This window comes from Sulfurimonas crateris (assembly GCF_005217605.1).
Taxonomy (GTDB): domain Bacteria; phylum Campylobacterota; class Campylobacteria; order Campylobacterales; family Sulfurimonadaceae; genus Sulfurimonas; species Sulfurimonas crateris.
Window position 1 is genome coordinate 1 of sequence record NZ_SZPX01000009.1, and the last position, 57671, is coordinate 57671.

The window sequence follows — 57671 nt, forward strand, 5'->3', positions numbered from 1 at the left end:
CCCCATTCCGAACCCAGAAGCTAAGCCTCTCATCGCTGATAATACTGCATCTTTCAGGTGTGGAAACGTAGGTCGCTGCCTAGTTGGTCATTTCTTCTACTAACTTATTTAATCAATCTAAATTATTCAATCAAATCTTTTAATCAGTTATTAACGACTTTTCAATACTCCATCTATGCTCAATAGTGTCCATATTTACTCTTTTCAACCTATTTAAAAAATACTCTCTTGCGACCTCTTTTGCACCTAAGCTTTTGAGATGCTCTGTCGGTACCTGACAATCTATAAAGTCATAGCCCCAAAATTTTAGATGTTTTACTAAAACTACGTAAGCAGATTTTGATGCATCGCTTACGATAGAGAACATGGACTCTCCGCAAAAAACTTTCCCTACAACAACCCCATAAAGCCCGCCTACAAGTTTTCCATCTTTATAGCTCTCAACGCTATGTGCTATACCCATACCGTGAAGAAGGCTATAGGCTTCTATAATATCATCTTGTATCCAAGTGCCGTTTTGATTATCTCTTTTTACGCTGCTACAGTGTCTGATAACCTCTGTAAAGTTTGCATCAAACCTGTACTCAAATTTTTTCATACTTTTTTTTAGAGAGCGGCTTAGTCTGAAATCATCCAGTTCCATAATAAGTCTAGGGTCGGTTGACCACCATATAACAGGATCATCTTTGCCGTACCATGGAAATATGCCGTTTTGATAGGCACGAATAACTCTAGACGGGTTTAAGTCGCCTCCCCATGCGACTATTCCGTCTTCATTTGCACTGTTTGGATCAGGAAAGAGCAGGTCGTATTTTGAGAGTTTTGGTATATTCAAACGCCGGACTCTTTAAATTTTAAAATCAATTTTTTGTTAAAAGAGACATTTACACTTCCGCCGTTTTTCAGTTTGCCAAAGAGTATCTCATCACTCAGTTTGTTTGTTATATTGTCATGTATATATCTTTTGATCGGTCTTGCACCCATTTCAGGAGAGTAGGCATTTTGGGCGATAAACTCTACGGCTTTTGGAGATAGCGTAACGGTTATTTTTTTCTTTTTTAGGTCACTGTTTAACTCTTCTATAAATTTCTCCACAATCCCTTTGACGACTTCACTCTCTAGTTGAGAAAACTCTACAACTGCATCGAGTCTGTTTCTGAATTCCGGGGTAAAAAAGAGTTTAAGCTCCTCATTTTTTGAGAGAGAACTGTCTTTATTGAATCCCATAACATTTCTGGCAGTCGCACCAACATTAGATGTCATTATCAGTATAACGTTTTGAAAATTAGCCTTGTACCCGTTATTGTCGGTCAGGGTTGCATTGTCCATGATCTGAAGTAAAATATTTACAAGATCAGGATGCGCTTTTTCGATCTCATCTAGGAGTAGAACAGTATAAGGGTGTCTTTTTATAGCTTCTGTTAAAAGCCCGCCCTGCTCATATCCGACGTAGCCTGGAGGTGCTCCTACCAGACGGCTTACGGCATGCTTTTCCATATATTCGCTCATATCAAATCTCTCAAAGTTTATGCCGAGTGTCTGGCTAAGAGAGAGTGCAAGCTCTGTTTTACCTACACCTGTAGGGCCTGAGAATAGAAATGATGCGATAGGTTTGTTCTGCGGGGTAAGACCTGCTTTTGATATTTTTATCGCTTTTGCCACTTCTGCTACAGCTCTATCTTGACCTATCACTTTTTTGCGTAAATTCTCCTCCAGATTTGCAAGAGAGAGAGTCTCATCATGAGTCACTTTTGAGTTTGAGATCCCAACGATCCTTGAGATGGTGGTTTGGATATCATTTGAACCTACCACTCTTTTTTTCTTGTTTTTAAGATGAAAAGATGCGGCAGTCTCATCTATAAGGTCGATCGCCTTATCAGGCAAGAATTTATCGGTAATATATCTTTTGGAGAGATCAATGGCAGTTTTGAGGGCTTTGTCGGTAAAAGTGACATTGTGATGCTCTTCGTATTTGCTCTTTAGCCCTTTTAATATTTTATATGTCGTTTTAGCGGATGGTTCATTAATGTCGACCTTGGAGAATCTTCTGCTAAGAGCTTTGTCTTTTTCAAAGCCGTTTCTGTACTCTGCAAATGTAGTCGCGCCCATGCACTTTAGTTCGCCTGATGCAAGGGCAGGTTTTAGCTGGTTTGCCGCATCCATAGTCCCGCTTGTAGCACCTGCACCTATGAGTGTATGAATCTCATCAATAAAAAGAATGGCATTTGGGATCGATTTAAGCTCATCCATAACGCCTTTTAAACGCTTTTCAAAATCTCCCCTGTATTTTGTGCCGGCAAGCATCGCGCCAAGATCAAGAGCATAAAGCTCTGTGTTTTGTATGATGGAAGGAACTTTGTGTGCAACTATATTTAGCGCCAGCCCTTCTGCTATGGCAGTTTTTCCGACACCCGCTTCTCCTACTAAAATAGGGTTGTTTTTCTTTCTTCGGCAGAGTATCTGCGTGACTCTCTGTATCTCATCGTCTCTGCCGATCACGGGATCGATTTTTCCCTCTTTGGCTTTTTGAAGAAGATCTATAGAGTACTTTTCAAGATAGGAGTCACCCTCTTTTAAGTTCTCTTTCTCGTTGGTATGTGAAATAACTTCCAAAATATCGAGTCTTGAAATATGAGACTCTTTTAAGAGTGCGTAAGCAAATGAGTTCACTTCATCATAGATGGCAACGAGTAGGTCTCCTATATCGGCGCTCTGCTGACCTGAGCCTTGAATATGTTTTATCATCCTCTCTATCAGTCTTGATAGTGCAAGGCTCTCAAAAGGCTCCTCTTCTATGTTTTGTGGAAGAGTACCTATATTTGTGCCTATATAGCTTTTCATAAGCTCTTTCATCTTAGCTACGTCTCCGCCGCATGCGAATATGATCTTCGCACCCTCAGCAGAGTTTAATATCTGATAAAAGACGTGTTCAATGGTAATATATTCATGTCTAAGCTCTTTTGCATAAAGAATAGATTTTTGAAAAACTTCGTTTAATGTATAACTTATCACTACTCTTCCTCCATCTCAGCCCTGAGAGGAAATCCGCTCTCTCTGGCTCTTTTGTGTACTTGCATCACCTTGGTTTGTGCTATCTCGTGGGTATAGACACCGCAAACACCTCTCTCTTTTTTATGAACCTCAAGCATTATGGCCTCAGCCTCTTGAAAACTTTTATGAAATATGCTCATAATAACATCTATGACAAAATCCATAGAGGTATAGTCGTCATTTAAAATAAATACTTTATATTTTTTAGGGTATTTCAGCGATATGTCGTTGATGGTCTCTAAATCTGTATTTGTTGCCATAATTTTCCTATAATAATTGCCTTTAATAGTTAAAAATTATAACAAAATAGAGATAACTATGACAAAACGAATTTTTGTAACCGCTACAAACACAAATATAGGTAAAACATACATAACAAAACTTCTTCTTAGAGAGTATGCCTCCCGCGGTCTTAAAGTGGGTGTTATCAAGCCGATAGAGACCGGTGTCATCAATGGATATGCAGAGGACGCTGAGGAGCTTTTGGAGGTAGTAAAAGAGTTAAATACCAAGTTGTGGCATCTAGAGGCTGAAGATATAGCGCCGATAACCTACGATATAGCTGCAGCTCCGTTTGTTGCATCAAACAACACCCCGCTTGATCTGAAAAAAATATTGACAAAAATAGAGGAGCTTGAAGCCTTCTGCGATATCATTATCATTGAAGGTGCTGGCGGGCTTTACGTTCCTATTGATGAGAAGTATATGATGATCGATCTTATTTCGCTGCTTGGTGCAAAAGCTCTTCTTGTAACTCACTGCTCTCTTGGCTGTATAAATGACACGCTGCTTAGCAAAAAGGCTCTTCAAGAGAGAAAAATAGAGCATACAGTAGCGTTTAACTGCAAAGAGGGTGATGAGAACTTCTCTGAAATATCCGAGCCCTACTTTTTAAAAACAGATTTTAGGGTTTTAAAACTCTCTCGTGATATTGATATTATATGTGATGTCTTGTATAATTTATGAATTATTTTAAAAAAAGAGCGTTATGAAACATTTAACTACGACTGCAGATTTTACCGTTAAAGAGATAGAGGCAATTTTGCAAGATGCCGAGCTGTTTGGAAAGAGTATCAAAGATGGCACAAAGCTTGATAAGATTTTAGAGGATAAGATCATAGTTACGCTCTTTTTTGAAAACTCTACAAGGACAAGAAGCTCTTTTGAGATAGCAGCAAAGAGGCTTGGAGCGGAAGTTGTGCATCTTGATGTTGTAAACAGCTCTACTAAAAAAGGTGAAACACTCGTAGATACGGCAATGAATCTTGATGCAATGAGTCCAAATGCAATAATTGTCAGACATCAAAACTCCGGTGTTCCTAAGATCCTATCAAATCATACGAACGCTTCGATAATTAATGCAGGAGACGGCGCTCACGCTCATCCTACTCAGGCACTTTTGGACCTCTTTACGCTTAAGAAACATTTTGGAGATGTGAGAGGAAAAAAGATAGCGATCGTGGGTGATATAAAAAACTCAAGAGTTGCAAACTCCAATATTGAACTGTTAGGAAGATTCGGTATGGAGGTGATTTTAGTCGCTCCTCCGCAGTTCTTGCCAAAAACTGAGCTAAGAAGCACACATTTTTTAAAAGAGATCATTGATGAAGTGGACGCTATTATGAGTCTAAGAACACAGACCGAGAGACACTCTTCGCAGACCTACGCATCTCTAAAAGATTATGCAAGCGATTTTTGCATAACAAGCGAGCTTTTGGGTGAAAGGGATGTACTTTTGCTTCACCCCGGACCTGTGCATAGAAACATAGATATATGCGATGCACTTTTAGCAGATAAGAGATGTAAAGTTTTAGAGCAGGTCTCAAACGGCGTAGCGATAAGAATGGCAGTGCTAAAAAAACTTATTTATGACGTTTGATGATATAAACTCTCTGGGTAAAAAGAGAGAACCATTTCTGTTTATATCAGACTTTTTGGCAAAAAACCTCATAGTCATCCCTCTTAGCGAACTTGACTCGCATGACATTGAGTACTCCACTACAAAAAATTACTCCATAAAATCTCACGCAGATTTTTTTGATAAGCAGACAGTATTATTTAGCGACTACAAAAAAAAATTTGACTTTGTGATAGACAGAATAAAAGCGGGCGATACCTATCTTTTAAATCTTACACAGCCTACAAGAGTGAAGAGCGAGATGAGTCTAAAAGAGATGTTTGGATGTGCAAATGCGCGCTACAAACTTAGATACAAAGATGATTTTGTCTGTTTCTCTCCCGAGCAGTTTGTTGAGATAAAAGATTCTAAGATAGCAACTTTCCCCATGAAAGGCACGATAGATGCCTCAATCCCAAACGCAAAAGAACTTATATTAAACAACCCAAAAGAGATGGCTGAACACGTTATGGTCGTAGACCTGCTAAGAAACGACCTCTCCATCATGGCAAAAGATGTTAAAGTCGAGGAGTTTAGATATATAACAAAAATAGAGGCGGGAGATAAAGAGCTCCTGCATGTAAGCTCACATATAAGCGGAGATGTGGGGAGCGATTGGCATTCAAAAATCGGAGATATTTTAAAAACACTTTTGCCTGCGGGGAGTATAAGCGGAGCGCCAAAAAAGAGCACTTTAGATATAATTGACGAGGTTGAAGATTATGAGAGAGGTTACTTTAGCGGGGTATTCGGTGTGTATGACGGCAAAACATTTGACAGTGCGGTTATGATAAGATTTGTCGAGAAAACCAAAGATGGATATATATACAAAAGCGGTGGAGGCATAACTCTGGAGAGTGATGCCAAAAGCGAGTATGAAGAGCTTTTAAACAAAGTTTATCTGCCATAAAAGAGGAGATAGTCAATGCTTAAACTAGATGGATTTTTTACAAGCGGATGGGATTTTAACGAGACGCAGCAGGATCTAAAAAACAGATATCAGATGGTAAATATCGGCATACTGCTCTCCGGGGGCGGATTGATATATGGAATAGTAGGAAACTATGTAAGAGATATCCACGGTTTTATTCCAATAGAGACCTCTCTTTTGTTTATGAACATTATAATGTTTTTTGCTCTTAGAGAGTATCGCCACTTTTTTGAGTTTTTTGCAACTACAATGACTCTGCAATATACGTTTTTGTTTCTGTTTCTTATTTATGTCGGCGAACCGACTGACCTAAAACATCTCTGGATCTTTACATACCCTATCATACTTCTATACTTTCAAAAGACAATACATGCAGTATATTGGCTGATTTTTGTTCTTCTAATGCTTATCATAGCACCGCTGCAGAGTTTTATAGAGATAAAGTACACCATGTATCAGGTCACATATATCTCCTTTGTTTTGGTCATCATCAGTATTATTATCTACTTCTACCAAAAGAAGATAGATGAAGCAAGATCTACCATTATAGAACAGCAGAATATGCTGCGAAACTTTAACTCTGAACTTGAGAAACAGGTAAAAGATAAAACGACAGAGCTTACTAAGCTTAATGAATCGCTAGAGTTAAAGGTTGAACAGAAGCTAGAAGAGCTAAGAAGCAAAGATCAGATTTTAGAGGCCCAGTCAAAGCAGGCAGTGATGGGCGAGATGATAAGTATGATAGCGCATCAATGGAGGCAGCCGCTCTCTACGATCACGCTTCAGATCGCAAATTTGCAGTTTAAGCAGCTGCTTGGACATAACAGAAGCGGTGAAGATATTGATGAGGCACTTAGCAATATTAGCGATACAATTGTCTATCTATCCGATACGATCGATGATTTTCAAACATATTTTCATCCCGATAAAGAGATGCAGAGTATCGAGATACATGACCTGCTTCAAAGGGCTCTAAACTTTGCAATGTCTAGAGTAAGCGACAGAGGAATAAAAATATCTATTAGCAGAAGTGAAGATATAGAGGTTAAGACCTATATAAATGAGCTTGTACAAGTCGTACTCAATATTTTAAACAATGCCATAGACGCACATAACGAGGTAAAAAAGAGAGACTCTTTTATTAGTATAAGCGCAAAAAAAGTAGGAGAGAGAGTTTTTATATATATTGAGGATAATGCAGGCGGAATTGAGAGCGAAAATCTGCCGCATCTTTTTGAGCCATACTTTAGTACCAAAGGTAAAAACGGAACGGGGCTTGGTCTTTATATGAGTCAGATGATAATAGAGAAGCAGTTCGGCGGCGAAATAGGCGTAGAAACATCTAGAGACGGATCACTTTTTATTATAAAGATCCCTAAAAATATTGCTTAAGAGTTTTTGAGCTATAATTTACCAAAATGACTTAAGGTTTGTAGATGTATTTGAAAGATTTGAAGTTCTCTTTGTGGGCAGATTTTATAGAGAGAGACTACTTAGACAGAGAGTTTAAAGAGCTCATAGAGAGCGGGATCGTGAACGGTACGACTTCCAATCCGGCAATATTTAAAAATGCAATTTTGACTTCAAGCGCGTATAAAGAGCAGCTCTCTCAATTGGGTTCAATTTCACCTAAAGAGAAGTATGAAGCTCTTGCGATCTACGATATACAAAAAGCGGCAGATATACTCGAGCCTTTGCATCAAAATGGTGATGACGGCTATGTGAGCATAGAGGTGGACCCATATCTTTGCGACGATGCAGATGCGACCATAGAAGAGGGGAAGAGACTATACTCTCAGATAAACCGCAAAAACGTGATGATAAAAGTTCCTGCTACTGAGGCCGGCTACGTTGCAATGAGAGAGCTTGTAGGAAGCGGGATACCTGTAAATGCTACACTTATATTTAAAAAAGAGCAAGCCATCTCATGTGCCGATGCATTTAGAGAGGGTCTGGCACAATATGGAGCAAAAGTAGATACAGTCATAAGCGTATTTGTAAGCAGGATAGACAGAGCGCTTGATGAGGAGTTGTCAAAAGGCGGGGTAGATATTGCACTCAGTGGAATCTATAACAGCGCGGATATCTACTCTGAAGTCGAGTCAATGGGGGTTGAGGGGTGCAGGACTCTCTTCGCAAGTACGGGAGTAAAAGACGATTCACTGCCTCCGCACTACTATGTGGAGAAACTTTTAGCGTACAACAGTGTAAATACGGCTCCCGTAGATACTATAAAAGCGTTTCATCAAAATGGAGTTAAACAGAGCGCTTTACCGATCCCAACCCATACTATAAAGGAACATTTTGAAAAGGTCAGAAGTTTAGGCATAGATTTTGATTCTCTGTTGGACAAACAGATAGCTGATGGATTGAAATCTTTCAAAGATGCATTTAAAGATATATTGGAGTCATTATGAGCGAAAATAGAAATGAAGTGGATGTAAGTCAATTAACGTTTGAGCAGATTAAAAAGATCAGAGCTTATCTTAAAAAGCTCATTGAAAACGGCGGAAGTGACTTACATGTCAAGTCAAACGGTGTTATTAGAGCAAGAATAAACGGGACAATCGTTCCTTTTTCAGGCAGTATCTTCTCTTATGATGATGCAATGACTCTCTCAAAAGAGATACTTAGAGGCAGATATGCAGAACTTGTCGAGAATAAAGAGATCGACCTTGTCTATCAGTTCGATGAACGCAACCGCTTCCGTGTAAATATCTTTTTTCAAACGGATGGCCCCTCTTTTGTTTTTCGTGTTATTCCTATGACTATTCCGACTATTGATGAGATGAACTATCCTGAGATGATAAGAACGTTCACTAAAGAGACGCGTGGGCTTGTTTTGGTTACAGGAACAACCGGTAGCGGTAAGTCAACGACGTTAGCGGCTATGATACATGAGATAAATACTACGCAAAAGAAACATATTATAACTATCGAAGATCCTATTGAGTTTGTCCATAAAGATAGAGGGTGTATTATAAACCAGCGCTCAGTAGGTCAAGACACGCTCTCTTTTGACAGAGCTCTAAGAGCCGCTTTGCGTGAGGACCCGGATATTATACTTGTCGGGGAGATGAGGGATCGTGAGACCATTGAGCTTGCACTTCATGCTGCAGATACCGGACACTTGGTATTTTCAACGCTTCATACTCTTGATGCAAAAGAGACTATTAACCGTATTATCGCAATTTTTCCAAATGATGAACAGAACCGTGTTCGTCTCTCTCTTGCAGGAGTGCTAAAGGGCGTAATCTCCCAAAGACTTATTCCCACGAAAGATGATAAGCGAATCGCGGCTATGGAGATACTTGTCAAGACTCCTACGATAGAGAAATTGATCTTGGAAAACAGAGATTATGAGATTAAAGAGGCTATAGAAAAAGGTCGTGAACACTATAAATCTCAAAGTTTTGATCAGCATATCTTGGATATATACAATGCTGGAATTATCACTAAAGAGAGAGCAAAAGATTACGCTACGAGTGCGTCTGATCTTGAGCTCAAAATGAGCGGACTTAACAGCGGCAATGCAGCAGATGTGCTTAAAAAAGCGGATAAGAACGGCAATGGAAAGATTATGGATGAGGATATCTTTGATTTAAAATAAGTTTTAACTACAATTAAAGCTTAAAGAAGTATAATTCCAAACATTTTTTATTAAGGATTTAATATGTTAGAAGGCATTATTAGAGAGAGTATTGGCAAACAAAGCACGAAAGCGCTTCGCCGTGATGGTTATCTAATTGCAAATATTTACGGAAAAGGGCTTGAAAATATTCACGCAGCATTCAAAGAGAATGAATATATCCGTACTGTTCGCAACAAAGAGACTTTATCATTTCCAGTAAAAGTTGGATCAAAAGAGATGAATGTTGTTGTTCAGTCGTATGAAGCACATCCCGTAACATCTAAACTTTTGCATGTTGACCTAATGGTAGCACAACCAGGCGTTGTGACACACTACCATGTACCGGTTGTTCCACAAGGTGAAGCAATAGGACTTAAGAACAAAGGTCTTGTACACATTTCAAAACCTCGTCTAAGAGTAAAAGCTGCTATCGAGAACGTTCCAAATGCAATCAATGTTGATGTTGCAAAGATGGACGTAGGCGATGCAAAAATGGTACGTGATCTTGCAAAAGTAGAGAACGTTACATTCACAGATTCTGATCGTGTTTCTGTATTGAGTGTAATTAAAGCTAAATAATCATGCTAATAGTCGGCCTAGGTAATCCTGGACCGAAGTATGAAAAGACTCGTCATAACATAGGATTTATGGTTGTTGACGAGCTTGTTAAAAGGCTAGATGCCCAAAAGCTATCCTCATCGTCATTCAACGGCGAACTCTTCAAATTTTCAAATCATTATCTATTAAAACCGCTTACTTTTATGAATCTCTCAGGTATATCTATCGCAGCCGTAAAGAAGTTCTATAAAATCGAAGAAGTAGTTGTAATACATGATGATTTGGACTTGCCATTTGGCACGCTTCGTTTTAAAAAAGGAGGCGGACATGGCGGTCATAACGGACTTAAATCCACGGATGAGAATATCTCAAAAGAGTATATAAGAGTGAGAATGGGTATAGGAAAGCCAGAACATAAGGGCGAGGTATCATCTTATGTTTTGAGTGATTTTAACAAAGATGAGCAGGAGCATTTGACTAAATGGGTATCTCTTGCGTGTGAAGCCGTTGAGTCTTTGCTTGAGCATTCACTAGAAGATGTAAGTGCTAAATATACAATTAAAAAATTTCAGCTAAAATAGCACCAAACTTTTAATTGGACTTGCACACTATGTTGGCGTTTAAATATATCTCTTTTCATTACATAAAATATTTTATTATCATCTTAAGCGCACTTGTGATGTTTCTAGTCGGATTCGACTATATGGGAAGTACCGAAAAACTCGATATTTCTGCGAACCTTCTTCTTATCTACCTCGTCTATAAGACCTTTTTTGCCATTGATATGCTTCTTCCGCTCTCGCTTATTTTTGCAATGATAAGCACCAAGATATTTCTTATCCGCTCAAATGCTTTGGTATCTTTTTACTCTTTGGGCTACTCAAGGGTTGATATTCTCAAGCCTTTTGTTGTAGTCTCTACACTCATAATTTTTATTTTCATATCCCTGCATTCGGTCTCAAACTTTGCAAGAGCAGATGAGATGGCTAAAAATATTCGCAAAAATGCTCAATATTTAAGCCCTACAAGGGATCTCTTCTTTACATACAAAGATAAGTTCGTCTACTTTTCAAAGATGCTCCCGCTGCAAGAGAGTGCCGAAGATGTTAGAGTATTTAGTTTTAGCAGCAACTCTTTAAAAGAGGTTTTAGTAGCTAAAAGAGCAAGATACAGAGACGATGCTTGGCATATAAATGCAGCGGACATAATTACAAAACCTGATGAGATCCACTTCGACTCTTTGGGTATAAAAGTCACAAAAGAGAAAGATCTGAAAATTCTTCAAGGTTTTCGTCCGAAGATGTTAGACCAAGTTTATGAGGGTAAAGTAAACTTTACAATCAAAGATGCAATTGATGCATATATGCTTCTGAATGAGCAGAAGATAAATACGGATGTCGTTAAAAGTTCACTGTATAAAATATTTGTATATCCGTTCTTTGTGCCGAGCCTTGTTGTTATTATCTTCTTTTTTGTGCCAATTAGTGTGAGATTTTTAAATGTTTCTCTATTTAGTTTCGCAGCGATAATATCTTCACTGATGATATGGGCAATTCTATTCGCGCTAATTGAACTCTCAAGCCATAAGACTCTCCCAAGTGAAGCAGGTATAGTACTTCCAGTCTTTATTCTATTTTTGATAGCTTTACGTCAGTGGAGAAGATATCGACTCGCTACTTAAGGCTTTATAACAAAAATATAAGTACTTTTTGGATAAAATGCCCTAAAAAATATTCGGGACTTTTATGATCAACTTTAGAGAACTTGCATCCAAATACAAAACACCGCTTTATATATATGATCTAGACTATATGACAAAGCAGTATGAAGAGCTAAAAGAGGCTTTTAAAGGGAGAAAGTCTCTTTTGGCATACGCAATAAAATCAAACTCAAACCTTAGCGTTATCAACCATTTTGCCCAGATGGGAAGCGGAGCCGACTGTGTCTCCATCGGAGAGGTGCGCCGCGCATTTTTGGCAGGTGTCCCAAGCTACAAGATCATCTTCTCAGGCGTGGGAAAGAGTGATGAAGAGATACGCGAAGCAATTGAGAAAGAGATACTCTACATAAACGTAGAGAGCGAGGCTGAACTTGGTCGTGTTGAGCTTATTGCAAAAGAGCTTGGTGCAAACTGCCGGATCAGCATAAGAGTAAACCCGAATATTGACCCATTAACGCATCCATATATCTCTACAGGGCTTCATGACAATAAGTTCGGGGTAGATATAGACAGCGCTAAGAGAATGTATATCCGTGCGAACAATTCAGAGCATCTAGACCCGGTGGGAATACATTTTCATATAGGCTCTCAGCTGACCGAACTAAAGCCGATCTATGAGTCTGCAGAGATCGTAGCAGATATGGTGCGCTCACTTCAAAGTATAAAGATAGAGTTAAAGTTTTTTGACATCGGCGGAGGACTTGGTGTGACATATAAAGATGAGGTCACCATTAAGCCTTATGACTATGCACAGGCGGTACTTGGAACTTTAAAAGGGCTTGACTTAACAATAATATGCGAGCCGGGAAGATTTTTAACTGCAAATGCAGGATATTTTTTAACAAAAGTACTTTACGAGAAGAAGAACGGAGCAAAGAGGTTTGTAGTAGTTGACGGTGCTATGAACGACCTTCTTCGCCCGAGCCTTTATAAGGCGTACCATAAGATCGAGGCTATTACAGAGAGTAAAAGTGAGCTTAGTGAGGCGGACGTAGTAGGTCCTGTTTGTGAGAGCGGAGACTTTTTTGCAAAAGATTATATGCTGCCGACTCTGGAACATAACGATCTGCTTGTAGTCCACAGTGCAGGTGCTTACGGTTTTGGGATGGGAAGCAACTACAACACAAGAGGCAGAAGTGCAGAAGTTGCTGTAAAAGGCGGCGAATCGAGAGTTATTCGCAAACGTGAAGAGTTTGAAGATCTTATAGCATTAGAGAAAGATTATTTGGTTAAATAAGATGTATTTTATTGATGTTCAAGGTACCCTGATCAGCGACGAAGATAAAACTCCCATTCGCGGAAGCATTGAGTTTATAGATATGCTCAATGAAAAAAATATTCCCTATATGATCATTACCAACAACACCAAAAAAGCATCTTTGGATTTTTACAACTTTCTTCATTCAAGCGGTTTTAATTTTGATTTCTCCCGCTACCTCGACCCTTTGATGCTCCTGGAGTCACGTGTTGCAAAAGAGAGCATTGCGGCATACGGAGCTGCAGAGTTTTTGGAAGTTTTAAAAAAGATGGGCTACGTTTTGAACTATGAAAATCCAAAGAGTGTTTTAATCGCTATAAAAGAGGATTTTTCTGCCCAAGAGTATGCGCAGATAATTGACTTTTTGCTCGGCGGTGCATCTTTGATCGGAATGCATGAGACCTCTATATATGCTAAAAACTCCAAAAGATATCCCGGTGTTGGAGCGATCTTAAAGATGCTTGAGTTTGCTACATCTTGCAGCTACGATGTAGTAGGAAAACCGAGCACCTCTTTTTACTCCGAGGCGTTGGCGGCGATTAGAGGACAGCAAAAAGATGCAGAATTTAACGATATAACGATCATAAGCGATGATGTAAAGGGAGATTTAGTCGGAGCAAAAGAGCTCGGGATGAAAACAGTGTTCGTCACAAGCGGAAAGTATAAGAGTGCCGGTGAGATACTCCCTTTTTTAAAAGAGGAGCTAAGACCTGACATGGTTTATGCAGATATGCAAGAAATTTTGGAGGCGTTATGAAAACATTAGATGATTGCAGAGTAGCCATTGATGCTATAGATGATGAGATATTAAAATTGCTCAATCAAAGAATGGAAGTTGTCAAACATGTCGGTGAGATCAAAAAAAGCTCTAACGGTGCAATTTACAGACCAGAGAGAGAAAAAGCGATTGTTCAGAGATTGACCGAGCAGAGCATAGAACAAAACGGAGCTCTTAACGCTGCTGCTATCGAGGCTATTTTTTTGGAGATTTTTGCCGTCTCAAGAAATCTAGAACTTCCTGAGCGTATAGCCTATCTCGGTCCTGAGGGGAGCTTTACACATCAAGCTGCAGAGAGCCGTTTTGGCGCTATGAGCGATTATCTCTCCCTTGGCTCAATTCACTCTGTTTTTAAGACACTTGAAGCAAAGAGAGCAAAATTCGGCGTAGTTCCGATTGAGAACTCAAGAGACGGAGTTGTAGGCGAGACGTTAGACCTGCTTGCAAAAAGTCCGGTTAAAGTTGTTGCAGAGCTCTATATGCCGATCCATATGTCATTTGCGACAAAAGCAAAGAAGCTGAGCGAAATTACAAAGATATACTCAAAAGACAAGGGCTTCGGACAGTGCAGAGAATTCCTGCAGGAGCACAATCTGGTCAATGTTGAACAGATTCCGGTCGAGTCAACCGCAAAGGCCGCTATAATGGCAGCCGAGAATCCAAATGCGGCTGCGATCTGCAGTCATATTGCCGCAAAGTTATACGGTGTTCCGACAATGTTTGATCATGTAGAAGATGACATAGGCTCTCAAACACGCTTTGTAATACTGAGTGATTTTAAGAATGAAAAAAGTCAAGATGACAAGACATCTATTTTAGTGAGACTTAAAGATTCGGTAAAAGCAGGTTCTCTGGTCCATTTTCTGCAGGATTTTGATGAGAAAAAGATAAATTTCTCAAAAATTGAGTCACGCCCCTTGAAAGATAAGGGCGGATTTGAGTATCTGTTTTTTATGGATTTTTATGGACATATAGATGATGCAAATGTTCAAGAGGTATTAGAAAAACATAAGGATGAGGTAACTTGGCTAGGAAGTTACGTAAAAGGTGAAGAGATTGAAGTTCAATAAAAATTTGCAAAATATTAAAACATATGAGGCTGGAAAGCCAATAGAGTTGGTTGTAAGAGAGTTTGGCATAGAGCCAAAGGATATTGTGAAGCTCGCTTCAAATGAGAATCCTTGCGGGTGCTCGCCAAAAGTTATAGATGCCGTCGGTGCAATATTGCCAAAGATGGCACTCTATCCGGATGATTCGATGATAAAGCTCAAAAACGGTCTGAGTGCCAGATACGGAGTTCAAAACAAGAACGTGATCATCGGTTCGGGAAGCGATCAGGTAATAGAGTTTTTGATCCATGCAAAAGCGCATAACGGCTCAAAAATTCTAATGAACTCCATAACATTTGCCATGTATGAGATATACGCTAAACACGTTGGTGCTGAGGTTATAAGAACTGCTTCACAAGAGCATGATCTGGATGAGTTTTATGAACTTTATAAAAAAGAGAAGCCGGAGATAATCTTTATTTGTACACCGAATAATCCTACGGGAGATGCGCTTGATGCAGCTAAGATATATGACTTTTTAAGCAAGATAGATGGCGATACCCTTGTAGTGATAGACGGCGCTTATATGGAGTACGCAATTGCTAAAGAGAGCAAAAAAGAGATAGTTCCAAAAGAGCTGATTGAGAAGTTTGACAACGTTATCTATCTGGGTACTTTTTCAAAGGCTTACGGGCTTGGCGGTATGAGAGTCGGATACGGTTTGGCGGAGAGCAAAATAGTAGAGGAGCTCTATAAGTTAAGACCTCCGTTTAATATCACGACTCTCTCTTTGGAAGCAGCAAGCGAAGCGCTAAATGACGAGGAGTTTGTGAAGAAAAGTATAACTCTAAATTTTGAGCAGATGAAACGCTATGAAGAGTTTGCAAAAGAGCAAAAAATAGATATAATAAACAGTTATACTAATTTTGTAACGCTATGTCTTAACTCTGAACAGGACTCTACAAAGATATCAAATCAGCTCTTGCAGAAGGGTATGATTGTTAGAAACTTAAGCAGTTATAACATGAATGCAATCAGAGTTACAGTGGGCACGCATGAGCAAAACAGCCGTTTTTTTGAGCTGATAGCACAATATTTGTAGCTTCAGGGGGTTGTAGGGACTTTAGCCCCTGCCAGTAAAACGGCGCGTTCGTTTTAGTGTGTAACATTAGATAATAAATTGGAAATTGATGGATTTTAAGGTACTTTTCTCACAACTAGTCGTTTTGTATGACAAGCTGACCAAACAGCAGAAACTCATTATTGGTTTTGCGGTTGTAGGTATTGTTGCATTTTTGGTCTTCATGGTCGTATATACGGCTAAAAAAGATGCAGTCAGTCAATATGAAGTTCTTTTTGATTCATTAACCTCTGAAGATGCAGGCAAGGTCGTAGAACAACTGGAAAAAGATAATATCCCCTATGAGATATTTGATAACAATGTTATCAAGGTTCCTAAAAATGTGGTCTATAAAGAGCGTATAGCTATTGCATCACTTGGGATTCCTAAGAACAGTGGAGTAGGGTTTGAACTTTTTGACAAACAGGAGTTTGGTTCAACAAGCTTTGATCAAAATGTAAAGTATCTTCGCGCACTTGAAGGTGAACTCTCCCGCACCATTAATGCTTTAGCTCCGATAGAGCGTGCAAGTGTCAGCCTTGCTCTTCCAAAAGAGACTCTATTTGTTGAGAAAAAAGCGGATCCTACAGCCTCAGTTATGCTTCAGCTGGTCGAAGGCAGAAGGCTCTCCACAAAGCAGATCAGGGGCATAAAAAATCTTGTCTCCGCTGCAGTTCCAAATCTAACAGCTGCGAATGTTATGTTGATAGACAGCGACGGCGAGACTCTCGGAGATGAAGATGAGATGGCTCAAATGGGTGAACTATCAGCAGTTCAGCAGAGCTACAAGGCTAAAGAAGAGAGAAAGAAGCAAAGTAAGATCATAGAGGTCATCTCTCCTTTTGTTGGCGGCGACGATAAGGTCGTAGCCCAAGTCACGATTGAGTTTGATTTCTCCATAAAAAGCTCTACTTCTGAGATATATGATCCTGAAAATGTTGTAAGAAGTGAGCAGATAAGCGAAGAAAAAAGAGAGGGATCAACTCCTGCCGAAGTTGGTGGGGTTCCGGGAACTATTAGCAATATCGGACCTGTTGAGGGACTCTCAAACAATCAGACGACAGAGAAGTACGAGAAGAATACGGGTACTACAAACTATGAGGTCGGCAAGACCGTCTCTACGATAAAGAGCGAATTTGCACGCATAAAGAGAGTGACAGCTGCTGTTGTTGTTGACGGAAAATATAAAACCAAGTTAGATGCCGATGGAAATCCGACAGATGAGATGGAGTATGAGCCGCTCTCAGAGACGGATCTCGAAGCACTCTCAGCTTTGGTCAGTCGCTCTATCGGGATAAACGAAGATAGAGGCGATCAGATAAGTGTCCAAAATCTGCAGTTCAAGCTTCCTGAGATCGATAAGACTAGGGAGAGAGTAAATCAGGCTGTAACATTTTCTCAAACATATCTGGCTCCTTTTTCCGAGTTGTTTAAGTATCTTTTTGTTCTTCTGCTTCTCTTTATTCTTTACAAGAAGGTTATTTCGCCTTTCGCAGAGAGAATGCTTGAGATCTCAAAGGAAGATGAGGAGATTGGAAAACCGCTTCTTGATATTGAAAATGATGCGGATGAAGATCTTGTTGAGAAGGTTCAATCTATGCGCCGCAAAGTTGAAGAGCAGCTTGGTGTTGGAGAAGGATTTAGCGAAGATGAGCTCAAATATGATGTTCTTCTTGAGAAGGTACGCGGCATGATAGATGAGTCACCTGATGCGGTAGCCCTTGTTCTTCAGGCACTGATGACAGAAGAATCGGATATAACAATTAAATAGAGGTAAGAAGTAGATGAATCTAAGTCCGACACAGCAAGCAAAATTTGATGAGATGAGTATGGCAGAGAAGATTGCCATACTTCTTATGCAGATGGGCGAAGATGCTACTGCTGCCATATTTTCAAATATGAATGTTGATGCTATAACGGAAGTCTCAAAGTATATCGCTACGAACAGAAGTGTGGACAAAGCAGTTGCAATCGCGATACTAGAAGAGTTCTATGCGATTTTTCAATCTGGTCAATTTATAACATCCGGCGGTCTTGAGTACGCAAGAGAGCTTCTCTATAGAACACTTGGTCCTGAAGAGGCAAAAAAAGTTTTAGAAAAACTCTCAAAAAGTATGCAGGAGACTCAAAATTTTGCGTACCTCTCCAAGATTAAGCCTCAGCAGCTTTCAGACTTTATCATTAACGAGCATCCTCAGACAATTGCTCTTATTTTGGCTCACATGGATGCAACAGAGGCGGCAGATACGCTTCAGTACTTCCCTGATGATCTTAGAAGCGAAGTCTCTATGAGAATGGCGAAGCTTGGCGATATCTCTCCATCGGTCATTAAAAGAGTCTCGGCAGTGTTAGAGTCCAAACTTGAATCTCTTGCTTCGTATAAAGTCGAAGTCGGCGGTCCTCGCGCTGTTGCAGATATCTTCAACCGTCTTGGGGCAAAGGCTTCTAAAGAGACTTTGGCTAAGATCGAAGAGAGAGATGAAGAGATGTCTAACCTAATTAAAGAGATGATGTTTACATTTGAAGATATAGAGACACTCGATAAAAATGCGATCGTTGAGATTCTAAAATCAGTTGACAAACCTGACTTGATGCTTGGTCTCAAAAGTGCTCCTGAAGAGCTTAAAGAGAAGTTCTTTAGCGCTATGAGTGAGAGAGCAAGAGAGGCATTTGAAGAAGAGATGCAGTTTATGGGTGCTGTTAAGATGAAAGATGTCGAGAGTGCTCAAAGAAGAATTGTCGAGGTAGTAAACGGTCTGGCTGAGGGCGGCGTTATTCAGCTGGGAAGTTCAACTGAAGAGATGGTGGAATAATTTGTCAAGTATAATCACTAATCAAAGAATAGCAAAACATAATGTTGATAAGTACAACTTTAAGGTTTTAGCCTTTGGTGCTGACGATACCCAAAACGAGATCCCTCAATCATCGCTTGTGGCTAGGAAACCTCCCATTCAAGAGGAAGTGCCTCACTCTTCGCAAGAAAAAGAGATCGATGCTACCGCAATGAGCTCAAGCTCTAAAGACTCTTTGATAGAGTCGCTGCTTAAAAAAACAGACGAGATGTCATCGAACTTTATTAAGCTTCAGATGAAACTTGAAAATATGAGTGAAGAGCATAAGGCAGAGCTGGCAAAAGTAAAAGAGGAGTCCTATGCCGAAGGTGTTGAAGCAGGCAAAGAGCTCCATGCAAAAGAGGGTGAAAAAAACGCAACAGATGCCCTCTCTATGTACTCTGCCTCTGTCGCAAAACTTGAGAACAGCGCAAAAGAGTTTGAGAGCGCTCTTGAGGGTATCAAAGAGGAGCTTGTCACTGCGGCTCTTGATATAGCAAAAGAGGTTATAAAGATCGAGCTTCAAGAGAACTCTAAAAAAGTGGCGTTTACTTTGGCAAAAGAGCTTATAAAAGAGCTTCAGAGCGCATCAAAAGTGGTGCTTAGAGTCAACCCGAAAGATCACGGAGCAATTTCACAGGCAGTAGGTTCATTGGCACACGTTGAAGTAGTTTCAGACGGGGCTGTGAGCCTTGGCGGAGTTATCGCAATAAGCGATACGGGCAATATAGATGCACAGATATCAAAAAGATTTGAACGCGTAAAAAGAGCGGCATTAAGTGAGTAAAAAAGATATATGAATATACAATTAAGCAGAATAAAAGAGCTCGAAGAGATTTGTAAAGATATAAGAGAAGAGATTTTAAGGGTTGTCAGCAAAAATGGCGGACACCTGAGCTCAACTCTTGGCGCGACTGAACTCATCGTGGCGATGCACGAGGTTTTTGACTCGAAAAAAGACCCTTTTATCTTTGATGTTTCGCACCAATCCTATGCGCACAAACTTTTAACCGGAAGATGGAAAGAGTTTGACACGCTAAGAGAGTTCGGCGGATTATGCGGATACACAAAACCAAGCGAGAGCGAACATGACTACTTTGTAGCAGGACACAGCTCGACATCTATATCTTTGGGTGTGGGTGCGGCTAAAGCTATTGCCTTAAAAGGTGAGCAGGATTCAAGAGTTCCAGTTGTTATGATCGGTGATGGTGCTATGACCGCAGGTATGGTCTATGAAGCGCTAAATGAGCTGGGTGATAGAAAGTACCCGATGGTCATCATCCTTAACGATAATGAGATGAGCATATCAAAACCAATCGGTGCGGTCAGTCGTATACTTAGCTCCGCGATGGCTTCACCTTTTTATCAGAACTTTAAAAGACATACCGAGAATTTTGTAGACAATTTCGGCGAGAGTGCGAGATATATCGCAAAAAGAATGGAGGAGTCCTTAAAGCTTATAACTCCGGGCATACTCTTTGAAGAGATGGGGATAGACTATATAGGACCTGTTGATGGGCACAACCTGACATCACTCATAGAGATACTCCAAAAAGCAAAAGAGCTTAAAAAACCCGTTATTGTTCATGCTCAGACCATTAAGGGCAAAGGGTATGAGATAGCTGAGGGTCAGGAGGAGAAGTGGCACGGTGTCGGACCTTTTGATTTAGACAGCGGAAATGCAGCCAAAAAAAGCAGTGCAAAAAGTGCTACGCAGATATATAGCGAAGCACTTCTTCATCTTGCAAAACAGAATGAAAAAATTGTCGGTGCAACTGCTGCTATGCCGACCGGAACGGGCTTAGATGAGCTGATGAAAGTATTTCCTGATAGATTTTGGGATGTGGCGATCGCGGAACAGCATGCGGTTACATCAATGGCAGCTTTGGCGAAAGAGGGATTTAAACCCTTTTGCACCATCTACTCTACATTTTTGCAGCGCGGCTATGATCAGGTGATACATGACACTTGTCTGATGAATCTTCCCGTTGTATTTGCACTTGACCGCGCAGGAATAGTGGGCGAGGATGGAGAGACGCATCAGGGTGTTTTTGACATCAGCTTTTTAAGAGCCATTCCGAATATGACGCTTTTTGCCCCAAGAGATGAGAAGAGCTTTCATCAGGCGATGGCATTTGCATCAGAGTATCCATACCCATGTTCGCTTAGATATCCAAGAGGCGCGTTTACCCAGACGGATCTGCCTGACTCTTTGCCTTTTGAGCTATCAAAGTCTCAACTTCTGCGCTCAGAGAGCGGTGATGTTCTCTTTATAGGATACGGAAACGGAGTAGGGCGTGCTTATGAGACCTCAAAATATCTTGATTTTGGAGTTAGTATCTTGGATCTGCGATTTGTAAAGCCTCTTGATGAGGAGATGCTTCGTGAGATGGCAACAAAACATAAGAAGTGGTTCGTATTTAGCGACAGCGCAAAGATGGGCGGAGTCGGCAGTGCCATCTTGGAGTTTTTAGCAAAAGAGAAGATTTTAAATGTAGAAGTAGTTAGTTTCGAGTATGAAGACAGGTTTATTACCCACGGAAACACGAAACAGGTAGAGGAGTCTTTGGGACTTCTGCCCGAACAGCTTGCAAAAAAGATTACTGAGTCAGTGAAATAACTCCTGCAAACCTTCCGGTTTGCCCCTCGCCTCTGTATGAGTAGAAGGTCTCTGTTTTACAACATGAGCACTCACTGCAAAACTCGATATTTTCACTTTTTATACCGCAAGAGAGCAGCTGTTTTTGCAAGATCGCACCTACATCAAGATAGAAGCTCTCGCCTCTTTTTTGCATAGCATAATCAAAGCCTTTCTCTTTAGCCTCATCATAGATCTCGTCCCCTACCTCATAGCAGCACACTCCGATACTCGCACCAACGCTTACATATATATGTTTTGGGTCTGAGCCGAATTCTCTCACCATCTTATCAACAACATTTGCCACTATGTTTTTAAATGCTCCCTGCCTGCCCGCATGAGCCGCAGCAATAACCTTTTTTTCACGGTCATAGAACAGAACAGGGGAGCAGTCGGCAACCATAACCATAATAGGTATGTTTGGTCTGTTTGTTATAAGCGCGTCGCATGTTGGAGGGGTATCAAAATCCTCATCTTTGATAATATGCACGATGTCGGAGTGAATCTGTTTCATATGAACAAGCGAGTTTTTTTCATACCCAAGCTCTTTTGCCAAGAGAGAGTGATTTTCTTGCACGCTTATCTCATCATCTTCGACATGAAATGCAAGGTTGCCGCTCTCTTTTGTAGTAAAAGCATGCAATAGTTCTGGAAATAAGCTTAGTTTTTCACTATAATAAAATTTCATCTAAAAATTATATCCAAAAGGGAATGTTTTGAGTAAGTTTAGTTTATACCCCGTTACTTTAGACGGGTCGGATACAGAGGCAAAAAGAGAAGAGATAAGAGCATATTTTCATAACACTTTTGATATTTTTGAAAAGATCTTTGAAGTTTTAAAGAGTGATGAGGTATTTTACAAAAAGTCGGAGCCAACCCGCCACCCTATGGTATTTTATTTCGGGCATACGGCGACCTTTTTTATAAATAAACTTATCCTTATGAAGATAATAAAAGAGCGCATAAATCCTGAGTTTGAGTCCATCTTTGCCGTCGGTGTGGATGAGATGGAGTGGGATGATATAAATGGCACACATTACAGCTGGCCTAAAGTGGACGAGGTTAGAGAGTACCGCAAAAAGGTAAGAGAGAGAGTTGATGAACTTATAACCTCACTTCCACTCACTCTTCCAATCACGCAGGATTCGCCTATGTGGACAGTTTTAATGGGCATAGAACATGAGCGCATCCATATAGAGACATCTTTGGTTCTGCACCGCCAGATGCCTCTAGAGGATCTCAAAGAGGTGAGAGAGTTTAACATCTGCACGCACACTTCAGCGGCTCCAAAAAATGAGATGATAGATATAAATGGCGGCAGTGTAGTTTTGGGCAAAGATAAGTCGCATAATCTTTATGGCTGGGATAACGAGTACGGAGAGTTCAGCGAGAGCATAGATAAGTTCAAAGTCTCAAAATATCTTGTAAGCAATGCAGAATTTATGGAATTTGTCAAAGATGGCGGATATGAAGATGAAGAGTTTTGGGATGAAGAGGGGAAGAAGTTTTTAGCCATAAGCGGTGCAAAACATCCTATTTTTTGGGTTTTAGAAGGTGGCAATTACAGATATAGAGCACTCCACAAACTAATAGATATGCCGCTTGACTGGCCGGTGGATGTTAATGCGCTTGAAGCAGAGGCGTTTTGTCGTTATAAAAGTAAAAAGGATGGAGTAGTCTATTCTTTGCCGAGTGAGGCGGAGTACAGGTTGATATATGAGTATGCAGGCTTGCGTGATATTCCAGATTTTCACGAGAGCAGGGCAAACCTAAACTTCTACCACTACTTTAGCTCCTGCCCCGTAGATGAGTTTGGTTTCAATGGTATATACGATGTTGTCGGAAATGTCTGGCAGTGGAGCCGAACGCCGATATTCGGTTTTGATGGTTTTGAAGTTCATCCTGCATATGATGATTTTTCAACTCCTACGTTTGATAATAAACACGCTTTAATACTTGGCTCATCATGGGCAAGCAGCGGAAACATGATTATGAAACACTCCCGTTACGCATTTCGCAAACACTTCCCTCAAAATGCCGGTTTTAGGTATGTTATATCTAGCGGTGATGAGAAAATTGAAAACGATATTTATGAGAGCGACGAGCTTGTGTCACAATACTGTGAGTTTCAGTACGGCGATGAGAAGTTCGGCGTGAAGAATTTTGCAATAGAGTGTGCAAAAGTAGCCTCTAAATTTGCAAAAAACCACACAAAAGCGCTAGACCTTGGTTGTGCTACAGGACGTGCGACATTTGAACTGGCTCGCAGTTTTGATGAGGTGGAGGGGATCGACTTTTCGGCTAGATTTATAGGCGTCGGAGTGAAGCTGAAAAATGATGGCTATGTAGCATTTGCTTCAAAAACAGAAGGCGATCTGGCAGAGAAAAAAAAGGTAAGCATAGAGGAGCTCGGTTGCGTGGCAGTGAAAGAGAGAGTCTCTTTTTGGCAGGGCGACGCATGTAACCTCAAGCCAAACTTTAACTCTTACGATCTGATAATGGCGACAAACCTCATAGACAGACTCTATAACCCAAGGCTCTTTTTGGATAGTGTAGATGAGAGGCTAAATAGCGAGGGCTTCTTGATCTTAACCTCGCCATACACGTGGCAGGAGAGCTCAACCAAAAAAGAGCTCTGGCTCGGCGGATACAAAGATGAGAGCGGCAAAGAGGTAAAAACTATCGATACGCTAAAAGAGATTTTAGGCAAAAAGTTTGAGCTTGTCCATCTTCAGGATCTGGAGTTTGTCATAAAAGAGACGGCAAGAAAATATCAGCACAGCATAGCAGAGGTTAGTGTTTGGAGAAAAAAGTGAAGTATGATTTTTCAACATCTGTAAGCAGAGAAGAGACAAACGCAGAGAAGTACACTCTAAGAGAGAAGCTTTTTGGCACAGACGATGTTCTTCCTGCATGGGTTGCTGATATGGATATCGAGACTCCTTCTTTTGTGCTTGAAGCCGTAAAAAAACGCTTAGAGCATCCAATCATAGGGTATGAAGAGGTGCCGCCCAGTATGTTTGAAGCTCAGATCGAGTGGATGAGAAGAGAACACGGTGTTGAGTTCGCGTTAGAGGATATGCTCTACTCTCACTCGGTTGTAGCAAGTATGAACGCTGCCATAGAGGCATTTACTCAGAGGGGCGATAAGGTCATCGTCCAAACTCCCGTATATCCTCCTTTTTTTCACAGCGTGATAGAGCATGAGAGAGAGCTTATAAAGAATCCTCTGCGTCTTGGAGATGACGGAAGCTATACTTTTGATATAGAAGATCTAAGATCAAAGATAGATGAGAGAACAAAGCTTCTGCTTTTAAGCTCTCCGCACAATCCTGTGGGTCGCGTCTGGAGAAGAGATGAGCTTGAGGAGATTTTAGAAGTTTGTCTTGAACACAACATAGTGGTCTTTAGCGATGAGATACACTGCGACCTGATCTACAAGCCAAACAGACATATACCGTTTGCTTCGCTTAGTAAAAAGGCGAGAGAGATAAGCATAACGGCAATAGGGGTCGGCAAGACATTTAACATGGCGGGATTTGCCATAAGCAGTGTTGCCATACCCAACAAAGAGCTAAGAGAGAAGTTTTTAAAAGTATATAACCGCATCCACTTTGCGCAGGGAAGTTCGCTCTCGCATGTGGCTTTTGAAGCGGCGTACAGAGAGGGCAGGGAGTGGCTTGAAGAGCTAAAGGCACATCTTGCAAAAAACTTTTTAATATTAAAAGAGACATGCGAAAAATACCACATCAAAGTTACACCCATAGAGGCTACATATCTGGCTTGGCTTGATTGCAGGGGCTTGGGATTGCGTGATCGGGAGCTTAGAGAGTTCTTTGTAAAAGAGGCAAAGCTCGGTCTTAGTGCGGGAATAAGTTTTGGCAGAGAGGGGAGCGGTTTTATGAGATTGAACTTTGCTGTGAGTTCTGATAAAATGTCGCAAATAATAAAAAATCTAGAAAATGCACTAAAAAAACATAGGAAGCAAAATTGATCGAGATAAATTGGGACGAGTTTAAATTTTTTAAGCAGTACAGCGAGAAAAAAGATGATAACTTCGAGGTGCTCTTAGACTTTTTAAAAAGCTACTACAGCATGACAAATATAAAAGAGATGTATGAGACAATGGCAAACGATGATACCGCACAGCTGATGCTAAATAAGCGGGAGATACGCTCGGTAGAAGATTTAGAGAAACATCTCTTTAGAAATTTCAATGTCGCAAAATGATCTAACAAAGATAGAGTCGTTTTTAGCAAAGCACCATGTTCTGACTCTGGCTACATCAGATGGTCTAGAGCTTAGCGCGTGCAACCTTTTTTATGCCTATGATGCAAAAAGAGTCTCATTTGTGGTTGCAAGCAGCGATGATACTACACATATAAAAAACATCTTTAAAAATTCATCGGTTGCAGGAACTGTCGTTTTGGAGACGAAAACCGTAGGCAAGATAGAGGGAGTTCAGTTTAGGGGCGAGTTTTCAGAGGTTGAAGATGATAAGTTAAAAAAGCTCTATTTTAAAACTTTTCCATACGCTCTTGCGATGAGCCCAAAACTTTGGCAGATAAAAGTAGACCACTTCAAGCTAACCGACAATACTTTGGGGTTTGGCAAAAAGATTATTTGGCAGGCTTCTTTTCTTTAAACATGGTACAATCGCTTCCGCTGCTTTGAAAGACTAAAAGCGAGGGAATCTGCGGAGATTTAAATCCATAAGCTCTGCATCCGTGAGGTCTTGAAGCCTCCCACGTAACAAAATAGTATTCACATCTTCTACAGTTAATTCTTTTCATATCTGCTCTTAATTTAAGTGCGCTATTTTAGCATATTTGGTACAATGGGATAATTAAATTTTAAAGAGAAGCGGATGGATAAAATACTTTTAATGCTGCAGCTGCAAGCATCTCTAAATGAGGCGACAAACGGCGATAAATGGAGTGATGGAATCACAAAGAACGGCAAAGTTATTAACTGGAGACGCTGCATCTATATGGAGTGCGCGGAGATGATAGACAGCTTTACGTGGAAGCATTGGAAAAACATCGATCAAGAGGCAGATTGGGACAACCTTCAAGTTGAGGTCGTTGATGTCTGGCACTTCGTTATGAGTCTGGCGATAGAGAACTACTCTCAGACCCTAAGAGGGCAGGTTGAAGATCTGGCAATAAACATCTCAGAGTCAAAGAGCTTTAAAAAGATAGACACGAAAGAGGAGCTTTTTGCAAAGCAGGATGATACCATTGAGAAGATAGAGTCGATCATGATAGATACCCTCTCAAGAGGTCCGCTTGACCTTGAAAAACTTATATCCGACTTCTTTGATCTTGTGGTTATGAGCGGTCTTAATCTGGAGAGCCTCTATAATCTCTATGTAGGAAAAAACATCCTAAACCAGTTTAGACAAGATAACGGCTATAAAGATGGCTCTTACATTAAAGTCTGGGCAGGAGAAGAGGATAACGTCATAATGAAGAGAATTTTAGAGCAAAACAGCGACATAAAACCCGATGAGCTTTATAAAGAGCTTACAAAACTCTACTTGGCGTTAAATAAGAGCTAATTATTGAGTGCTATATTAGAAGTTGAAAATCTATCGTTTGGTTACAAAAAAGAGCATCTGCTTTTTGAGAATCTCTCATTTTCTCTTAAAAAAGGGGAGATAAAAGCGATAGTAGGAGCAAGCGGGGCAGGGAAGAGCACCGTTTTTGAACTTATCTTAGGCAACTTGAAGCCTCTTGGCGGAAGTGTCAAAAGCTCTTTTTGCTCTGAAGTGTTTCAAGATCCCTACAGCTCTTTTCACCCAAGCTATACGCTTTTAAATCAGATAAAAGATGTTGCAAAAGTTGATGAGATAAAGCCCTACTTAAAAAATATAAATCTCGATTATGAACTTCTTTTAAAACTTCCTCATGAACTCTCCGGCGGACAGCTTCAACGTGCTTCCATTCTTCGCGCCATGCTAATGAAACCAGAACTGCTCCTACTGGATGAACCTACTTCCGCACTTGACAATGTTATTCAGTTAGAGGTTATGAGCATGCTTGTAAAACACCTCGATAGAATGGGGATGCTTCTTATCACACACGATCTTGACCTTGCCAAGTGGTGTGCGGATGAGATAATTATGCTTTAAGAAGATACTTTACTATATAAAAACCTCCGCCTGCTGCAAAGACCGAGCCAAAAGCGTTAAGACCCATATTTGCCGCTGCAAGAGCCAAATGCCCTCCGTTTATCAGCAGAAGAGTCTCTATGGCAAAAGTCGAGTAGGTTGTAAGCGCACCCAATATCCCCGTGGAGAGAAACGATTTTGCATGTAGGGAAAAAACGGTAGTGTACATAAAGTATGCGATAAGCACTCCCATAATAAAGCTTCCTATGAGGTTTACGCCAAGTGTTCCGTAAGGGAGTTCATGAGGGACTCTGTGAGATATAAGACCATTTAGGTAGGCTCTAAGAACGGCTCCGATAAAGCCGCCGCTACCTATGGCTAGGATTGTTTGCCAACTCATCGTCATACACCTTTTGCATTTTTACTCTCAGATCCTTTAGCCAGTTCTCATCACTTTTGTCTGCCACAAACGACTCCATATATATCGCTTTTATACGCCCCGGTCTATAGTAGAAATTTTTTACATTATAGTATTTTGATGTCTGCATTAAAACCACGGGCTGAACACGAAGTTTGTAAGTGTCTGCTACAATTTTTGCTCCCGCTTTAAATGGCAGCATTGTATCTTTTGTAGAGCGTGTTCCCTCAGGAAACATTGTTATAAGCCTGTTCGTCTTAAGAACGCGCTTTGCATCTTTTAGAAGTTTTATAAGGGATGTTTTGCTCTCTCGCTCAACCGCTATATCTTGTGCCATTCTCATAATCAAACCAAAGAAAGGAAGATCAAAAAGCTCTTTTTTTGCGACCCATGCAATATCTCTTGATGTAATTGTCTCTATTACTACAATATCTAAATCACTTTGGTGATTTACTAAAAACATCTGAGCATCAGGATCCTCTTTGCCTTGAACTTCAACTGTGAAAAATATGCCTATTCTAATAAGCCAGGCAGATAGTTTTCTGCTGTATGGCTTTGGCAGAATATGAAATGTAAGTATCAAAATAGTAAGAGAGGTGGCAATTACAATAGTGGCAAAAAGCCAGTTAACGTGAGCAAATATCTTCATTTCTTATCCAACCTACCTTTTCTTTATCAAGACGTACTTTTATCCAGCCATCCACTTCATTCTCTTTTTGAAGATGGTACTCCTCTTTGGCGGTCTCAAATATCGTTCCGTTATAAAGAGGAAGCAGATAGATGTTTGACCCCTCTTTTAAACACACCTCTTTTGAGGGAAGACCAACGTATGCTATATATGCCAGAGGCAAAATAATAAAAACAAGATATATATACTTTTTTCTCCACAGTATCACAAAAAAAGCAACTACTGCCACAGCTCCGGCTATCGCCATCTTGAGCATCTCACGAGATTGATCTTTTGGCTTTAGATCGCTTTGCGTTGCAACGCTGTCATCATCAACCACGATAGGTATATAGATGGGAATAAATCTGTTCTTCTGTAGATTGAAGTATGAAAATGAGAGGTTTTCCATATTTTTGTCAATTACAGCGTAGTATGTAATTTTTGAGTCAAAATAGGACTCTGTAATAGACTCTACTCCCTGTTTGTAGGCACTGTTCAAATGAAGAGCGGCTATATCGCAGTTTGTAGCGGTTGCAACAAACACGACGATATTATGCATATTGTCATAGCTTGTTGTCTTATACTCTAGAATCTCAAAAGAGGTTGCTACTATATTGGAGAAATCTTTTTTAGGATTTAGAGAAACAACATTCAAGTCTTGACCAAGAAGAGTGGTGCTTCTGTATATCTCGTCATTGTTACCTATAAGGGTTGCGGTAAAATCAGGAAGTCTGATGCTCTGTGAAGTAGCTAAAAAGTGAAAAGTCTCATAGAAGTATCTGGAATCTTTTTCTCTGCTTGGATAATCGCTTAAAAGCTTTACTCCCTCGGCATTAGAGAGTGTGTAGGAGATATCCATAAAATCTTTAACCGTCGAGAGGCTCTTTATGGTAACGGTAAATATCTCTCCTTTTAGAACTCTTGAGGGAACTTTTTCATAGCTTAGGTATAAGACCTTTGGCAGGCTTTGAATCTCATCCTCGGTAATGAAAGTAGTTTGATTAATATTTTGTGTATCAGCATAGCTCTTGATATCTGAACTCTGCGTTGCGTTTGCAAGCGAGATGCCAAAGATAAAAAAACATGCTAATAAAAAGAGTCTCACGCTTTTAAAAACCCTTGAAGCATCTTGACGCCGTCGCTGCTTCCAAGGAGGCTCTCCATAGCTCTCTCAGGGTGAGGCATAAGACCAAAAACGTTTTTCTCTTTATTGCAGATACCTGCGATAGAGTCTACGCTTCCGTTTGGATTCTTGTCATCTCCGGTTGCATCGCAATATTTTAGAAGAACCTGATTATTGTCGTATAGCTCTTTTAACCCATCTTCATCTATATAGTAGTTACCGTCATGGTGAGCGATCGGGATATTTACGACATCACCGTTTTGAAGCTCTTCTAAAAATATATTATCGTTGCTGATAACTTTTAGATGATGGTGTTTTGATAGGAAGTGCAAACTTTCGTTTCTCTTAAGAGCACCCGGAAGAAGCCCAGCCTCCGTTAGAACCTGAAAACCGTTGCAGATGCCTAAAACTTTTCCGCCGTTTTTTGCATAAGTGCTAACAGCTTTCATAACAGGAGAGAATTTTGCAATAGCACCGCTTCTTAGATAATCTCCATAACTAAAACCGCCTGCAACTACTAAGAGGTCCGTGTCTGATGGAACACTCTGCGACTTATGCCATAAGATCTCTGTTTTAGCGCCAAGTTTCTCAAAGGCATATTGTGTATCATATTCGCAGTTCGTGCCGGGAAACTGTAAAATAGTTACTTTCATTTTACCAGCTCTATATTGTAATCTTCAATTACCGTATTTGCAAGAAGCTCTTCGCACATTTTTGTAACATCTGCCATCGCCTTTACTTCATCGCTCTCATCAAGCTTTAACACTATCTGCTTTCCTACGCGTACATCACTTACATTGTCAAAGTGCAGAGACTCCAGTGCGTGATGCACTGCTTTTCCTTGGGAATCTAAAACACCAGCTTTTAAAAATACGTTTACTATAACTTTCATCATCTTATTTCCCCAAAATTCTGTTTAAAACTTGCTCATACGCAACTGTCAGTCCGCCTAGACCTTGACGGAATCTGTCTTTATCCATCTTCTCACCGCTTGTTATATCCCAAAAACGGCAGTTATCAGGGCTTATCTCATCTATAAGGATGATATTTCCGCTGCTGTCTTTTCCAAACTCTAGTTTAAAGTCCACTAGATTAAGACCTTTTTCTGCAAAGTAAGGCTTAAGAATATCATTTATCTGTCTTGCCATACGGCGAAGTTTGTCAAGCTCGTCTTGAAAGTCAACTAAACCAAGGATTAGCGCATGCTGGTCATTTAGCTTAGGGTCACCCAAAGCGTCGTTTTTATAGTCGAACTCAACTAATGTAAACGGCAGAACAGTTCCGTCTTTGATGCCGAGATTACGGCTTAGACTACCTGTTGCGATATTGCGAACGATAACTTCTATAAGAATAACCTCTGTTCTTTTGTGAAGCATGTGATTCTCATCAAGCATCTTTACAAAGTGTGTCTGTATTCCCTCTGCCTCTAAAAGCTTGAAGAGTTCCGTAGAGATCTTGTTGTTAAGAGCACCTTTTCCAGCTTCGCTGGATTTTTTCTCTCCGTTAAACGCAGTCAAGTCATCTTTAAACTCTGAGATAAGAAGATTTTCATCATCAGTAGTAAACAATTTTTTTGCTTTTCCCTCGTAAAGCAGTTCTCTCTTTTGCATCTTTATTATAGTCCTTTTGTAATGATTAATGCTTTTAAAATATCAACACCAACTTTTAGCTGCATGTCTTTGTTTATCATCTCATCAGTGATGATATATTTTGAGTCTTTTTGAGCCTCTTCCTCTTCCTTCTTACCCTCTACCTTTTCCAGTTCTTCTTCTAAATGTTTCTTTAAGTCAGCCTCTTTTATCGCAAATTCATTTTTGTTTACGGTAACTTCACCTGGAAATACCTCAATGTCCGGTTTTACACCAAGAGCTTGGATGGTTCTACCGCTTGGAAGATAGTATCTGGCAATTGTAAGCTTGATAGCCTCCTCTTCGGTTATAGGAAGAACAACCTGAACACTCCCTTTTCCAAAGGTGTTTTGACCAACAACTATAGCACGTTTGTGGTCCTGAAGAGAACCGCTTACGATCTCGCTTGCACTTGCACTGCCGCCGTTAACAAGAACTATTAGCGGAACATCAGTTATAGTGTTTTTAGAACTGGCAGAGTATATCTCATCGTCCGCTCTGTTTCTTCCCTTTTGTGAGACTATATCTCCCTCATCAACAAAAAGGTCAACAAGTCCGACCGCTTGATCAAGAAGTCCTCCGGGATTGTTTCTTAGATCCAGAACAATTCCTTTTGTTGTCGGCTTTCTCTTTTTTATAGCTTTTGTCACTTCGTCAACCACTTTTTTATCAAAGCTTGTTACGCGTACATATTGGATATCGTTGCCGATAGATTTTGCATATACCGACTCTATGGTGATGATGCCTCTAACTATTTTAATGGTGAGCGGTTTATTCTCTCCCTCTCTTACGATCATCAACTCGATCGGCGTGCCGACCTTGCCTCTCATAATGGTTACCGCTTCATCTATAGTCATGTTAAGAGTTGATTCATTGTTTATTTTTAATATGATATCGCCGGCTTTTATTCCCGCTTTATCCGCTGGAGTGCCCTCTATAGGTGCTATTACCGTCAATGCACCGTCTCTGACACCTACGGTGATGCCAAGCCCGCCGAATTCACCGTTTGTTTGGACTTTTAAATTTTTATAATCTTTTTGGGTAAGGTAGTTTGAGTGTGCATCTAAGTTACTCATCATCCCCTCTAGCGCTTTGTCCATAAGCTCTTCGATTGTTACGTCATCTACATTATACTGCTCTACAATACTTATGACTTTTGTGAATTTTGCCAAGGACTCAAGTCTGGAAGCCTCTTTGCTCTCCTTGTTTTCATCCGTAGCGGCAAGAAGATTTGTGGAAAAGAGCATAGCTAACGCAACCGTTACAGAGACAAAACCAAGAGTAAGTAACTTTTTGTTTTTCATTATTTTTCCTGTATTAATTAAAAAGGACATTATAGTAAAAAGCTGTTTAAATAACAACTTGGGCTAAATTGATTTGCGGTAATTTTTATTTAAATTATTTTTAATATAATACGAAAATTTTAATTATCAAGGCATATATTTATGAGCAGTATAAAAGAGTATTTATCGAGGGATCACGGTCGTTGCGACGAGCTGTTTGCAGCAATGGAAGATGCGGCGGCAAAGTCAATAGAGGGTGCAAAAGCAGCTTATGATGAGTTTGCAGGAGAGACTGAGAGACACTTTCAGATGGAAGAGCGCGTGATGTTCTTGGAGTTTGAACAAAAGACGGGGATGACACAAGGGCCGACTGCGATGATGAGACACGAGCATACGCAGATGAGAAATCTCATCTCTGACATGGGCAAAGCTATTGAAGCCAAAGATAAAGATAAGTTTTTTGGAAGCAGTGAGACATTGATGATATTGATGCAGCAGCACAATATGAAAGAGGAGCAGATGCTCTATACCATGGCGCAGCAGCACTTAAGCGCAGAGTCTGAGCGCATTGTAGATATGATGCGCTCAATGATCGTAGAGCAGTAGAAGATACAGATTTGGATTTTAACGGACTCTCTGTAGATCAGGCACCTCCTATATGGGCACCTCTTAGATTTTTTCTGACGGCTCCTCTCTTTGGAGTTCTTGCCGGGGTACTAATGCTATTAAGCGATGCTAGTGCGCTTGAAAGTAGATCCTCATTAGAGGCGATCGCAATTACACACTCACTGACCATAGGCTTTTTGAGTTTTGTGATCTTTGGGGCGCTTACCCAGATGCTTCCGGTTTTGGCGGGAGTTAAAATTGCAAAAGTAAATCTTGTATCACTTGTATCATATCTATTTTTGCTTTTTGGAACTCTTTGTATGATCTTTGGATTGCTGCTGGATCTCTCTATGCTCATATTTGCAGCTTCTGCGCTGCTCGGCGGTGGATTTTTAATACTTACAATCTCTATGCTCTTGGCTTTTAGAAGTGTTATAAATTTTACTCCAAGCATAAGAGCCATGATAACAGGCTTGGTTTTTGCACTCTTTATATCAGTGATGGGTATGCATCTTTTAGCTTCTTACGGAAGCGGCAAATTTTTGCCCTCACATCTTCTGTTTGCAAATATTCACAGCGTCTGGGCAGTTTTCGGTTTTGCAGGAATTCTGATAATCGGGGTTGCTTTTCATATTTTGCCGATGTTTTACGTAGCGCCGAAATTCAAAAGGTTTTGTAAGCAGAGAGTTGTATGGATCATAAGCGCAGGACTTCTTTTGTGGCTATTTTTAAATCTTTTTCTTGAGTCCTATGCATTAGTCGCAAAGATATGGGTCGCTCTCTTTTTCTGGGCTTTTGCTACAACGGTCTATATAAAACTAAATCAGCGTCGCCGCAAAGTCAGCGATATCACTATATGGTACTGGAGAAGTGCCTCCATTTTTATGACTTTTGGCATCTTTGCATGGGTTTTTAATGATTTTTTTGCCTCAGAGTATATTGTAGTGGTTTCGGTGATGATAGGAGGAGGGTTTATCATCTCCATAATGTCTGGCATGCTCTATAAAATAGTCCCTTTTTTGGTCTGGTTCCATCTGAACGCAAAAGGGTATATGAGCATTCCTACTATGAATGAGATGATAAGCAAAAAGCTCTCAATTGCTCAGTTTATACTATTTATTGTCTCTCTTATAGGCTTTATTGTCTCGTTTTTTGCGCCGGAACTCTTGGCTCTGTTTGCGTTTACATTTATTTTAAGCATGTTAATATTAGAGTACAATATCGCAGTTGCAGTTTTGGTCTACTTAAAAACAATTAAGACAAAGCCCGACTTCGATATGAGCACATTTGCTATGAAAGTGGAAAGTTAAAAGTGAAAAATATTATTTTAGTCGGGTTTATGGGTGTCGGCAAAGGCAGTGTCGCCCGCGAGGTTATTAAAATATCTGACTACATATCTATAGATACGGATGATCTTATAGAGAGTATGGAGAACAGAAGCGTTAAGAAGATATTTGAACAGAGCGGTGAGACCTATTTTAGAGATCTTGAGAAGAGAGTCTCTTTATGGCTGCAAAACTCAGTAAGCAATACTCTTATATCAACCGGCGGCGGATTTTATAAGCAGGAGAATTTAAAAGATATAGGAATAGTTGTGTTTTTAAACTCTCCTTTTGATAAAATTCTAAAACGGATAAAAAGTCATCCAAACGCGCCTAAAAAACTTAAAAAAAGACCGCTTTTAAATGACTTGAAAAAGGCAAAAGAGCTCTATAAAGAGAGATTGCCTCAGTATATGGCCGTTGCGGATATTGTGATTGACGTAACAGACAAGAGCGCGTTAGAGTGCGCTAAAGAACTTCTAGAAAAGGTGAAAGAACATGCGTAGATTGTTTATATTTTTGGTGCTTACAGCAGCGATGAATCTCTTTGCAGTGGAGATAAATTGGGCGAAAGATTATCATGAGGGCATTGAGAATGCACAAAAAAGCGAAAAACCGATACTTTTTGTCTCATCAAGCCACGCATGTAAATATTGTGTAATACTTGATGAGACCACATTTAGGGACGCAAGAGTAGTTGAGAGATTAAACAGAGGTTTTATTTCAGTGGTATCATACAGTGATGAGAGAGACTATCTGCCACAAGAGCTTTGGAGACCGGGAACTCCTGCTATCTGGTTTTTGATGCCAAGCGGTCAGCCGATGTATGAACCGCTAATGGGCGCTATGAACGCCGAGAATTTTCTAAAGGCACTCTCTATTGTCGAAGAAGAGTTTAACAAGGAAAAGAACAAAAAATGATCTTTACAAATTCAAAAAGCAGCAGTTTTAAAGCGGAGTTCAGCGAGCTACTTGGGCGCGGTAAGATGGACATAGAGTCGGTTACTGTAATAGTCGGAAATATTATAAGCGAGATAAAAACAGATAAAGATGAGGCGCTTAAGAGACACATCGCAAAGTTTGACAAATGGACTCCGCTAAAAGATGAAGATCTTAAAATATCTACCGAGTCAATGAAAAAAGCGTATGACAATATTGACGAGAAGTTAAAAAGCTCTCTTCATCTGGCATACGATAGAATAAAAAGCTATCATGAAAAGCAGAAGCCTAAATCTTGGTTTGACACTGAAGCAAACGGTACTATTTTGGGTCAAAAAGTCACTCCCGTCGATAGTGCAGGTCTATATATTCCAGGTGGAAAAGCAGCATACCCATCTTCTCTTTTGATGAATGTGATCCCTGCTCAGGTCGCGGGAGTCGAAAATATAGTGGTCTGTACACCGACCCCTGATAATGAGCCAAATGAGCTTTTGCTTGCGGCATGTCATCTTTGCGGAGTAAGCGATGTTTATAAGGTAGGCGGAGCAAGCGCGATAGCGGCAATGGCATACGGAACGCAGAGCATACCTAGAGTAGATGTCATTACCGGACCGGGAAATATATTTGTTGCTACTGCAAAAAAGATGGTCTTTGGAGATGTAAATATAGATATGATCGCAGGACCTAGTGAGATAGGTATCTTGGCAGATGATAGCGCGAACGCCTCTCATATGGCAATCGATATGCTCTCTCAGGCAGAGCATGACGAGATGGCAAGCTCTATCTTGATAACTCCTTCGCAAAAGCTGGCAGATGAGGTAAAAGCAGAGCTTGAGAATTGGCTGTTGAAACTTCCTCGTCAAGAGATCGCTAGAAGGTCGATCGAAGAGAGAGGAGCGATAATAGTAACATCGGATATGGATGAGGCCGTAGAGCTTATGAACCAGATCGCACCTGAGCATCTAGAAGTTGCTACAATGTCGCCTTTTGAGCTGCTTGGAGCTATAAAACATGCGGGAGCTATCTTCTTAGGGCACAATACTCCTGAAGCTATAGGTGATTATGTCGCAGGTCCAAATCATACTCTTCCGACAGGCGGAACTGCAAAGTTCTATTCTCCTCTTGGAGTTGAAAACTTTATGAAAAAATCCTCTATTATCTCTTTTAGCAAATCTGCTATAAACGAGATAGGAGAAGAGTGCGCACTAATTGCAAATACGGAAGGGCTAACTGCACATGAACTCTCCGTCAGGGTAAGGCTTAGTAACTAAAGCCGCACCTGCTTTTTTTTAATTTTCAAATCTTCCCAATTACAAATAATATTATAAAATTATCACATTTTTATAACTAGTTTAAGCTTTATAAAGGTAGTATACCCGTAGTAAGAAACCCATTCTTTCGTAAGATAAGGGATTCTTTTCGTAAAGATTAAGCATAGTTATAAAACTAAATATTTGTCTGTCAAAAGGCTATTAAGGAGAATATATGCAATTAGGCTTCCTAGTTGATTTACATCTGTGTATGGGATGTAAAGGGTGTGAGATCGCATGTAAAGTGGAGAATGAAGTTCCGCTTAGTACATGGAGACTTCGTGTTAAATATGTGGATGTGGGAACTTTCCCTGAGACGAAAAGAACATTTACACCACTTAGATGTAATCATTGTGAAAATGCACCGTGTGAGAGAATATGCCCGGTGAGTGCGCTTCACTATCTGGAAAACGGTATTGTAAACATTGATAAAGAGCGCTGTATTGGCTGTGCAGGCTGTGTTATGGCTTGTCCTTACGGAGCTATCTATATTGACCCTCAGACCCATACGGCAGATAAGTGTACATATTGTGCGCATAGAGTTGCTTCAAGTATGATGCCTGCCTGTGTCGTTGCATGTCCTGTTCAGGCAAATATTTTTGGAGACCTAGATGATCCGACCTCGAACATCTCTAAGTATATTCAAGTAAATCAAGGCGGAGTTCAAGTTCGTAAACCTGAAAAAGGAACAAATCCTCATCACTACTACGTAGGCGGTGGAAATGTTACTCTTAATCCTCTTGCTTCAGAGAGAGTTGACGGACACTCACTCTTTAACAATATTACAACACTTCCGGTAGGGGGACACCACTAATGGCAATGACACATGAAATTTTAGCAGCAACAAATGCTGTAGTTACATTAGATGCAGCAATCCCTGGGATAGTTTGGCCTTGGCTTGTAACAGTAAATATGTGGGCAAAGAGTATTGGTACCGGTGTTATTTTTATGCTTTTTTTGCTTCTTAGAATGCACCCTGAATCAGTCAAAAATTTAAGACTGCCGACAGCAATAGTTGCATTTTTATTTATTAATATCTTCTTATTGTTTACATTGGCAGACTTACATCAGCCGTTTAGAATGTGGCATATATTTGTTTACTCTAGTTGGTCATCGGCAATTGCATGGGGTTCATTTATGGCTTCAGCATTTTTGGGTCTATTGACGCTTCTTGCATTTCTTGCTTATAAGAAAAATAATGAAACATTTGACAAAGTGTTGTTATGGACTACTATTCTTGCGATACCAGTAACGCTATATACTGCTGCTCTTATGGCTCAGTGTACTGCACGTGAACTGTGGCAGATGCCTACAGAGTCGGCTCAAATGATTTTAGCAGCTCTTCTTGCAGGTTCTGCAGCTATGATCTTAATAGGTGGAAACAAACTTTCTGATGAAGCTAAAAATACTTTAGGTGTTGTTTTGGGACTTAGTGCTTTAATGGCATTTATAATCTATATGGCTGAGTATATATTTGGACCGATGAAAGCAGAAGAGATTGCTGCTGTTGTGGGTTATATTCAGGGAGACGGACCATACGCTGTAATGTTCTGGTTAGGTCAATGGATGACTTATATCTTACCAATGCTTTTTGTTCTTTTAAGCAGAGCAGGTAAAAGTGACAGTATTTTAAAGCTAGCGGCAATTTTAGCACTAGTAGGTCTTGCTATAGTTAAGCATGTATGGCTGATTATTCCACAATTATTACCAATGAGTTAGGGAGAAATATTAATGTATTTAGAAAGTAGAAGAACATTTTTAAAAGGTGCCGCATTTACTGTTGCAGGTGCCTCGATTGCAAAAGGTGTGTTTACGGCTGATGCTATTGCCGACTCGGTTAGTGATAGTAAATTTACAAACACTCCAGACTCTTTATCATTTTACCCTCCTATGAGCGAGTGGGATGACTTTAAAGAGCTAGATGGAGATGATTGGAAAAGAGGCGGTATAGATCGCCATGGTGTAAGAAGCACTTCAAATCCTGAAGGTATAGAAGTTAATGATTATGCAATCGTTCCTACTGCATGTTCAAACTGTGAGGCATCTTGTGGTTTAACTGCATGGATTGATAAGAAGACTTTTACAGTTAAAAAGTATATGGGTAATCCTCTGCACCCAGCATCTCGTGGACGTAACTGTGCAAAAGGTTATGCAACTCAGTCTCAGATGTATGATCCTGATCGTATTGCATTTCCACTAAAGCGTGCTCCTGGTTCTGCTCGTGGTGAAGGTAAGTGGATCCGTACTACTTGGGATGAGGCGATGACAACGATCGGTAAGAAGATGCATGATGCTATAGCAGTGGGTGATGAGCTCTCTAAAAAATCATGTATGTTCCACGTCGGTCGTCCGAATGAGAACGGATTTACGGGTCAGGTATGGTCTACAATAGGTCAAGACTGTTTTAACTCACATACAAATATCTGTTCATCAAATGGTAGAACGCCAACAATTCAGTGGGCAAATGATGACAGAATATCTCCGGATTGGGCTAATGCAAAGCTAATCTTTCTTAACTCTTCGCATGCGGCTGATGCAGGTCACTACTTCCAGCAGTCAGCATCATTTATAGCAGATGCTAGAGCTAAGGGTGCAAAGATGGTCGTAATGGACCCGCGTCTATCTAACTCGGCAGGTATGGCTGATCTTTGGATTGCTGCATGGCCAGGAACTGAACCTGTAATATATCTCTACCTTGTTCAAAGAATTTTGAGTGAAGGTAAAGTCGACAAAGAATTTGTTAGAAGATGGTTAAACTGGGAAGTTTTCTTAGATAACAAAAAATATATGGAGTTTATGGTCAGCAAAGGATATATTTCCAAGGTTCCATCAGATGATGATTTTGATTCATTCTTAGATGTTTTAAAAGAGCTTTACGCTCCATTTACTTTAGATTATGCTGTAAAAGAGACACACGTTCCTGCCTATAAGCTAGAGAAACTTTACGATATGTTTATCTGGGCTGGAACAGCAGTTTCTACCTACTTTTGGAGAGCTGCAGCGGCAGGAAACCGCGGTGGATGGATGAGTGGACGTGCTGGTTATCTTCCTCTAGCCCTTCGTGGAGCTATTGGACCTGAGGGTGGTACGTTCTTTCACCACTGGCACGTTATCTCTGTCGGTGGAAAAGGCGGAAGCGCAACAATAGGTCAAGGTAAACGTGGAGCAGATGTTCCAAAAATCGATGTTTATAACGAACTTTCATGGCCGCCTGAATGGCCTCTTTCTACTTATGAACTATCTTACCTTCTACCGCACCTTCTTGCAGATAAGAAGTGGCAGAAGAAGTGGATAGACAAAGGTCTTAATGTTCCACAGAAACTTGCAGTTTGGATTCCTCGTATGTACAATCCTGTATGGATCAATCCGGATGGATTTAGATGGATAGATACAATAAAAGATGAGTCTAAAATGGAGCTTACTATGAATCTCTCTCCTGTATGGTCAGAGACTAACTGGTATGTGGATTATATTCTGCCTGTTGGTCTTGCAGGTGAGAGACACGATCAGCACTCAGAAGCTACAATGCCTGCACGTTGGACATCTTTCCGTCAGCCTGTTATGAGAGTTGCTTTAGAGAAAGCTGGATGGAAGCCTAAAAACCCTAACCGTGCTACTTTAGAAGCTCACATAAAAGCTGGTCTTGGAGAAGTTTGGGAAGAGAATGAGTTCTGGTTTGATATGTGTGTTAACTATATAGATCCAAAAGGCGAGCTCTATTTAGATGAGTCAAAAACTAAAACTATCAAGTCTATGTGGGAGTCTAAAAAGAACCCAGGTAAGCCTGTTACTATCGCTGAGTGGTATGATGCTGCGTTTGGTGACAACTTGCCAAACCTTAAAGCGACTGCTACATCTGATGATAGATATAAAAACTCTGAATTCCCTGTATATGAGTATATGAGAGATTATGGTGCATGGATGGAAGAGAACAATATCTATTCAGCACAAGAGCGTGAAATAGTTGACGATGGTCAAAACTACATCTCTCACGGACATAAATACAGTAAAAAAGATGTAACTATCGATAAGAGAACAGGTGTTATGAGTGCTAACTCTCACGGTAAGAAAAAATCTATCGGTATTGTTGTTGACGGTAAGAAGATGGAAGGTTTTGCGACGCTTGATAAAAAGCTTGACTTCTTCTGTGAGTGGCTTGCAGATGACTGGAAGTGGCCGGAGTACGCTATTCCATTCTATCCAAGAAATGAGCAAGAGAAGAAAGAGATGGAGCACATCGTATCGCATGTAAATCACTCTTATATGACTGAGAAGAACTCTTATGCATTAAATACCGTATTTAGATTACCGTATAACATTCATACACGTTCTGCAAACTCTAAGCACTTGATGGAGATCTCACAGAACCACGATCCGATCTGGATATCAACTCCAGATGCTGCACGTCAAGGTTTCAAGCGCGGTGATGCAATACGTGTTAGAATCGTAGACAGTTTAACTGGCCTTGAGTCTGGTTATTTTGTAGCTATGGCAATTCCAACAGAGGGTGTTCTTCCAGGTACACTTGCTTGTTCACACCACGGCGGAAGATGGAAGCTTGTAAACTCTGTAAGCATCCCTAACGGTGTTACAGATGGAAAAGTTGACTCTCAGCCGGTTGCTAGAAATATGAACGATCCTAAGTTTATGGCTCACTCACCTGAGAATGCAGGTAGAGAAGGCGGACAGATCAAGATCGAGGACTATAACGGAAACGGCGGCTTAAACAGCTTCGGTGTACCTACTGCTGAACTTCAAATGGATGGCAAAGAGGGTAAACTCAAATATGTTGACGGAATCAAACCTTTCCACTCAGATAGATTTGCAGACTATAATAAAGATAGTGCAAATATCTGGTGGGATGGTCTTAGCGGTTCATGGCAAAATGCTGTTGCTGCTCCGCATCCTGACCCTATCTCTGGTATGCACTGCTGGCACCAAAAAGTAATTTTAGAGCCTGCGCAAGCCGGTGATAAGATCGGTGATATATTTGTAAATTATGACAATAACTTCAAAGTTTATGAGGGTTGGAGAGATCAGCTGACTCGTGGACTTGATGAAAACTCTACGCTTCGTCGTCCAGAGCACATCAAGCGTCCTTGGGTACCTCTATCTCACAAAGCATACGCTGTTAAGATCAGCAAGTAAGAAACTCTATAAAGCCTCCTTTGAGGCTTTATAATTTAATAACACTTTTTATTCTAGAAACAAAAATATCAAACTAACAAAACTTTATAATCCTGCCAGCCACATCCTTATCCATAAACCTATAGTAGTCGTATAACCGACTTCGCTAAAGAGCTCATTACCATCTTTGTCGTAAATAATAGTAGTAGGGAAGACAGAAACGCTATATCTTTGAGTTATATACCCATTGCTGTCGTTTATAGTTTTAAATGTAAGATCACGGCTTTTTAAATACTCTTGTATCTCTTCACCGCTGCCTGATTTAAGAGCGATTGTTAAGACATTAAAACTCTTTGATATTGTCTCTATGTTTTGAGCTTCTGCTTTGCATGTAGGGCACCAAGAGGCCCAGAAGTGTAGTAGTATTGGTTCATTATTAGGCACTTTATATATGCTGCCATCTAAGAGAGTGATCTCTTTGAGATCAATAGGCTCTTTGTTCAGACTGTTGCTTCTGTGGAAGCTTAATATGTTTGCAAATATTGCCATTACTATAATAAAAAGAAGAATCTCTTTTATGTATTTTATAAGTTTATGCTTTGTTAAGTCCATATACTATAGCTTTATTAAAGCATAATTCCTCTTATTGTAAAAAATAACATTCCCGCAAGGACAGCAGTGGCAGGCACAGTAATAAGCCATGCAGCAACAATTTTCTTAATCGCGTCTCTTCTTACGTATTGGATCTTTTTAGCTTTTTTGATGCTCTTTTTGGTTGATTTTATAATCTTTTTCTCATTCGCTATAAGTTTATAGAGCTCTGCAATTCTTGTATAGTCACCTTGAGACTTCTCATCTTTTTCTTCGAGTGCTTTTAGTTCATGTTCATAAGCGCTTTTTGTCAGTTTCTCATCTTCTATAGAGAGTATATCATCCTCTATAGTATGATTTTTTTCATCTTTTGCATAAAGCCACTCTCTTAAGAAACCGACACCAAAGACACCTCCTATAGCTATATGCGTAGAGCTTACAGGTAGACCAAGTTGAGAAGCTATAATAACGGTAATAGAAGCGGCCATGGCAATTGAAAAAGCTCTTATTTGATCCAAGTCTGTTATTTCGGTTCCGACAGTCTTGATCAATCCTGGACCGTATAGTGCCAAACCAAGAGCAATTCCAAAAGCCCCAACTGCCATAACCCAAAGTGGGATAGAAGCGGCTGATGATACACCTCCGTTAACAACTGCATCGTTAATTGCCGCTAATGGCCCAATTGCGTTTGCAACATCGTTTGCACCGTGAGCAAAACTAAGAAGTGCAGCTGCAAAAATAAGTGGAATGGTAAATAGTGTATTTACAGACTCTCTAGAGTTTTGAAGAGCTGTGGTATTTGAGCCGACTCTCTTTTTTACAAACATATATACCAAAATTGCAACTACCAGACCTATCATAGATGCGGTTGTAAATGATGGTTTTTGCGTAATCTCAAGCGATATCAGAGGCAGAGCGTTGAGGAGTTCAAGTATGTTTGGCCAGATATGTTTAACACCCTTTAGTATAAGGTATGTAACAAATGCCCAAGACATAATTGCTACAAAGATAGGAACATATCTTTTTGCAGCCTCGATCTTGTCATCTTTAAAGACGATCGATTTTTTAATAGCAAAAAGGAAAGCTGCAGCGATAACGCCGCCCAAAACAGGAGAGATCACCCATGATGCAACTATGCCTCCCATTGTACCCCAGTTAACTATGCTGACTCCTGCTGCCGCGATCCCGGCGCCCATAACGCCTCCTACTATGGAGTGTGTCGTAGATACCGGTGCTTTCATCATAGTGGCAAAATTAAGCCATAGCGCAGCTGCAAGAAGAGCTGCCATCATAGCCCATATAAAAGGATCAGGATTTCCGCCAAAAGCTGAGATGTCGATAATCCCGTTTTTGATAGTTTTAACAACGTCACCGCCGGCAATAAGTGCGCCTGCAGCTTCGAAAATTGCAGCGATAATAATAGCAGTAGTAAGGGTAAGCGCTTTTGCTCCAACGGCAGGACTGACGTTGTTGGCAACATCATTAGCCCCTATGTTCATAGCCATATATGCGCCGATCAGTGCTGCTACGGCAAGAAATAGGTTGTTAGAGACTCCGCCGTTACTTAAAAAACTAAATGTCAAAACTCCTATCATAAAAAATAGGGCAAAACCGAGTCTTGTGAAATCTGTCGCACTCTTTTTAAGTGCCTGCTTTTGAATTTTATCGACAGTACGAATTTCCATTAAATGCCTTTTTATTGATGGTGCAATTATATTGTAAAATTAATTATAGAATAATTACAATGTCTATTTTATGTAGGCTTTGAAAATCTTCTGTTCTTCAATTGGTCTGTCACCGCCGGCTCTTCCAGTTGTTGCAACACTTTGAAGTCTTTCTATAACTACCATTGATTGTGCAGTTGCTTGACCAAATATCGTATGTCTTCCGTTTAACCATGGAGTTGGAGCCGTTGTTATAAAAAACTGACTGCCGTTTGTGTGAGGGCCTCTGTTTGCCATAGCCAAAATGCCGGCTCTGTCAAACATTTTATTTGTAAACTCATCTTTGAAGTCCTCCTTCCAGATGCTCTCACCGCCTCTGCCTGTGCCTGTTGGATCTCCGCCTTGAATCATAAAGTCTCTGATAATACGGTGAAAAACAACACCGTCGTAATAGCCGTTTTTTACATGTGTTAAAAAATTCTCAACTGCCAGAGGTGCGATATCAGGGAACAGTCTAAGCTCAATTGCTCCTTGAGTTGTCTCTAAAACAACATGGGGTTCACTACTTTGTGCACTAAGGTTCAGTGAAAAAAGCGTAAGTAAAATAAGTAGAATTTTTTTCATTCTATCTCCTTTTGTATGATAGTAATATTGTATCTATTTTTATTGAAATTTAAAACGATGACAGAATATTTGTTTAGAGATCGATTATATAGTGTGTTTAAATAGAAAGAAGTATATTTTAGAAGAGATTTGCCGCAAAACAAATTTGCGGCAAAATGAGGTCTTATTTACCAGCAGCAACGCGGTCTTTAAGACCTTTGCCAGCTTTAAATTTAGGAACCATCTTGTCTTTAGTAGTATAAGTCTTGCTTGTACCAGGAACTTTACCACTTTTTCCTTTTTGTAGTGAAGCACTAAAGCTTCCGAAACCTACAAGAGAAACATCTTCTTTTTTTACTAATGCAGACGCTACTGCATCTGTAAATGCTCTGATAGCTGCTTCAGCTTCAACTTTAGTTTTGTAATTACCGCTTGCTTGCACTAGTTCAACGAATTGAGCTTTATTCATAAATCTACCCTTGAATTTATAAAGATTTTCCGAAACCACATAGCTCTAAAATATAATTTTAAAGTTACGCAATTCAGCTACAGACACTTTATAGTTTATTTGCTTAAAGATTTCTTCTTTTTATCTAAAAATGATAAAAAATGTGAACTTTTTCTCTTTTTTAGTCCAAATTTTGCACGTTTTAGTAGTTTTGAGAGAACACTGCTGATCTCATCAGCTATAATAAAAGAGGATAATTCTTTTAGTTTTTTGTATTTATTATTGCCTGTATGTATGGATAAAAATACATCTTCTAAAGCATCTTTTTCTTGTTTTGTCAGTGTACTCATAATCTCAATCCTTAAGTTTGTTTATTTTTCTTACTGCTCTAATGATCTCATCGTCTTCTAGTCTGCCCAACATCTCCATTACAGTAATAGCAGCTTGAGGCTTGGCACGTCCCAGCTTCCAATCCTGATATGTACGCATAGATATCCCAAATGAATCAGCCATATCTTTAAGAGATATTTTCTTTCCATTGTTTTGAGACTCTAGTGAGTTATGAAGAATATTAAACAGGTCATTAATTTGCATAAGAGATTGTACGGAATAAATACTTAAATATACATTCAATTATAATAAAAACACGTAATATATTCTTTTATATAAATTAAATTATATAAAATACAACTTTAAGTATATATTTAAATATTTAAAAATTATATAATATACGGAATACCGTGTGAAATTTACATTGAAAAATCTTCTAACTTTAAGTATAAATAAGAAACTAGGAGATTGAAAAAAAAATGAGAAGAGAAGAGAGAGTGTGCTAAAGAGAGTTACTTCTCTATTAGGATCTTCTTTTGGGTAGGGTGCAGAGTAATATAGTCGCCTGATTCAACCAAATAAAAAGGCTCATAAGCAGCTTCATCTGTTTTATAGGTAAGCTCTTCGCCGTCGGCAAATGTGAAAGTGATAGTGTTGAGCCCTCTAAATGGCTCCTCTACGGTTATCTTTGCATGTTTAACACAGTTTATTATTTTGTCCTGCTCTATTTTTAGCTCATTTATCTGCTCTTTTAAAGTAGGAACATCTGTAGGGGTGTGTTTTAGTGCACCATCAAGTTTATACTTTAACTCTTCCATCTCTTGAGCTAAAAAATTATATTTGCTATTTAGTGTCGGAATGTCTTTGTAGCTAATTTTAAAGAGGTTGTCCTCTCCGCTTACGCGCTTTATGGTTATGGAGTTGGATGCATATACTTTGAGATTGCTTTTAACGTTTTGTATAGTTACGTTTTCTGCATAGACAGTACCGCCAAGAGAGTTCTCTATCTCAACGTTCGTTGCGTGAACTTCACCACCTTCTAAAAGGGCTATTTTTGCACTATGACATCTAAGTCTGCCTTTATGTCTGTTTATGGTAGCAAACTTCGCCTCTTGGCTGGAGTCTTTGTGCGTTGCGCCGTCTATCGTAAGATTGACGGCTCTCAGAGTTGATTTTGCGCCGACATGGCCGTTTATATGAATTGTCTCGGATGTGAGTTCAACACCCTCTCCAAGAGAGTCTAAAGAGGTATCGTTTTGAGAGATAATGACCTCAATATTGTTCGCTTCATCTTTTGCTACAGAGTCCTGAACACGGGAGAGATGCTCCATTTTGATCTTGTTATCAATATAGAAGTTATTTTCATCAAAGTGAACATAGCCTTTGAGTCTGCTTTTATATATCTTTTTATCTTCGTTTTCAACAATCTCAATGCTCTTTTCATCAACATGACACTTCAGGTCTTCACTGTTTTTTAAATAGTCGTTATCAATGATCTCCCCAAATGCGTTTAGTCCGTTTTTGCCAAAAACAGGTTTGATAAAATCAACTAGGACCTCGCCCTCATCTACTTCTATCACCTGATGGTTTGTCTCTTTTTGTAAAAAGCGCATTATAAGTTTGCTGTTTCTTCTTATTTCCGGTTCAACTCCGCTAAAGAGAGGAATCTTTACTTTTTTGACAAATTTGCCGCTGTAGAGATATTTTATAAAAGCTTTTAGCTTCTCTTTCATCTGTGTATCAAAGATATTTATGAGAATTCCGTTTAGAGCTTTTATGTTGTTTAGCTCCTTTAAAAGAAGCAGGTATATCTCTTTTGGCTGATATTTTTTATAAGGAATATCTGATTCAGGATGAAGAATTATTGCGGGAGATATATTGTTGTCTGAGAAGTTAATGTTATAGTTTAGTTTAACTATTTTTTTAGGGGTCTCTTTTACAGTAATGGTATATATCTGTTTGATTCTCACATGTTCATTGACAAGTTTATCATGATCTTTGTAGTAGTCGTGTATATCTTCATTGTAAAGTACAAAGCTGTCATCCGCGACCGTTTTTATATAGGTCTCTACTACGTTTATGTTAAACGAGAACTCCAGCGGCGAGCGATCATTTTCAGAAGCAAACTTATCTATAGTGGCGTTGATATTTTTAGTTTTAAATTTTTTAGTAAGCAAGCAGATCACTATAGTCGTATTTTGAAAAATCTAGGTAGAGCTTTCCGTCCTTGTGAATTACTCTTACATCGTTGTCATAAGCATCCAAAAATCTTCTCTTTATCGCTTTTTTTTGTGATGATTTTAGGTCTAAGCGCTTTAGATACTCTTTTAACTCTACTATTTCAAGGTTCTCTGGAGGTACCATCCTGTTGTTATGGTTAAAGCTCTCTACTTCGTGTATAGTGGTGGCTTCCTGCTCAAACTTCATCTTCTTGTTTACAAGCTCTAAGATATTTTTTAACTGCTCATCTTTTGAGCTGTATATCTGCTCTATCTTGTCTCTCTCTGCACGCAGCATCTGCTCTTTGTCATCTATTAGTTTGTCTATTTTAGCTTCAAGCTGAACAATTTTGTTCTTTAGAAAGTTATTCTCTTTTTGGTAGAGTGCCAAAACAGTTGCAACGGTCGTTTTGGGCTTGATTATCTGCTTCTCTTCGTTTGGAGTGCTCTTTTGCTCTTCGTTTATCTCTTCTCTTTTGTCTCTCTCAAGGGAGCTTCTTGTTACTATAATGTACGTTTTGCCCTCTTCGATAATATAGTTTAATTTTTTTGCTCTAATCTTCGAGTTTACCATCTCTTTAGACATCTTAAAATATTTGCAATATTCATCTACCGTTAGTCTCATTTGAAATCCCGATTATTTTTTCGGACATTTTAGCATAATAATGGTTTTATGAAAGTTATTTTAAATGAAGACTATAATACAATTAGGCAAAAAATTTATCAAAAAAGAGTTTAATAATGGGTGTTTTAGATATTGTAAAGCCGGGTGTACTATTTGGCGACGATGTGCAAAAAGTTTATCAATATGCTAAGGAGCACGGTTTTGCCATTCCTGCAATAAATGTTGTAGGAACTGATTCTATAAACGCTGTTTTAGAAGCTGCGGCAAAAGTGAAGTCCCCCGTAATTATTCAATTTAGCAATGGCGGGGCTTCATACTATGCAGGCAAAGGGTTGAGCAATGAGGGAGAGAGAGCAGCAATTGCTGGTGCGGTCTCAGGTGCGATCCATGTTCATATGATGGCAGAGGCGTACGGAATCCCTGTTATTTTGCACACTGACCATGCCGCAAAAAAGCTTCTGCCTTGGATAGATGCTCTTCTTGACGCAGGCGAGAGTCACTACAAAAGCAACGGCAAACCTCTCTACTCTTCTCATATGCTTGACCTTTCCGAAGAGAGCTTGGAAGAGAATGTGGCAATTTGTAAAAAATATCTGCAAAGAATGAGCAAGATTGGTATGAGCATCGAGATAGAACTTGGAGTTACAGGCGGAGAAGAGGATGGAGTAGATAACTCGAATATCGACAACTCTCTGCTTTATACACAGCCTGAAGATGTGGCATTCGCATATAAAGAGCTGAGTGAAATCTCGCTTAATTTTACGATAGCAGCATCATTCGGTAATGTTCACGGTGTTTATAAGCCTGGAAATGTTGTTTTGACTCCAAAGATATTGGATAACTCCCAAAAGTATATTGAGGAGAAATTTGGTACTGCTCAAAAACCTGTAAACTTTGTATTTCACGGCGGTTCAGGCTCAACTCTTGAAGAGATACGCGAAGCCATAAGCTATGGTGTTATAAAGATGAACATCGATACCGACACACAGTGGGCTACTTGGATAGGCGTTAAAGATTATTACGAGAAAAACAGAGATTATCTTCAAGGCCAGATCGGAAATCCTGAGGGCGAAGATAAGCCCAACAAGAACTATTACGACCCTAGAAAATGGCTAAGAGCAGGTCAGTTAACACTTGTTCAAAGAGTTGAGAGTGCATTTTCAGACCTAAATGCCATAGGTAAAAACTAATAAAGAATAGTCAGTTTTAGCTCTCTTTATAAATATCTTCTATATTTTTTAGATGCGGATTTTGTAAAAAATATGAAGAGAGCTCTCTGTTTAGCCTGTTCTCGTTAAATCTCCAAAACTTCTCTTTATCAAACTTCTCATCTGCTATTATTAAATTAAAGAGCTTTTTGCTGTCAATATCTGGACCGTTTTTCTTTATAACTTTTATTATGATGTTCTGTAGCTCTTCCTGCGCCTCTTTGGTCGTATCGTCATCTTCAAGCTGTTTGTTCGGTAAAAATGCATATATCTTCCAGAAGCTGATCGCAAAAAGCAGTATAAAAAATATCATCATTAAATGCGATGTCTCTATCTCCATCCCTCTGCCTTTAGTTTTTTGTAGATTATATGGTTTGTATCATAATATTTTGGTTAAAATTTCAGCCTAGGAAATTAAAATGAATGATAAAGTATTTACAAAACCGATAAAAAAACAGTTTGAGTTCGATGAAGAGGTCGCTGCAGTCTTTGATGATATGCTTCAAAGAAGTGTACCCTTTTATAAAGAGTCTCAGAAAATTACGGAGTTTTTCGCGCTTAAACAGTTAGAAGACGGCGGCGTGGCTTATGATCTGGGGTGCTCGACCGCAACACTTCTTATAAACATAAGCAGAAAACTAAAAAAAAGCGCGACTCTCATCGGGCTTGACAACTCCGAAGCGATGCTTGAACAGGCCAGAAAGAAGTGCGAAGCATTCAGGGCGGACATTGAGCTTGCAAACGCGGATATACTTGAGTATGAGTACAAAGAGGCTGACCTCTTTATCAGTAACTATACGCTTCAGTTTATACGCCCGCTTATTCGTGAGGAGCTTGTAAAGAAGATATCCGCTTCACTAAAAAAAGAGGGTATTTTTATCTTTAGCGAAAAGGTTATAAGCCATCATCCAAAACTGAATAAAGATCTGATCGAGTGTTACTATGACTTCAAAAAAGAGCAGGGCTATTCAGAGTATGAGATAATGCAAAAAAGAGAAGCGCTTGAGAATGTTCTAGTCCCCTACAGCGAGGATGAAAATATTAAAATGGCAAAAAACTGTGGTTTCTCACACTGTGAGGTAGTATTTCGCTGGGCAAATTTCGCAACATTCATAGCTATAAAGTAAAATCGCTTCATATTTCGTCGTTAATTTAACTTTTCTCGTTCCCACGGTCTCCGTGGGAATGCATATAAGTCAAAGCAGACAAAGAAAGTATACACTCCCACGCAGGAGCGTGGGAGCGAGATATAATTAATCATTCGACTAATTGTCATAGATTGTATAGTTTTTGAAAATATTCAGCCCGTCTACCATTCTAGGCATATAATCATCGTTAATCATCTTTTTATATCCAGCATTATTTCCAAGGTCCTGAGCATTAGCAACAAGTTTACTATAAGCATCTTTTATGAGATTTTCATTATTTAACATAAAATTGAATTGACCTATTTTTTTCTCTATCTCTTCAATCATTGCCTTTTGATTTTCAGGCTTCTCATAATATTCCCAACTTCCCTCTATTCCATATTTTCTTAAATCCATAGTTTGATTATTGACATAATTAAAGTCTATATCATTCGGATTTTTCGGATAGTATTTTTCATCTTGGTCTAAAAACCATTTAAGTGAATCTGGATCAGCTCGTCCGGCTTTTATAAGTGTTTCTAAAAAATTTATTGTTGAGTAGCTTGTATCCATGAATGATGATCTTAAATTCGCAGCATATATTCTAGCTTCTTCAATCGTTTTACCCTGTTCCAAACCTTCATAAGTCGCTGCATTAGTAAAACGAGCCAACTCTGTTGCGTTATGAACTCGTTCATCCTTTCCCCAACTATTTACTGGGTACTTTTTCATAATTTCATGAGCACCTTTTTGCATCTCTATAAAAGCTTCTTCTCCACCAAATATGTCATAAGCTTTTTGGAATGCTTGTGCATAATCAAGTTTTTGTGCTTCTTCTTGTTCTGGAGTAAGTTTTTGACCTAATTCAATACGCGTACCCTCAAGAAAAGAACTTACAATTTTTAAAAACTCTGGACCTGAAATATAGTTTGGATAAGCCTCATGAACTTTTCTTGTTTGAAGTTCTTCGTCTGTTTTGGAGTAAGTTTCAGGAATCGGAGTATATACATCTTTATACTTCTCTTGCATCTCAGCCATTTTTCCAGTAGCTTGAGACTCTTTAGCACTTTGCGTTTGAGAACTCTCTTGTATAGCCGTAGCAAGTGGGCTCTCTTCTGTCTCGCTCATAGTCGGCGCTACTTGTTGCTTGATCTCTATCTCTTGCTGTGTCGTTATTATGGGTTCTTGAGTTTTGTTTTGAACCCCTGTAGTTGCTTTTGTAGGTTCTTCTTTATTTTGTATTTCAGCTATTTTATCGGTTTGCTCTGTTTGTGTGGAAGTTGTGCTCTCATACGCTGAAGTGGCATCAGGCGCCGTTGTTTTGTTTGTCGCTTGTGTGTACCCAGTTTGAGTGGCTGATGAAACATTCATTTAAATACCTTTTAATCCAATATATTAAAAATTACCAAACATTCCCTTTTGGCTTCTCTTCTTCGGCTCCTACTACATAGTCTATCGCTTCATCCGCTTTTTTTTCAAGTTCTTTGTAAGTGATTATGTCATCTTTGCCGCACTCTTTGTGGTAGTAGCCCTGAACGTCGTAGTACTCCTCGCAGTCGCTGTAGTACTTTAGTGACACGCCGTGTTTATTGACACATCCTGAGAAGATAAATAGTGCTGATATAGTGAGTAAATATTTTGTCATAGCTCTTTTCAAGCAAAAATTAATCCACATTCGTCTTAAACTTTAAAACTCTCTTTTGTTTTGCACTGCTGCGTTAAAAAACACTCATCGCATTTTGGGTTTTTTGCTTTGCAGATGTAGCGTCCAAAAAGCACCATTCCCTGATGAAGTGTGCGCAGATCGGTTTTAAACTTTTTTACAAGGGTTGCTTCTGTCTTTATCGCTGTATTGTCATCGCTTAGACCAAGCCTGTGTGAGACGCGAAATACATGGGTATCAACCGCCATCAGATTTGCTCCCGTATACTCTATCATCACGACGTTTGCAGTCTTTTGCCCCACTCCTGCAAGTGTTACAAGCTCTTTTTCATCCATCGGTATCTCACCGCCGTAAACCTCTACGACCCTTTTTGCCATCTCTATGATGTTTTTTGCTTTATTGTTGAAAAATGAACAACTGTTAATGATGGACTTTACATCTTCTATGTCAGCTTTTGCCAATGCTGATGGAGTCGGATATTTTGCAAACAGAGCGGGCGTTATAATATTTACTCTGACATCTGTGCATTGAGCTGAAAGTGCGACCGCAACAACAAGTTCGTAAGCGTTTTTGTAATTTAGCTCGGTCACGGCATCGCTGTATTTTTCTATAAAAAGGTCGTAAATCTCTTTTATCTCTTTTTTTGTGGCTTTTTTCATGGCGTAATTATATACAAAATGCGCTCCGTTTAATAATCATTAGCATTAACTAACTAAAATTTTTTTACATAAAGAAGGAAGTATTAATGAAAAAAGTAACACAACTAGTAGCTTCGTTAGCTATTGTATCGACAATGTCAATGGCTCAAACCTTGGTGACCGTAAACGGCACTGCAATTACTCAAGAAGATGTAGATAAAGAGCTTATGACTGCAACGCAGGGAAGACTCAATCAAGTTCCACCTGAAAAGCAGGCAGAATTTAGAAAGCAGGTCTTAGAGCAGCTAATCGCAAAAGAGCTTGTTTATGATGACGCTGAAAAATCAGGACTACTGCAAGCACCTGATTTTAAAGAGAGATATGAAGAGGTGACAAACCGCATTAAAAAAGAGGTCGCTATTCAGATCTGGCAAAAAAGAGAGTTTGACAAGATAGCTATCTCTGAGAAAGAGAAGAAAGATTACTACGATGCGAACAAAGAGGAGTTTGCTGAAGATGAGAGCGTAAGAGCTCGTCACATTCTAGTAGAGAAAGAGAGCGATGCTAAGAGTATTATCGCTCAACTTAAACCTCTAAAAGGCGATGCTCTGAAAAACAAGTTTATGGAGATCGCAAAAGAGAAGTCGACTTGTGCGAGTGCTCCTGAGGGCGGTGATCTTGGCTACTTTTCAGAGGGACAGATGGTTCCTGAGTTTAACGACAAAGCATTCTCAATGAAAGCAAAAGAGTTCACTCTTGAGCCTGTAAAAACTCAATTTGGTCATCATGTTATATATGTTGAAGATAAAAGACCTAAGACGACAAGAAGTTTTTCTGAAGTAAAAGCAGCGATCGAGCAGAGACTAAAAGTGGAAAAAGCTAAGAGTGTTATGCTTGAAAAGATGAAAGAGCTAGAGAAAAAAGCAAAAATTCAATAGATTCTAAATTTATGTATTCTCCCATCTCGGAACTATATGTTGATGGGAGACGTTTTTATGTTAAAAGAGATGATCTTATAGATCCTTTTTTAGCAGGAAACAAATACCGCAAACTATACACGCTTCTACAAACACCACCTCAAAAATTTAAAACTGTTATCTCTTACGGCGGAACACAGTCAAATGCAATGCTTGCAATTGCCGCAATGTGTAAAAACAAGGGCTGGGAGTTTATCTACTACACAAAGCCTCTAAGCACTACACAAAAGGATGAAAAGGGCGGCAATTTTTACCATGCCAAGAGACTCGGGATGAAGCATATAGAGCTCGCTAATGATCTCTACAGAGATTTTATAGCCTCTTTGAGATTGAACCTTGATGAAGAGACATTTGTGATAGATCAGGGCGGAGCTGTAGAGGAAGCAAGGCTTGGGCTGGAAGTTTTGGCCAAGGAGATAAGAGAGCAGAATTTGCATCTAAAATCTTTAGCCACCCCATCCGGAACAGGAACAACAGCGCTTTTTCTGGCTCTCTCTCTGCCTGAGTATAGAGTCTATACAACCCCTTGCGTTGGTGATGCCGACTACTTAAGAGAGCAGATGAGCGCACTTCATGAGATACCGAAAAATCTTACTATTTTAGAACCCAAAAAGAAGTACCACTTTGCAAAGCCGTATATAGAATTTTTAGAGATGCAGCAAAAACTTTTAAGCGGCGGAGTAGAGTTTGATCTTATATACGCTCCAGGTATGTGGAGAGCACTTTTGGAGCAGACCGATGAGGAGATTTTATATATTCACAGCGGCGGAGTGAGCGGCAACGAGAGTATGTTGCAGAGATACAAGCAAAAAGGTTTTATATAAAGATAACGTTTTCTTCTATATCTGCTCTGCTTGGCTTATAGGTGTTGATCTTTGCATCCTTGTCTTCATAGCCCAGAACAACACTGTACAGAAGCGCAAGGTTTTCACTCAGCTTTAAAACATCTGCAACAACTCTTCCAAACTCGGTAGTTGAGCCTTGAGGGCAGCTATCTATGCCAAACTCTTGAGCCGCAAGCATAATTGTCTGCATATATGCACCGCAGTCAATAAGAGCGCCTTGCGCGCCATCTATCATAGATTTATCCGTAAAGACAAAAAATACGGTGCGTGCCCCGAACCATCTAAAATTGTCATGCCACATCTTTGTGCGTTTCTCTACATCTTTTCTATCCACGCCCATTAGAGTGTATAGCCCAACACCTGTCTCTATTCTTCTCTTTTTATAGGGTGCTTTCCAGTTTAGCGGATAGTACTGGATGAACTGGTCATGTTCTACACCACTGTTCATTTTCTCAATTATTGCATCACCGATATTTTTTAAGACATCTTCATCGCTGATAGCGTAGGTGATCCAAGGCTGCATATTTGCTCCGCTTGGCGTCATGGCAGCGGTTTTTAAAATTTTTTCTTGAATATCACGCGGCACCGGCTTTGGTAAAAAGGCTCTCTTAGAGGAGCGTTTTACTATAGCATCTACAATTGTCGGCATATAAAATCCTAATAAAATTTTTTTGGAATTATAATATAAATTAAATTAAAAGCCACTATAATATAACTAGACTAAAAAGACTTGACAAGATGTCACTCAACTTGATATAATATTCTTCAAAATCATAAAGAGGAATTTATAACAATGAATAATATATTTGAAAAACTAACAAACAATATGAGTGAATCGATTGAGTCCGCGGTCTCGCTGGCACTCTATAATAAAAATCAGGAAGTAGAGCCTATACACTTCTTATGGGCACAGCTTACAAACTCAAACTCTGTGTTGAACCAACTCTTTAACAAAATGGGCATTGACAAAGTAGCTATAGAGCTTGACGTAAAAAGCATGAGCGAGAAGCTTCCTAAATCTTCTACCGTCTCAAAAGAGAGTATTAGAATCTCTAAAAACTTTGTGCAAACGCTTGAGAACGGTGTCGGGCTGATGACAAAAAACGGAGATTCCTTTTTGGCTGTTGACACCTATCTGTTGGCAAATCTAAAAAATGAGCCATTCTTTAGCCTTTTGAAAAAGTATATAGATATCTCTGAACTTGCAAAGAATATCGAGGCTTCAAGAGGCAATACGAAGATAGAGTCTCAAAGTTCGGATGAGACTCTTGAGTCGCTTAAAAAATATGGAATAGATTTAACGCACGAAGCAAAAGAGGGTAAACTCGCTCCCGTGATTGGGCGTGATGAAGAGATCACACGTATGATGCAGATACTTATCCGTAAAACCAAAAACAATCCTATGCTACTCGGTGAACCTGGTGTCGGTAAAACAGCATTGGTCGAAGGACTTGCTCAGAGAATAAGTGATGGCAAGGTTCCTACATCGCTTCAAAACAAAAAGGTGATAGCTCTTGATATGAGCGCACTTATAGCAGGTGCAAAGTACAGAGGTGAGTTTGAAGACAGACTTAAAGCTGTAATTGATGAGGTAAAAAAGAGCGGAAACATCATACTTTTTATAGATGAGATCCACACGATTGTAGGAGCAGGGGCAAGTGAGGGGAGCATGGATGCGGCAAACATTTTAAAGCCTGCACTCGCACGCGGAGAGCTTCATACTATAGGCGCAACGACGCTAAAAGAGTATAGAAAATATTTTGAAAAAGATATGGCGCTTCAGAGACGTTTCTTGCCTATTAATCTTGATGAACCGACGGTCAATCAGTCGCTCCAGATACTGCGCGGTATAAAAGAGCGCTTAGAGACGCATCACAACGTAACTATAACCGACAGCGCTTTAGTTGCCGCAGCAAAACTCTCCGACAGATATATTGCGGACAGATTTCTGCCTGATAAAGCAATCGACCTTATTGATGAGGCAGCGGCAGAGCTGAAGATGCAGATAGAGTCAGAGCCGCATACTCTAAGCAACGCCAAGATAAAAAGCTCCGAGCTTCATGTCGAGCAAGAGGCGCTTAAGATGGAGGATACTCCGGCAAATACAAAACGTCTGGAAGAGATTAAAAAAGAGCTTGCGGATGTTGAAGAGAGCATAAGAAGCTTGGAAGCTCAGTTTGCGTATGAGAAAGAGGTCTTTGGAAAGATATCAAGTATTAAAAATGAGATCGAGGCAAAAAGAAGAGAGGCTCATGTAGCTAAAAGCACGTCAGATTTCAATCGTGCGGCTGAGATAGAGTATGGAGAGATTCCGGCACTTTTAACTCAAGAAAAAGAGATTAACGAGAATTGGGAAAAGCTTCAAAAAGAGGGAACTCTGCTGAAAAACAGCGTTGATGAGGAGTCGATCGCTTCGATAATCTCAAGATGGACGGGTATCCCTGTTAAAAAGATGCTCCAAGCAGACAAAGATAAGATACTAAATGTCGAAGAGGAGCTAAACAAAGAGGTAGTAGGGCAGAGCAAAGCTACTCATGCAGTTGCCAGAGCAATAAAAAGAAACAAAGCAGGTCTCTCAAGCGGAAACTCTCCTATAGGAAGTTTTCTATTCTTAGGACCGACAGGTGTGGGTAAAACACAGACTGCAAAGACACTTGCCAAGTTCTTGTTTGACTCGCCGGATGCTATGATAAGAATAGATATGAGCGAATATATGGAGAAGCATGCAGTCTCAAG

General features: G+C 39.8%; 61 protein-coding genes (1 of these 61 running past the window's edge). 36 read left to right on the forward strand and 25 right to left on the reverse strand.

The window, feature by feature from the left end; genetic code table 11:
* Positions 1 to 139: 139 nt before the first annotated feature.
* Genes aat through FCU45_RS10920 form a run of 3 tightly spaced genes read right to left on the reverse strand, consistent with a single transcriptional unit; the run spans position 140 to position 3311 of the window.
* Positions 140 to 835, reverse strand: a complete 696-nt coding sequence (gene aat, locus FCU45_RS10910) for a leucyl/phenylalanyl-tRNA--protein transferase (RefSeq protein ID WP_137015213.1) — start codon at positions 833 to 835, stop codon at positions 140 to 142.
* The gene (clpA, locus tag FCU45_RS10915) at positions 832 to 3012 is read right to left on the reverse strand and encodes an ATP-dependent Clp protease ATP-binding subunit ClpA (RefSeq protein ID WP_137015215.1); all 2181 of its coding nucleotides are present in this window, start codon (positions 3010 to 3012) and stop codon (positions 832 to 834) included. Before clpA ends, aat begins: the two co-directional genes overlap by 4 nt.
* Positions 3012 to 3311 (reverse strand): ATP-dependent Clp protease adaptor ClpS, encoded by a 300-nt coding sequence (locus tag FCU45_RS10920; RefSeq protein ID WP_137015217.1) that lies wholly within the window; start codon positions 3309 to 3311, stop codon positions 3012 to 3014. Before FCU45_RS10920 ends, clpA begins: the two co-directional genes overlap by 1 nt.
* Positions 3312 to 3369: 58 nt before the next feature.
* Here FCU45_RS10920 and bioD point away from each other — a divergent pair, with 58 nt between their 5' ends.
* From bioD to dxs, 17 genes are all read left to right on the forward strand, one after another.
* Positions 3370 to 4017 carry a dethiobiotin synthase gene (gene bioD, locus FCU45_RS10925; RefSeq protein ID WP_137015219.1) on the forward strand — a complete coding sequence of 216 codons (648 nt, stop codon included), beginning with the start codon at positions 3370 to 3372 and terminating at the stop codon, positions 4015 to 4017.
* Between the two features lie 22 nt (positions 4018 to 4039).
* On the forward strand, positions 4040 to 4930 hold the full coding sequence (locus FCU45_RS10930; RefSeq protein ID WP_137015227.1) for an aspartate carbamoyltransferase catalytic subunit: 891 nt from the start codon (positions 4040 to 4042) through the stop codon (positions 4928 to 4930).
* Positions 4920 to 5858: an aminodeoxychorismate synthase component I gene (locus FCU45_RS10935; protein WP_137015229.1), complete on the forward strand. Its 939-nt coding sequence runs from the start codon at positions 4920 to 4922 to the stop codon at positions 5856 to 5858. Before FCU45_RS10930 ends, FCU45_RS10935 begins: the two co-directional genes overlap by 11 nt.
* A gap of 15 nt (positions 5859 to 5873) precedes the next feature.
* Positions 5874 to 7271: a sensor histidine kinase gene (locus FCU45_RS10940; RefSeq protein WP_137015231.1), complete on the forward strand. Its 1398-nt coding sequence runs from the start codon at positions 5874 to 5876 to the stop codon at positions 7269 to 7271.
* Between the two features lie 44 nt (positions 7272 to 7315).
* The gene (locus tag FCU45_RS10945) at positions 7316 to 8296 is read left to right on the forward strand and encodes a transaldolase (RefSeq protein WP_137015233.1); all 981 of its coding nucleotides are present in this window, start codon (positions 7316 to 7318) and stop codon (positions 8294 to 8296) included.
* Complete coding sequence (locus FCU45_RS10950) at positions 8293 to 9489, forward strand: type IV pilus twitching motility protein PilT (protein WP_137015235.1); 1197 nt, start codon at positions 8293 to 8295, stop codon at positions 9487 to 9489. The genes FCU45_RS10945 and FCU45_RS10950 overlap by 4 nt, the downstream gene beginning before the upstream one ends.
* A 63-nt stretch (positions 9490 to 9552) precedes the next feature.
* On the forward strand, positions 9553 to 10089 hold the full coding sequence (locus tag FCU45_RS10955) for a 50S ribosomal protein L25/general stress protein Ctc (protein ID WP_137015237.1): 537 nt from the start codon (positions 9553 to 9555) through the stop codon (positions 10087 to 10089).
* The gene (gene pth / locus FCU45_RS10960) at positions 10089 to 10649 is read left to right on the forward strand and encodes an aminoacyl-tRNA hydrolase (RefSeq protein WP_223175816.1); all 561 of its coding nucleotides are present in this window, start codon (positions 10089 to 10091) and stop codon (positions 10647 to 10649) included. Before FCU45_RS10955 ends, pth begins: the two co-directional genes overlap by 1 nt.
* A gap of 29 nt (positions 10650 to 10678) precedes the next feature.
* Positions 10679 to 11749, forward strand: coding sequence for an LptF/LptG family permease (locus FCU45_RS10965; RefSeq protein WP_137015241.1), 1071 nt, complete (start codon positions 10679 to 10681; stop codon positions 11747 to 11749).
* Between the two features lie 64 nt (positions 11750 to 11813).
* Positions 11814 to 13025 (forward strand): diaminopimelate decarboxylase, encoded by a 1212-nt coding sequence (gene lysA, locus FCU45_RS10970; RefSeq protein WP_188109263.1) that lies wholly within the window; start codon positions 11814 to 11816, stop codon positions 13023 to 13025.
* A gap of 1 nt (position 13026) precedes the next feature.
* Positions 13027 to 13803: an HAD-IIA family hydrolase gene (locus FCU45_RS10975; RefSeq protein WP_137015243.1), complete on the forward strand. Its 777-nt coding sequence runs from the start codon at positions 13027 to 13029 to the stop codon at positions 13801 to 13803.
* A complete protein-coding gene (gene pheA / locus FCU45_RS10980; protein ID WP_137015245.1) occupies positions 13800 to 14894 on the forward strand; it encodes a prephenate dehydratase in 1095 nt (364 codons plus the stop codon). Before FCU45_RS10975 ends, pheA begins: the two co-directional genes overlap by 4 nt.
* The gene (hisC, locus tag FCU45_RS10985) at positions 14881 to 15975 is read left to right on the forward strand and encodes a histidinol-phosphate transaminase (RefSeq protein ID WP_137015247.1); all 1095 of its coding nucleotides are present in this window, start codon (positions 14881 to 14883) and stop codon (positions 15973 to 15975) included. Before pheA ends, hisC begins: the two co-directional genes overlap by 14 nt.
* 88 nt (positions 15976 to 16063) lie before the next feature.
* Entirely contained in the window at positions 16064 to 17764 is a 1701-nt protein-coding gene (fliF, locus tag FCU45_RS10990; protein ID WP_137015249.1) for a flagellar basal-body MS-ring/collar protein FliF, read from the forward strand.
* Positions 17765 to 17777: 13 nt separating this feature from the next.
* Positions 17778 to 18806, forward strand: a complete 1029-nt coding sequence (fliG, locus tag FCU45_RS10995) for a flagellar motor switch protein FliG (protein WP_137015251.1) — start codon at positions 17778 to 17780, stop codon at positions 18804 to 18806.
* A gap of 1 nt (position 18807) precedes the next feature.
* The gene (gene fliH, locus FCU45_RS11000) at positions 18808 to 19611 is read left to right on the forward strand and encodes a flagellar assembly protein FliH (RefSeq protein WP_137015253.1); all 804 of its coding nucleotides are present in this window, start codon (positions 18808 to 18810) and stop codon (positions 19609 to 19611) included.
* Positions 19612 to 19620: 9 nt separating this feature from the next.
* Positions 19621 to 21444, forward strand: coding sequence for a 1-deoxy-D-xylulose-5-phosphate synthase (dxs, locus tag FCU45_RS11005; protein ID WP_137015255.1), 1824 nt, complete (start codon positions 19621 to 19623; stop codon positions 21442 to 21444).
* Here dxs and pgeF read toward each other — a convergent pair.
* The gene (gene pgeF, locus FCU45_RS11010; RefSeq protein WP_137015257.1) at positions 21425 to 22150 is read right to left on the reverse strand and encodes a peptidoglycan editing factor PgeF; all 726 of its coding nucleotides are present in this window, start codon (positions 22148 to 22150) and stop codon (positions 21425 to 21427) included. The genes dxs and pgeF overlap by 20 nt on opposite strands.
* 28 nt (positions 22151 to 22178) lie before the next feature.
* Between pgeF and ovoA the strand changes: the two genes are divergently transcribed.
* The 4 genes from ovoA to FCU45_RS11030 are packed head-to-tail and all read left to right on the forward strand — an operon-like array spanning position 22179 to position 26107.
* Positions 22179 to 24278 carry a 5-histidylcysteine sulfoxide synthase gene (ovoA, locus tag FCU45_RS11015; protein WP_137015259.1) on the forward strand — a complete coding sequence of 700 codons (2100 nt, stop codon included), beginning with the start codon at positions 22179 to 22181 and terminating at the stop codon, positions 24276 to 24278.
* Positions 24275 to 25456, forward strand: a complete 1182-nt coding sequence (locus FCU45_RS11020; RefSeq protein WP_137015261.1) for a pyridoxal phosphate-dependent aminotransferase — start codon at positions 24275 to 24277, stop codon at positions 25454 to 25456. The genes ovoA and FCU45_RS11020 overlap by 4 nt, the downstream gene beginning before the upstream one ends.
* Positions 25453 to 25692, forward strand: coding sequence for a hypothetical protein (locus FCU45_RS11025; protein ID WP_137015262.1), 240 nt, complete (start codon positions 25453 to 25455; stop codon positions 25690 to 25692). The genes FCU45_RS11020 and FCU45_RS11025 overlap by 4 nt, the downstream gene beginning before the upstream one ends.
* Positions 25679 to 26107 (forward strand): PNPOx family protein, encoded by a 429-nt coding sequence (locus FCU45_RS11030; RefSeq protein WP_137015264.1) that lies wholly within the window; start codon positions 25679 to 25681, stop codon positions 26105 to 26107. The genes FCU45_RS11025 and FCU45_RS11030 overlap by 14 nt, the downstream gene beginning before the upstream one ends.
* Here the strand turns inward: FCU45_RS11030 and FCU45_RS11035 are convergent.
* Entirely contained in the window at positions 26082 to 26255 is a 174-nt protein-coding gene (locus FCU45_RS11035; RefSeq protein WP_137015266.1) for a uracil-DNA glycosylase, read from the reverse strand. The two genes, FCU45_RS11030 and FCU45_RS11035, sit on opposite strands and share 26 nt — an antisense overlap.
* Positions 26256 to 26329: 74 nt before the next feature.
* Here FCU45_RS11035 and FCU45_RS11040 point away from each other — a divergent pair, with 74 nt between their 5' ends.
* Both FCU45_RS11040 and FCU45_RS11045 read left to right on the forward strand, forming a co-directional pair.
* A complete protein-coding gene (locus FCU45_RS11040) occupies positions 26330 to 27022 on the forward strand; it encodes a dUTP diphosphatase (RefSeq protein WP_137015268.1) in 693 nt (230 codons plus the stop codon).
* Positions 27023 to 27025: 3 nt separating this feature from the next.
* Positions 27026 to 27595 carry an ABC transporter ATP-binding protein gene (locus FCU45_RS11045; protein ID WP_137015270.1) on the forward strand — a complete coding sequence of 190 codons (570 nt, stop codon included), beginning with the start codon at positions 27026 to 27028 and terminating at the stop codon, positions 27593 to 27595.
* Here FCU45_RS11045 and crcB read toward each other — a convergent pair.
* From crcB to FCU45_RS11080, 7 genes are read right to left on the reverse strand one after another with little or no spacing between them, the layout of a single operon-like run.
* Positions 27585 to 27974: a fluoride efflux transporter CrcB gene (gene crcB, locus FCU45_RS11050; protein ID WP_137015272.1), complete on the reverse strand. Its 390-nt coding sequence runs from the start codon at positions 27972 to 27974 to the stop codon at positions 27585 to 27587. The genes FCU45_RS11045 and crcB overlap by 11 nt on opposite strands.
* Entirely contained in the window at positions 27943 to 28641 is a 699-nt protein-coding gene (locus FCU45_RS11055; RefSeq protein ID WP_137015274.1) for a lysophospholipid acyltransferase family protein, read from the reverse strand. Before FCU45_RS11055 ends, crcB begins: the two co-directional genes overlap by 32 nt.
* Positions 28619 to 29764 (reverse strand): hypothetical protein, encoded by a 1146-nt coding sequence (locus FCU45_RS11060; RefSeq protein ID WP_246032293.1) that lies wholly within the window; start codon positions 29762 to 29764, stop codon positions 28619 to 28621. Before FCU45_RS11060 ends, FCU45_RS11055 begins: the two co-directional genes overlap by 23 nt.
* Positions 29761 to 30435: a phosphoribosylformylglycinamidine synthase I gene (purQ, locus tag FCU45_RS11065; RefSeq protein ID WP_137015276.1), complete on the reverse strand. Its 675-nt coding sequence runs from the start codon at positions 30433 to 30435 to the stop codon at positions 29761 to 29763. Before purQ ends, FCU45_RS11060 begins: the two co-directional genes overlap by 4 nt.
* Positions 30432 to 30674: a phosphoribosylformylglycinamidine synthase subunit PurS gene (gene purS, locus FCU45_RS11070; protein ID WP_188109265.1), complete on the reverse strand. Its 243-nt coding sequence runs from the start codon at positions 30672 to 30674 to the stop codon at positions 30432 to 30434. The genes purQ and purS overlap by 4 nt, the downstream gene beginning before the upstream one ends.
* Positions 30675 to 30678: 4 nt before the next feature.
* On the reverse strand, positions 30679 to 31392 hold the full coding sequence (gene purC, locus FCU45_RS11075; RefSeq protein ID WP_137015280.1) for a phosphoribosylaminoimidazolesuccinocarboxamide synthase: 714 nt from the start codon (positions 31390 to 31392) through the stop codon (positions 30679 to 30681).
* Between the two features lie 5 nt (positions 31393 to 31397).
* A complete protein-coding gene (locus FCU45_RS11080; RefSeq protein WP_137015282.1) occupies positions 31398 to 32714 on the reverse strand; it encodes a S41 family peptidase in 1317 nt (438 codons plus the stop codon).
* Between the two features lie 141 nt (positions 32715 to 32855).
* Between FCU45_RS11080 and FCU45_RS11085 the strand changes: the two genes are divergently transcribed.
* From FCU45_RS11085 to FCU45_RS11120, 8 genes are all read left to right on the forward strand, one after another.
* Complete coding sequence (locus tag FCU45_RS11085; RefSeq protein WP_137015284.1) at positions 32856 to 33299, forward strand: hemerythrin domain-containing protein; 444 nt, start codon at positions 32856 to 32858, stop codon at positions 33297 to 33299.
* Positions 33300 to 33310: 11 nt separating this feature from the next.
* A complete protein-coding gene (locus FCU45_RS11090; RefSeq protein ID WP_137015286.1) occupies positions 33311 to 34609 on the forward strand; it encodes a hypothetical protein in 1299 nt (432 codons plus the stop codon).
* Positions 34610 to 34611: 2 nt separating this feature from the next.
* A complete protein-coding gene (locus FCU45_RS11095; RefSeq protein WP_137015288.1) occupies positions 34612 to 35127 on the forward strand; it encodes a shikimate kinase in 516 nt (171 codons plus the stop codon).
* On the forward strand, positions 35120 to 35542 hold the full coding sequence (locus FCU45_RS11100; RefSeq protein WP_137015290.1) for a thioredoxin family protein: 423 nt from the start codon (positions 35120 to 35122) through the stop codon (positions 35540 to 35542). Before FCU45_RS11095 ends, FCU45_RS11100 begins: the two co-directional genes overlap by 8 nt.
* Positions 35539 to 36831, forward strand: coding sequence for a histidinol dehydrogenase (hisD, locus tag FCU45_RS11105; RefSeq protein WP_137015292.1), 1293 nt, complete (start codon positions 35539 to 35541; stop codon positions 36829 to 36831). Before FCU45_RS11100 ends, hisD begins: the two co-directional genes overlap by 4 nt.
* A 214-nt stretch (positions 36832 to 37045) precedes the next feature.
* Positions 37046 to 37684 carry a 4Fe-4S dicluster domain-containing protein gene (locus FCU45_RS11110; RefSeq protein ID WP_137015294.1) on the forward strand — a complete coding sequence of 213 codons (639 nt, stop codon included), beginning with the start codon at positions 37046 to 37048 and terminating at the stop codon, positions 37682 to 37684.
* Positions 37685 to 37689: 5 nt separating this feature from the next.
* Complete coding sequence (nrfD, locus tag FCU45_RS11115; protein WP_137015429.1) at positions 37690 to 38589, forward strand: NrfD/PsrC family molybdoenzyme membrane anchor subunit; 900 nt, start codon at positions 37690 to 37692, stop codon at positions 38587 to 38589.
* Between the two features lie 12 nt (positions 38590 to 38601).
* Positions 38602 to 42018 (forward strand): molybdopterin-dependent oxidoreductase, encoded by a 3417-nt coding sequence (locus tag FCU45_RS11120; protein WP_137015296.1) that lies wholly within the window; start codon positions 38602 to 38604, stop codon positions 42016 to 42018.
* Positions 42019 to 42102: 84 nt separating this feature from the next.
* Here FCU45_RS11120 and FCU45_RS11125 read toward each other — a convergent pair whose 3' ends face one another.
* From FCU45_RS11125 to FCU45_RS11160, 8 genes are all read right to left on the reverse strand, one after another.
* On the reverse strand, positions 42103 to 42609 hold the full coding sequence (locus FCU45_RS11125) for a protein disulfide oxidoreductase (RefSeq protein ID WP_137015298.1): 507 nt from the start codon (positions 42607 to 42609) through the stop codon (positions 42103 to 42105).
* 14 nt (positions 42610 to 42623) lie between these two features.
* The gene (locus FCU45_RS11130) at positions 42624 to 44273 is read right to left on the reverse strand and encodes an inorganic phosphate transporter (protein ID WP_137015300.1); all 1650 of its coding nucleotides are present in this window, start codon (positions 44271 to 44273) and stop codon (positions 42624 to 42626) included.
* Positions 44274 to 44336: 63 nt separating this feature from the next.
* Positions 44337 to 44876 carry a peptidylprolyl isomerase gene (locus FCU45_RS11135; protein WP_137015302.1) on the reverse strand — a complete coding sequence of 180 codons (540 nt, stop codon included), beginning with the start codon at positions 44874 to 44876 and terminating at the stop codon, positions 44337 to 44339.
* Positions 44877 to 45039: 163 nt separating this feature from the next.
* A complete protein-coding gene (locus FCU45_RS11140; protein ID WP_137015307.1) occupies positions 45040 to 45324 on the reverse strand; it encodes an HU family DNA-binding protein in 285 nt (94 codons plus the stop codon).
* 95 nt (positions 45325 to 45419) lie between these two features.
* Positions 45420 to 45653: a hypothetical protein gene (locus FCU45_RS11145; protein WP_137015309.1), complete on the reverse strand. Its 234-nt coding sequence runs from the start codon at positions 45651 to 45653 to the stop codon at positions 45420 to 45422.
* Between the two features lie 4 nt (positions 45654 to 45657).
* The gene (locus tag FCU45_RS11150; RefSeq protein ID WP_137015311.1) at positions 45658 to 45897 is read right to left on the reverse strand and encodes a helix-turn-helix domain-containing protein; all 240 of its coding nucleotides are present in this window, start codon (positions 45895 to 45897) and stop codon (positions 45658 to 45660) included.
* Between the two features lie 248 nt (positions 45898 to 46145).
* A complete protein-coding gene (locus FCU45_RS11155; RefSeq protein ID WP_137015313.1) occupies positions 46146 to 47819 on the reverse strand; it encodes a flagellar assembly protein A in 1674 nt (557 codons plus the stop codon).
* Positions 47800 to 48477: a hypothetical protein gene (locus FCU45_RS11160; RefSeq protein WP_137015315.1), complete on the reverse strand. Its 678-nt coding sequence runs from the start codon at positions 48475 to 48477 to the stop codon at positions 47800 to 47802. Before FCU45_RS11160 ends, FCU45_RS11155 begins: the two co-directional genes overlap by 20 nt.
* Before the next feature lie 116 nt (positions 48478 to 48593).
* Between FCU45_RS11160 and fbaA the strand changes: the two genes are divergently transcribed.
* Complete coding sequence (gene fbaA, locus FCU45_RS11165; RefSeq protein WP_137015317.1) at positions 48594 to 49667, forward strand: class II fructose-bisphosphate aldolase; 1074 nt, start codon at positions 48594 to 48596, stop codon at positions 49665 to 49667.
* Positions 49668 to 49683: 16 nt separating this feature from the next.
* Here the strand turns inward: fbaA and FCU45_RS11170 are convergent, their stop codons facing one another.
* The gene (locus tag FCU45_RS11170; protein ID WP_246032294.1) at positions 49684 to 50025 is read right to left on the reverse strand and encodes a hypothetical protein; all 342 of its coding nucleotides are present in this window, start codon (positions 50023 to 50025) and stop codon (positions 49684 to 49686) included.
* A 79-nt stretch (positions 50026 to 50104) separates the two neighbouring features.
* Here FCU45_RS11170 and cmoA point away from each other — a divergent pair, with 79 nt between their 5' ends.
* Entirely contained in the window at positions 50105 to 50812 is a 708-nt protein-coding gene (gene cmoA / locus FCU45_RS11175) for a carboxy-S-adenosyl-L-methionine synthase CmoA (RefSeq protein ID WP_137015319.1), read from the forward strand.
* Between the two features lie 138 nt (positions 50813 to 50950).
* Here the strand turns inward: cmoA and FCU45_RS11180 are convergent, their stop codons facing one another.
* Genes FCU45_RS11180 through nth form a run of 3 tightly spaced genes read right to left on the reverse strand, consistent with a single transcriptional unit; the run spans position 50951 to position 53134 of the window.
* Positions 50951 to 52183 (reverse strand): hypothetical protein, encoded by a 1233-nt coding sequence (locus FCU45_RS11180; RefSeq protein ID WP_137015321.1) that lies wholly within the window; start codon positions 52181 to 52183, stop codon positions 50951 to 50953.
* A 31-nt stretch (positions 52184 to 52214) separates the two neighbouring features.
* Positions 52215 to 52457 carry a hypothetical protein gene (locus tag FCU45_RS11185; protein WP_137015323.1) on the reverse strand — a complete coding sequence of 81 codons (243 nt, stop codon included), beginning with the start codon at positions 52455 to 52457 and terminating at the stop codon, positions 52215 to 52217.
* A gap of 35 nt (positions 52458 to 52492) precedes the next feature.
* A complete protein-coding gene (gene nth, locus FCU45_RS11190) occupies positions 52493 to 53134 on the reverse strand; it encodes an endonuclease III (RefSeq protein WP_137015325.1) in 642 nt (213 codons plus the stop codon).
* Positions 53135 to 53220: 86 nt separating this feature from the next.
* Between nth and FCU45_RS11195 the strand changes: the two genes are divergently transcribed.
* Together FCU45_RS11195 and FCU45_RS11200 are read left to right on the forward strand one after the other, a co-directional pair.
* Positions 53221 to 54051 carry a peptidylprolyl isomerase gene (locus FCU45_RS11195; RefSeq protein WP_137015327.1) on the forward strand — a complete coding sequence of 277 codons (831 nt, stop codon included), beginning with the start codon at positions 53221 to 53223 and terminating at the stop codon, positions 54049 to 54051.
* A gap of 11 nt (positions 54052 to 54062) precedes the next feature.
* Positions 54063 to 54914, forward strand: coding sequence for a pyridoxal-phosphate dependent enzyme (locus FCU45_RS11200; protein WP_137015329.1), 852 nt, complete (start codon positions 54063 to 54065; stop codon positions 54912 to 54914).
* Here FCU45_RS11200 and FCU45_RS11205 read toward each other — a convergent pair.
* Complete coding sequence (locus tag FCU45_RS11205; RefSeq protein WP_137015331.1) at positions 54907 to 55584, reverse strand: nitroreductase; 678 nt, start codon at positions 55582 to 55584, stop codon at positions 54907 to 54909. The genes FCU45_RS11200 and FCU45_RS11205 overlap by 8 nt on opposite strands.
* Before the next feature lie 144 nt (positions 55585 to 55728).
* On the opposite strand from FCU45_RS11205, the gene FCU45_RS11210 reads away from it, so the two are divergent.
* On the forward strand, positions 55729 to 57671 hold the 5' portion of the coding sequence (locus FCU45_RS11210) for an ATP-dependent Clp protease ATP-binding subunit (RefSeq protein WP_137015333.1). 634 nt of this gene lie beyond the right edge of the window; 1943 of the gene's 2577 nt are visible here — the first part of the coding sequence; it begins with the start codon at positions 55729 to 55731; its stop codon lies beyond the right edge, outside the window.

Coding starts and splice junctions, on each gene's coding strand:
- FCU45_RS11040 (WP_137015268.1), top strand. CDS start 26,330: ATGGATAAAATACTTTTAATGCTGCAGCTGCAAGCATCTCTAAATGAG.
- fliF (WP_137015249.1), top strand. CDS start 16,064: ATGGATTTTAAGGTACTTTTCTCACAACTAGTCGTTTTGTATGACAAG.
- FCU45_RS10920 (WP_137015217.1), bottom strand. CDS start 3,311: ATGGCAACAAATACAGATTTAGAGACCATCAACGACATATCGCTGAAA.
- FCU45_RS11130 (WP_137015300.1), bottom strand. CDS start 44,273: ATGGAAATTCGTACTGTCGATAAAATTCAAAAGCAGGCACTTAAAAAG.
- FCU45_RS11030 (WP_137015264.1), top strand. CDS start 25,679: ATGTCGCAAAATGATCTAACAAAGATAGAGTCGTTTTTAGCAAAGCAC.
- FCU45_RS10945 (WP_137015233.1), top strand. CDS start 7,316: ATGTATTTGAAAGATTTGAAGTTCTCTTTGTGGGCAGATTTTATAGAG.
- FCU45_RS11145 (WP_137015309.1), bottom strand. CDS start 45,653: ATGAGTACACTGACAAAACAAGAAAAAGATGCTTTAGAAGATGTATTT.
- FCU45_RS11120 (WP_137015296.1), top strand. CDS start 38,602: ATGTATTTAGAAAGTAGAAGAACATTTTTAAAAGGTGCCGCATTTACT.
- FCU45_RS11185 (WP_137015323.1), bottom strand. CDS start 52,457: ATGACAAAATATTTACTCACTATATCAGCACTATTTATCTTCTCAGGA.
- purC (WP_137015280.1), bottom strand. CDS start 31,392: ATGCAAAAGAGAGAACTGCTTTACGAGGGAAAAGCAAAAAAATTGTTT.
- FCU45_RS10975 (WP_137015243.1), top strand. CDS start 13,027: ATGTATTTTATTGATGTTCAAGGTACCCTGATCAGCGACGAAGATAAA.
- FCU45_RS11170 (WP_246032294.1), bottom strand. CDS start 50,025: ATGGAGATAGAGACATCGCATTTAATGATGATATTTTTTATACTGCTT.
- FCU45_RS11080 (WP_137015282.1), bottom strand. CDS start 32,714: ATGAAAAACAAAAAGTTACTTACTCTTGGTTTTGTCTCTGTAACGGTT.
- FCU45_RS10965 (WP_137015241.1), top strand. CDS start 10,679: ATGTTGGCGTTTAAATATATCTCTTTTCATTACATAAAATATTTTATT.
- nrfD (WP_137015429.1), top strand. CDS start 37,690: ATGACACATGAAATTTTAGCAGCAACAAATGCTGTAGTTACATTAGAT.
- cmoA (WP_137015319.1), top strand. CDS start 50,105: ATGAATGATAAAGTATTTACAAAACCGATAAAAAAACAGTTTGAGTTC.
- FCU45_RS11110 (WP_137015294.1), top strand. CDS start 37,046: ATGCAATTAGGCTTCCTAGTTGATTTACATCTGTGTATGGGATGTAAA.
- FCU45_RS11140 (WP_137015307.1), bottom strand. CDS start 45,324: ATGAATAAAGCTCAATTCGTTGAACTAGTGCAAGCAAGCGGTAATTAC.
- FCU45_RS11100 (WP_137015290.1), top strand. CDS start 35,120: ATGCGTAGATTGTTTATATTTTTGGTGCTTACAGCAGCGATGAATCTC.
- FCU45_RS11035 (WP_137015266.1), bottom strand. CDS start 26,255: ATGAAAAGAATTAACTGTAGAAGATGTGAATACTATTTTGTTACGTGG.
- hisD (WP_137015292.1), top strand. CDS start 35,539: ATGATCTTTACAAATTCAAAAAGCAGCAGTTTTAAAGCGGAGTTCAGC.
- FCU45_RS11150 (WP_137015311.1), bottom strand. CDS start 45,897: ATGCAAATTAATGACCTGTTTAATATTCTTCATAACTCACTAGAGTCT.
- pgeF (WP_137015257.1), bottom strand. CDS start 22,150: ATGAAATTTTATTATAGTGAAAAACTAAGCTTATTTCCAGAACTATTG.
- fbaA (WP_137015317.1), top strand. CDS start 48,594: ATGGGTGTTTTAGATATTGTAAAGCCGGGTGTACTATTTGGCGACGAT.
- FCU45_RS11160 (WP_137015315.1), bottom strand. CDS start 48,477: ATGAGACTAACGGTAGATGAATATTGCAAATATTTTAAGATGTCTAAA.
- dxs (WP_137015255.1), top strand. CDS start 19,621: ATGAATATACAATTAAGCAGAATAAAAGAGCTCGAAGAGATTTGTAAA.
- purQ (WP_137015276.1), bottom strand. CDS start 30,435: ATGAAAGTAACTATTTTACAGTTTCCCGGCACGAACTGCGAATATGAT.
- FCU45_RS11205 (WP_137015331.1), bottom strand. CDS start 55,584: ATGCCGACAATTGTAGATGCTATAGTAAAACGCTCCTCTAAGAGAGCC.
- FCU45_RS10940 (WP_137015231.1), top strand. CDS start 5,874: ATGCTTAAACTAGATGGATTTTTTACAAGCGGATGGGATTTTAACGAG.
- FCU45_RS10935 (WP_137015229.1), top strand. CDS start 4,920: ATGACGTTTGATGATATAAACTCTCTGGGTAAAAAGAGAGAACCATTT.
- FCU45_RS10930 (WP_137015227.1), top strand. CDS start 4,040: ATGAAACATTTAACTACGACTGCAGATTTTACCGTTAAAGAGATAGAG.
- FCU45_RS11180 (WP_137015321.1), bottom strand. CDS start 52,183: ATGAATGTTTCATCAGCCACTCAAACTGGGTACACACAAGCGACAAAC.
- lysA (WP_188109263.1), top strand. CDS start 11,814: ATGATCAACTTTAGAGAACTTGCATCCAAATACAAAACACCGCTTTAT.
- FCU45_RS11195 (WP_137015327.1), top strand. CDS start 53,221: ATGAAAAAAGTAACACAACTAGTAGCTTCGTTAGCTATTGTATCGACA.
- FCU45_RS11085 (WP_137015284.1), top strand. CDS start 32,856: ATGAGCAGTATAAAAGAGTATTTATCGAGGGATCACGGTCGTTGCGAC.
- FCU45_RS11055 (WP_137015274.1), bottom strand. CDS start 28,641: ATGAAGATATTTGCTCACGTTAACTGGCTTTTTGCCACTATTGTAATT.
- FCU45_RS10955 (WP_137015237.1), top strand. CDS start 9,553: ATGTTAGAAGGCATTATTAGAGAGAGTATTGGCAAACAAAGCACGAAA.
- pheA (WP_137015245.1), top strand. CDS start 13,800: ATGAAAACATTAGATGATTGCAGAGTAGCCATTGATGCTATAGATGAT.
- FCU45_RS11125 (WP_137015298.1), bottom strand. CDS start 42,609: ATGGACTTAACAAAGCATAAACTTATAAAATACATAAAAGAGATTCTT.
- FCU45_RS11135 (WP_137015302.1), bottom strand. CDS start 44,876: ATGAAAAAAATTCTACTTATTTTACTTACGCTTTTTTCACTGAACCTT.
- nth (WP_137015325.1), bottom strand. CDS start 53,134: ATGAAAAAAGCCACAAAAAAAGAGATAAAAGAGATTTACGACCTTTTT.
- bioD (WP_137015219.1), top strand. CDS start 3,370: ATGACAAAACGAATTTTTGTAACCGCTACAAACACAAATATAGGTAAA.
- fliG (WP_137015251.1), top strand. CDS start 17,778: ATGAATCTAAGTCCGACACAGCAAGCAAAATTTGATGAGATGAGTATG.
- FCU45_RS11200 (WP_137015329.1), top strand. CDS start 54,063: ATGTATTCTCCCATCTCGGAACTATATGTTGATGGGAGACGTTTTTAT.
- crcB (WP_137015272.1), bottom strand. CDS start 27,974: ATGAGTTGGCAAACAATCCTAGCCATAGGTAGCGGCGGCTTTATCGGA.
- purS (WP_188109265.1), bottom strand. CDS start 30,674: ATGAAAGTTATAGTAAACGTATTTTTAAAAGCTGGTGTTTTAGATTCC.
- FCU45_RS10950 (WP_137015235.1), top strand. CDS start 8,293: ATGAGCGAAAATAGAAATGAAGTGGATGTAAGTCAATTAACGTTTGAG.